Source organism: Nostoc sp., from assembly GCF_036919895.1.
Lineage (GTDB): Bacteria > Cyanobacteriota > Cyanobacteriia > Cyanobacteriales > Nostocaceae > Nostoc.
In genome coordinates, this window is record NZ_JBALBW010000020.1 from 1 (window position 1) to 41,201 (window position 41,201).

Annotated in this window: 32 protein-coding genes; 14 read left to right on the forward strand and 18 right to left on the reverse strand. The window is 41.9% G+C overall.

The genetic code is table 11. The annotated features are described in order from the left end of the window. The coding region (locus V7K55_RS02820) for a CHAT domain-containing protein (RefSeq protein WP_334827968.1) at nt 1-667 on the reverse strand (667 nt) is incomplete at its 3' end. Then, nucleotides 668-994, reverse strand: coding sequence for a hypothetical protein (locus V7K55_RS02825; RefSeq protein WP_334827970.1), 327 nt, complete (start codon nt 992-994; stop codon nt 668-670). A 192-nt stretch (nt 995-1,186) separates the two neighbouring features. Between V7K55_RS02825 and V7K55_RS02830 the strand changes: the two genes are divergently transcribed. Continuing rightward, entirely contained in the window at nt 1,187-1,771 is a 585-nt protein-coding gene (locus V7K55_RS02830) for an Npun_F5749 family FMN-dependent PPOX-type flavoprotein (RefSeq protein WP_334827972.1), read from the forward strand. A gap of 45 nt (nt 1,772-1,816) precedes the next feature. Here V7K55_RS02830 and cysE read toward each other — a convergent pair whose 3' ends face one another. From cysE to V7K55_RS02870, 8 genes are all read right to left on the reverse strand, one after another. Beyond that, nucleotides 1,817-2,581 (reverse strand): serine O-acetyltransferase, encoded by a 765-nt coding sequence (cysE, locus tag V7K55_RS02835; protein ID WP_334827974.1) that lies wholly within the window; start codon nt 2,579-2,581, stop codon nt 1,817-1,819. Nucleotides 2,582-2,727: 146 nt separating this feature from the next. Beyond that, nucleotides 2,728-3,219 (reverse strand): hypothetical protein, encoded by a 492-nt coding sequence (locus tag V7K55_RS02840; RefSeq protein ID WP_334827976.1) that lies wholly within the window; start codon nt 3,217-3,219, stop codon nt 2,728-2,730. Nucleotides 3,220-3,383: 164 nt separating this feature from the next. After that, entirely contained in the window at nt 3,384-3,869 is a 486-nt protein-coding gene (locus V7K55_RS02845) for a nucleotide exchange factor GrpE (protein ID WP_334827978.1), read from the reverse strand. Beyond that, nucleotides 3,862-4,476: a molecular chaperone DnaJ gene (locus V7K55_RS02850; protein WP_334827980.1), complete on the reverse strand. Its 615-nt coding sequence runs from the start codon at nt 4,474-4,476 to the stop codon at nt 3,862-3,864. The genes V7K55_RS02845 and V7K55_RS02850 overlap by 8 nt, the downstream gene beginning before the upstream one ends. A 13-nt stretch (nt 4,477-4,489) precedes the next feature. Next, on the reverse strand, nt 4,490-7,219 hold the full coding sequence (locus tag V7K55_RS02855; RefSeq protein WP_334827982.1) for a peptidase M, neutral zinc metallopeptidase site: 2,730 nt from the start codon (nt 7,217-7,219) through the stop codon (nt 4,490-4,492). After that, a complete protein-coding gene (locus V7K55_RS02860) occupies nt 7,219-7,728 on the reverse strand; it encodes a LysM peptidoglycan-binding domain-containing protein (protein WP_334827984.1) in 510 nt (169 codons plus the stop codon). The genes V7K55_RS02855 and V7K55_RS02860 overlap by 1 nt, the downstream gene beginning before the upstream one ends. After that, entirely contained in the window at nt 7,725-9,938 is a 2,214-nt protein-coding gene (locus V7K55_RS02865) for an Hsp70 family protein (protein ID WP_334827987.1), read from the reverse strand. The genes V7K55_RS02860 and V7K55_RS02865 overlap by 4 nt, the downstream gene beginning before the upstream one ends. Nucleotides 9,939-10,216: 278 nt before the next feature. Then, a complete protein-coding gene (locus tag V7K55_RS02870; protein WP_334827990.1) occupies nt 10,217-11,884 on the reverse strand; it encodes a DUF3352 domain-containing protein in 1,668 nt (555 codons plus the stop codon). Nucleotides 11,885-12,042: 158 nt separating this feature from the next. On the opposite strand from V7K55_RS02870, the gene V7K55_RS02875 reads away from it, so the two are divergent. Together V7K55_RS02875 and V7K55_RS02880 are read left to right on the forward strand one after the other, a co-directional pair. Then, complete coding sequence (locus V7K55_RS02875) at nt 12,043-12,375, forward strand: rhodanese-like domain-containing protein (RefSeq protein ID WP_334827993.1); 333 nt, start codon at nt 12,043-12,045, stop codon at nt 12,373-12,375. 435 nt (nt 12,376-12,810) lie between these two features. After that, complete coding sequence (locus V7K55_RS02880; protein WP_334827995.1) at nt 12,811-13,983, forward strand: HrcA family transcriptional regulator; 1,173 nt, start codon at nt 12,811-12,813, stop codon at nt 13,981-13,983. A 214-nt stretch (nt 13,984-14,197) separates the two neighbouring features. Here the strand turns inward: V7K55_RS02880 and V7K55_RS02885 are convergent, their stop codons facing one another. Both V7K55_RS02885 and V7K55_RS02890 read right to left on the reverse strand, forming a co-directional pair. Next, complete coding sequence (locus V7K55_RS02885) at nt 14,198-14,476, reverse strand: LapA family protein (RefSeq protein WP_334827997.1); 279 nt, start codon at nt 14,474-14,476, stop codon at nt 14,198-14,200. Between the two features lie 164 nt (nt 14,477-14,640). After that, nucleotides 14,641-16,056 carry a phosphoglucomutase/phosphomannomutase family protein gene (locus V7K55_RS02890; RefSeq protein WP_334827999.1) on the reverse strand — a complete coding sequence of 472 codons (1,416 nt, stop codon included), beginning with the start codon at nt 16,054-16,056 and terminating at the stop codon, nt 14,641-14,643. Between the two features lie 148 nt (nt 16,057-16,204). Between V7K55_RS02890 and V7K55_RS02895 the strand changes: the two genes are divergently transcribed. From V7K55_RS02895 to V7K55_RS02905, 3 genes are all read left to right on the forward strand, one after another. Next, nucleotides 16,205-17,059 carry a PD-(D/E)XK nuclease family protein gene (locus tag V7K55_RS02895; RefSeq protein ID WP_334828001.1) on the forward strand — a complete coding sequence of 285 codons (855 nt, stop codon included), beginning with the start codon at nt 16,205-16,207 and terminating at the stop codon, nt 17,057-17,059. Nucleotides 17,060-17,152: 93 nt separating this feature from the next. Further along, a complete protein-coding gene (locus tag V7K55_RS02900; protein ID WP_334828004.1) occupies nt 17,153-17,869 on the forward strand; it encodes a hypothetical protein in 717 nt (238 codons plus the stop codon). A 210-nt stretch (nt 17,870-18,079) separates the two neighbouring features. Continuing rightward, nucleotides 18,080-18,625, forward strand: coding sequence for a hypothetical protein (locus V7K55_RS02905; RefSeq protein WP_334828006.1), 546 nt, complete (start codon nt 18,080-18,082; stop codon nt 18,623-18,625). A 77-nt stretch (nt 18,626-18,702) separates the two neighbouring features. On the opposite strand, the gene V7K55_RS02910 is transcribed toward V7K55_RS02905, so the two are convergent. Further along, a complete protein-coding gene (locus V7K55_RS02910) occupies nt 18,703-20,373 on the reverse strand; it encodes a transglutaminase family protein (protein WP_334828008.1) in 1,671 nt (556 codons plus the stop codon). 435 nt (nt 20,374-20,808) lie between these two features. Between V7K55_RS02910 and V7K55_RS02915 the strand changes: the two genes are divergently transcribed. The 3 genes from V7K55_RS02915 (at nt 20,809) to V7K55_RS02925 (ending at nt 26,216) form a co-directional block, all read left to right on the forward strand. Continuing rightward, the gene (locus tag V7K55_RS02915; protein WP_334828035.1) at nt 20,809-23,691 is read left to right on the forward strand and encodes a cation-translocating P-type ATPase; all 2,883 of its coding nucleotides are present in this window, start codon (nt 20,809-20,811) and stop codon (nt 23,689-23,691) included. Nucleotides 23,692-23,795: 104 nt separating this feature from the next. Then, nucleotides 23,796-24,920, forward strand: coding sequence for a DNA replication/repair protein RecF (gene recF / locus V7K55_RS02920; protein WP_334828010.1), 1,125 nt, complete (start codon nt 23,796-23,798; stop codon nt 24,918-24,920). Nucleotides 24,921-25,100: 180 nt separating this feature from the next. Further along, on the forward strand, nt 25,101-26,216 hold the full coding sequence (locus V7K55_RS02925; RefSeq protein ID WP_334828012.1) for an acyltransferase family protein: 1,116 nt from the start codon (nt 25,101-25,103) through the stop codon (nt 26,214-26,216). Between the two features lie 33 nt (nt 26,217-26,249). Here V7K55_RS02925 and V7K55_RS02930 read toward each other — a convergent pair whose 3' ends face one another. Continuing rightward, the gene (locus tag V7K55_RS02930) at nt 26,250-26,708 is read right to left on the reverse strand and encodes an MgtC/SapB family protein (RefSeq protein ID WP_334828014.1); all 459 of its coding nucleotides are present in this window, start codon (nt 26,706-26,708) and stop codon (nt 26,250-26,252) included. A gap of 813 nt (nt 26,709-27,521) precedes the next feature. Here V7K55_RS02930 and V7K55_RS02935 point away from each other — a divergent pair. From V7K55_RS02935 to dnaB, 3 genes are all read left to right on the forward strand, one after another. Then, on the forward strand, nt 27,522-29,894 hold the full coding sequence (locus V7K55_RS02935) for a putative PEP-binding protein (protein WP_334828016.1): 2,373 nt from the start codon (nt 27,522-27,524) through the stop codon (nt 29,892-29,894). 261 nt (nt 29,895-30,155) lie between these two features. Then, nucleotides 30,156-30,536, forward strand: a complete 381-nt coding sequence (locus tag V7K55_RS02940; RefSeq protein WP_334828018.1) for a hypothetical protein — start codon at nt 30,156-30,158, stop codon at nt 30,534-30,536. Nucleotides 30,537-30,550: 14 nt separating this feature from the next. Then, nucleotides 30,551-32,080, forward strand: coding sequence for a replicative DNA helicase (gene dnaB, locus V7K55_RS02945; protein ID WP_334828020.1), 1,530 nt, complete (start codon nt 30,551-30,553; stop codon nt 32,078-32,080). 88 nt (nt 32,081-32,168) lie between these two features. Here dnaB and V7K55_RS02950 read toward each other — a convergent pair whose 3' ends face one another. The 4 genes from V7K55_RS02950 to V7K55_RS02965 form a co-directional block, all read right to left on the reverse strand. After that, a complete protein-coding gene (locus tag V7K55_RS02950; RefSeq protein ID WP_334828022.1) occupies nt 32,169-32,831 on the reverse strand; it encodes a DUF1361 domain-containing protein in 663 nt (220 codons plus the stop codon). Nucleotides 32,832-33,216: 385 nt separating this feature from the next. Next, entirely contained in the window at nt 33,217-34,428 is a 1,212-nt protein-coding gene (locus V7K55_RS02955; protein ID WP_334828025.1) for a hypothetical protein, read from the reverse strand. A gap of 138 nt (nt 34,429-34,566) precedes the next feature. Further along, nucleotides 34,567-36,459, reverse strand: coding sequence for an iron uptake porin (locus V7K55_RS02960; protein WP_334828027.1), 1,893 nt, complete (start codon nt 36,457-36,459; stop codon nt 34,567-34,569). Between the two features lie 270 nt (nt 36,460-36,729). Further along, a complete protein-coding gene (locus V7K55_RS02965) occupies nt 36,730-37,206 on the reverse strand; it encodes a hypothetical protein (RefSeq protein ID WP_334828029.1) in 477 nt (158 codons plus the stop codon). A 729-nt stretch (nt 37,207-37,935) separates the two neighbouring features. Between V7K55_RS02965 and V7K55_RS02970 the strand changes: the two genes are divergently transcribed. Next, entirely contained in the window at nt 37,936-39,174 is a 1,239-nt protein-coding gene (locus V7K55_RS02970) for a glycosyltransferase family 2 protein (protein WP_334828031.1), read from the forward strand. A gap of 94 nt (nt 39,175-39,268) precedes the next feature. Further along, nucleotides 39,269-41,113 (forward strand): glycosyltransferase family 39 protein, encoded by a 1,845-nt coding sequence (locus tag V7K55_RS02975; protein ID WP_334828033.1) that lies wholly within the window; start codon nt 39,269-39,271, stop codon nt 41,111-41,113. Nucleotides 41,114-41,201 lie beyond the last annotated feature (88 nt).

Consider the following 41,201-nt stretch of genomic DNA (forward strand, 5'->3'; position numbering starts at 1 on the left):
GGGAGGGGTTGGGGGTGGGGTTCTTTCCCGCTTCACCAGGAGTAATTGAGGCGTGTCCAGTGAGGTGAAACACATCAAAGTCATCAAGATAGCGACTCCACACCTTACCCAACTCGCTAACGCAACCGCTTTCTTCCACCCGCAAATCGACAGCAAAATCTTGCGTATCAGCCAGAATTCTCGCCTCTTCCTGTTCAAACTCTAACTTTGGTTCCACATCTTCCGGGTCGGTTGCCATAAACAATACTCGCAATTGTCGTGCTTCTACAGAAAACCCTTCAGTTTCTTTCTCAATCCAGCGCAGAGGCAAAACCACCGGATTAACCCGCTTTACCAAAAAATCCTCACCATCATGCAGCACTTCCCAAGGTAGATGCGCCAGTTTTTTATCAGTATCAATGGCAATTACCAACCCCTCACCGCGACAGTCAGCAATTCCCCGACTCAACCAGCGTCCGTCCCCATCCAACCAAAAAAATAACTGCTTCCCGATTCCTGGTAAATTGGGCAGCAGTTTATAGTAATCTCGTTCGCCTTGCTTGAGTAAATCAGCGATTTCTGACAATTTCAGGCGACGTGATTCATAGTGATTTTTTTGAGGTAGCCAATACCTGAGTTCAACTGTTTCCTGCGTACTTTCCCGAAGTTGAATGCGGATAGTTTGCACTTATTTGCTAATAGATTTGAGGATTTCCGTGATTTCCTCTATAGTAGCTTCTTCGAGTAAAATCCTGTTTCCATTATCAGGGTCAAGAATGACCACATCAAATTGCTTCCCTGGATGAGATTTATGCCATTCTTGATACCATTTGCGAATTTGTTCAGCTAAAGCCGCAACACCACCCACAATGCCGACAATGGTAGCAACAGCTGCTAGAGTCGCCTCTTTTTGGCTAGGAACTTCGTAGCTTCCCGATATTCCAGGAATTTCTAGCAAAGCCTCGGCTGCTGCTGGTGCGCCTTCACCCTCAATACCGACTTGAATTTCTGCCATAAAGTTACCTGCGAATTTATACAAGATTCTGTATATTATCAGTTGAATTGGGGATAAGGTTCACGCAGACGTACAGAGAGGATTGTAAATTATTGACTTTGTGTTGTATCAATTGTCTAAAATAAGGCAACAGATGCAAACCTGGAAACCCAGATTGAATCTGACTTTCAAGAATTACAAATTATATTAGTTATGTCTCTTGCTCCTTGGCGAAGTGCGATCGCTCATGCACTCCATCGCAACCGCAGTCTTGTTTATGCCCGTTACCTGCAACTAGCAACAGTGCAGCCAAACGGTCGCCCCGCTAATCGTACCCTAGTCTTTCGCGGCTTCCTAGAAGATACAAACAAGCTAAGATTTATCACAGATACTCGTAGCGCTAAAGCCGACCAGATACAGCAACAACCTTGGGCGGAAGTTTGCTGGTATTTCCCCAATACACGAGAACAATTTCGCATCAATGGCGATTTGACCCTAGTCAGCAGTGATGATTATCACCAGGATTTACACCCAGCCCGAACCGCAATCTGGCAAGAACTGAGTGATGCTGCACGTTTACAGTTTGCTTGGCCTCATCCTGGTAAACCCAGAATCAAAGAAGCAGAAGCCTTTGAGCCATCACCACCCGATCCTGTTGAACCAGTCCCTAATTTTTGTCTACTGCTACTCGACCCAGTGCAGGTAGACCATTTAGAATTACGCGGCGAACCACAAAATCGATGGCTTTACCACCGTAATCAACAGCAAGAGTGGTCTAGCGAAGCAATTAATCCGTGATTTAGTCAAGAGTCAAAAGATTGACCTTTAACCCTTGACTTTTAACTAAATGCCAGCACCATCTAAAAATTGCTGGATGGTCTTATCTTTGAGGTTGCACCAGCGAGTATCGTGGGTTGGCTCATCTTCTTTGGTGGCTAAACAACCCACTAAAACAGGAGTTTTTTCTGAAGAATTGGTGCGCTGAAGAGTTTGTATTTGTTCTTCCAACGCCTCAATTCGGTCTACTAAAGCACGAATTACTTGAGCTTCTGAATCTGGTAAGTTATTGTGTTCAAGAGGTGAAACCCGAACTCCAGAACGATACATGATGCGCCCAGGCACCCCTACCACAGTACAGTCTGAAGGCACATCTCTGAGAACAACAGAACCAGCACCAATACGGACGTTATTCCCAATTTGGATATTGCCCAGTACCTTTGCTCCAGCCCCGACTACGACGTTTTCACCCACAGTTGGATGACGCTTACCACATTCTTTACCAGTACCTCCAAGGGTGACACCTTGATAAATTAGGGCATAGTCTCCCACGATCGCAGTTTCACCAATTACTACACCCATCCCGTGGTCAATAAACACGCTTTGCCCAATTGCTGCACCAGGGTGGATTTCAATTCCAGTCAAAAACCGAGCCACGTGAGAAATCAGGCGGGGAATAAAGGGAAGACCGACAGTATACAGCCAGTGAGCCAGCCTATGGAATAGCAGGGCTTGCAAACCAGGGTAACAAAATAAAACTTCCAACCAGTTACGGGCAGCTGGGTCACGTTCAAATATGATACGAAAGTCAGCACGCAGTATAGATAGCACGAGATAGCACCCTCGGAAAGCACAACAAGCTACTCTCCCATATTATCCTCTCAGGCGTTGCACGTAAGAATTGGGAATTGGGAATGAAGAAGAAACAAGGGAGACTTGTTCAATTATTTCCCCCTGCCTCCTCTGCCCCCCTGCCTCTACTGCTGCTCCACTGTCAGAGTGTAATCGCGTTTGACCCCAGGATTAAATGTACCTACCCAAATCCGATAAGTGCCACTTTTCCAGTTGCGATCGCTAACGCTAGCATCTTTGCTTTTGCCAGTGTCATCGCCGCAACGAATCGTACTTTGATCTGGGCCTTGGATCGTTAAAGTGGTGTCGCTTCCCCCGCTATCTACTTGTATTGTCAGCTGGGAAAAGTCTTTTTCTAAAACCATAATATGATCTGGATTGGGATCGGCAAAGCCTATACATGCTTTTTGATCGCGATCGCGGTTACTGATGGCAGACAATGAGTAAGAACCACCTGTAAACCCCTGCACTGTCCCTTGTGCTGCATTAAAGTTTGCTGATAAGTTGAAAGTACCAAAATTCGCTGTTTCTGCGATTACAGGAGTCGCTGTGATGGCAGTAAGTATAGCCAACAACCAGCCGCCGGTAAACTGAAGTCGGGGGCGACAGTATTTCATAGTAGCCCTCCAACAGGCTGTTAAATTAGTAATGATATATACATATTCTAATGAAAAAATTCCAGTGAAATTTCAGTTGGTTGTGCCACATTAAAATGTGCCACAATAAAGGGTTTTGAGAGTAAACGGCTAATTGCTAGGCAATCTCTTGATATAAACAGCAACTACGATTCTTCAACTGATGATTTAGATGTGATTACCTCTGTTGGACGTAGGGTTTTCTCTCCTAAATAAAACCCTCTACGGACGATTTTAGTAATTGTTTGGTCTGCTAGATCATTTCTTTCTTCACGATCGACAACACGGCATAAATTAAAATCTGGTTGTGTACTTTGCAGTTCTATTTCTATAGGTAATACATGACGCTTTGCTAGTATACCGAGAAACTTTCGATTAACCGCCCCCACAGACTTGGGTAAACGCTGGATAAACTCTGGGCTGGGATTGGAATTCTGTTCTAGATAATCCAGTAATGCTTCTAATGCATCACCAATTTCTAGCAGTTCTAAAAATAAATCTTCAGCGTTTGCTGCGGTTTGAGTTTGCTGTTCTCGCAAGGATTGTTGTAGTAAAACATTTTCCTTTTGGAGGTTGCCAAATTTTTGTATGGTTAAGTCGCACTTCTCTTTACTGAGAATAAAATTAAACATGGGAAACCTCTTTTGATAATATTGGTAAAGTTTTAGTTGCCCAAGTTTGCACTTGGGGATGAGTATGGTTAGTCAGAAGCTGACAAAGCGCGATCGCTCTTTCTAACTGTCCAACTATTTTATACACTTTAATCAGCCACATTTGGGCTTGAATGTAATCTTTACTATTCGGGTCTGTAGAGCCTTGGCAGTAGTCTTCGAGATATTTTATCGCTTTGGGATAACGTTCCTCTTTACAAGCTATAATGCCCTCTGTGAATAGTTCTGATAGCGTCATCGGTAAAGGCTCTCGCTCTAGGCGTTCTTCTTGGGCAGACTGAGCGATCGCTTGCTCTAATCCATCAAATTCTGGCAATAACATCAGTCTAGGTGCTGGCTGAAGCAAAGCTGATAAATCACTATATTTGAACTGCTTAATGGTGGGCAGTATAGGACGCAAATAGTCGGCAATGATGCGTTCCTCTGGTTTTAATAAGCTTTTTTGGGCTTTAGCAATGATATCCACAGGATGTTTTTTCTGCTTCATTGCCACTGCTACAGCTTTTGCAATTTCAGCTTTCGATGCTGCTGGGGATACACCCAGAATGTCGTAAGGATTGTATTCCATTAGATACCTTTAATTAACGAATCTTTAGGCTGTGGTAAATTTCTTGAAAAGCAGGTTCCTCTGGACAAAGTTCATAAGCCCAACGACCTAATTGCTGAATTAAATCAAAAGATGAATCGCGGTTTTGGATACCTTTAACTAAGGTATTAATAAAAAATTCAGCTACATAGCGAGGAATAGAGTCATGTTGTGAGTATTTGGCACGAAGAACAGCTTCATCAAAGCGATCGCATTTCATTAAATTTTGAATATCCTTCAGTTCTTGGCTAAATCCGTAAACTTCTTGGACATTTGGATCGTCTGGACAAAGTTCATAAGCCCAATATCCTAATTGATAAATATCTTCAAATCCTAAATCCCGATTTTGGAACCCCTTGATTAATATATCTACACAAATGTCTGACACAATATTACGTAGACGTTGATGCTGGGATTTCTTAGCACGTTGTACAGCTTCTTCAAATTGATTATCTTTTAATAAATTCTCAATTAATTCTAATTCTTGGTTAAATTCAATTCTCTGAATTAAGTCAATTACAATAGGATTCTGATTGTCAATTTCTTTTATTTTTTGTAGTTCTCTTAGGGCTATTGCTGGTGAAATTTGTTCATTAGCAATTTGTTCGCGTATTTCTTCCGCCTTATACTCAGCTAGATAACTTCTAGCGTCTCTACTTCCTAAAAGATCGTACCAAAATTGGGCAAACTCTAAATTTTCTTGAGATTCTGATATTGCTTGACGTTGTAATCCACAAAGTCTGTCTATTTCTTCTTGCCAATCCTTACTAGCTTGAATTTCTGGCTTTGCTTGCTTCAGAGGAATAATTGCCTCTCGCCATTTTTGCTGTTGTAGCTGATAGCAACCTTCGTGATAAGCGACAAATTTTTGAGCAAATGCTACGATATCAGAATTATCTGTGGTTGAGGGTTTAAGTTGAATTGCTCTTTGGTAATCTCCTTCTAAACAAGCAGCCATAGCTAATCCCCAATTTGTATAAAGGGAATTTAGAATTTTTTGGTTAGCATTTGTCCTATTGTCAAAAATACCTTGCCATTCAGGAAGGTAATGCTGATAACAACCAGGTGTGATAAATATATCCTTTATTTTCATTCCCCACTTTGATGGCTCACCCATGAGGTTTAGAGATACTACTTCTAATCGGTAGCTATCGCGTAGGTTTAAATATTCAATAATATTTTTATCTTTCCAAGTATCTATTAATACTGTTATCTGGCGTTTTAATTCCAAAGAGACTGAGGTAAATTGTACAGGTTTATTTTCTAGCCAAGGCACATCTTTAAGGGTCGGATCTTCAGTTATATTTGCCAACGCTGTTGAGAATGAAATTATCACATCTAACAACTTTATAGGGTCAGTTTTAGCAAGATAATAATTTGCTATTGCCCAATTATGTAATGTAGTAATATTAGGCTGTGAAATCCAAGCTTTTTCAGCTTTATCGGCAATAATTCTCCAGTTTTTCTCTTGCCATACTTCCACTTCTAAACGTGGCTGAATATGCTCGTTGAGATTTTTCTCAACTAACGGATCTGAACCAAATTTTTGGATGAATTCTGTACTTTCTGTTTTAGCATTTTCCCAATTTTCAGCTTTTACTAGTTGCTCTATATTCTGTAGTCTTAGCAAGCGTTGGCGTTGGGAAAGGTTTTTGATAATTTCTTGTTGCTTGGCAATATTAGGAGTAGTCAACCCAAGCCATTCTTTATAAGCTACCTGTAAATTTTCTTGTTGGGCGTAGGCAAAACCCCGTAAGTAAGCAGCTTGTTCTCCAGCTATAGCTTCTAGGTGAGTTAGTGCGGTTGCCCATGCTTGAGTTTTAATTGCCACAAGTGCTAACCGGATTTGGCAGTATGTAGAGTTGGGTAAGAGCAATTTAGCATTTTTATAAAGGGATGCAGCCGCCTTAAAATCACCCGATTTTTCTGCTGCTAGCCCTTGGCGATACTGTTCTCTTCCTTTAAGTGTTTGTTGTAACTTTTGGAGTAAATCAAGTCCATCAGAGCGAGAAAAGTTAATCAGGGCATTTTTTAAAAGTGCGATCGCTCTCTGTAATCTTCCTTCACTTTCAGCTTGTTGCACCTTTTTTAAAGCAGCATCATAAATTTCTTCTTGTTGGACTTGGGCAAGACTTGCAGCGATCGCCTTTTCTAAAGACTCAGTAGAATAAAGCTTTTGTGCCTCTAGATAAACTGCGATCGCATTTTTATAAAACCGATTTTCTGCCTGAGACTGGGCCTGTGTCACTAAATTCAAAAACTGCTGTCGCCGTTGCAGTTCTTGTTGGTGCTGCTTGATTACCCGCGAGATGCGATCGTCGTGGATAATTTTGGTACAGCGTTGATAAATGGCGATCGCATTTGCAAGTATTTGCGCTTCTAAAGGATCGCCTGTATCTTGCTTGAGAATGGTTTTAGCATTAGCAGCTAGTTTATCTACTTCTGCTACTTGATAGCGCCACTGCTTTAGTTGCTGGGTAAGATTGTCTAACAGCTTCCCCAGCAGCAATTGACAAATCAAACGCTCCCAAAAACCTGGTTTTCTCGACCAGACTGCGAGAGCTTTTTCTGCAATCATTACCGCTTCTCGCAGACGTTTGTTTTGGGCTAATTGTGCGGCTTTTTGACTGGCTTCTTTAGTCTGTGGCGCTTGCTTCCAGGCATCAACAATGCCCACTCCCAGTAAATTTTTAGTTAAAGCATTCAAACTATCGAGGATGCTCATTAAGCGCCATCCTTGCAGTTAGGGATTTTTAACACATCCCCTACGTCTATATCATCTTCCCGCCCTTTGAGTTGGGGGTTGGCTTTAAGCATTACTTGCCAAGAGGTTCCCTTACCACAAAATTTTTCGGCGATCGCGCTGAGGTAATCTCCCGATTTTACAGTATAGGTAATTGGTTTTAGGGGTTCCTTAGCTGTCACAGGAGCATTATTAACTGGTAGTGTTGGGCGATCGCTAATAATTGGATCGGGAGAAGAGACAGTTAATGTCTGTAACTGCGGTTGCAGGAATATAAAACTGCTCATTGCTCCCAACCCAATGCCGATAATTAGCAGCAGTAAAGCAACTCCTAGTTGCCATTTGCTAATTTTCACTTGTTGCAGAGGATTTTCTACCTGCGGTAATTCTTTAAGCATCCGAATTACAGAAAGGTCGGTGTCACAGTTAGGACAAGTATCACCTTCAATTTCTTGGTAATCACACACAGGACAGTCGAGCTTCATCTTCATCGCGTTAGCCCTGTGACAATGCTGTTGCTGGGTAACTCTTCATTTATCCAACGCTTGACATCTGGTTGCAATTCATTCCATAAGCGATTGGCTTCGTTTCCATCATCGCTTTCCATAGCGCCAAGCATCCGAAAAAGTTTGTCAGACATGGCATTTGCTTGAGTAGGTGCAACTGCGTGGGCTTGACGGATTGCTAAAAAACAAGCTTGAATAAGCTGGACTTGATCGGGTAGATTGTCAAGTTCTCGTCTTGCATCTTCACTCTGAGATTCCATCTTGGAGAGGTTATTGGTGTTGATGGCATCTTGCAATTCTTGACTTAGTTTTTGTAATCGTTCCTGCTGTGGTTGGGGAATTATGGAGCCGCAAAGTTTAACTACGCGATCGCATTCATTCATTAGGTACTCGGCTTGTAGGCTTTCCTTAGACATAGATACCTGGAATTTTTTCAAGTTTGCACTAGCGCGATCGCGTAAATCGCTGCGTTCCTCTCCAGTCTTCGGATCGATGATTTGGTTACTTAACTGCACCACTGGTAACGCTAACTTCAGCGCTTCTTCTACACCAAGATGAGTTAAGTTTTGGTCGTTGAGTTCTGCGATCGTTTCTTCTAATCCCTTATATATTTTCTCATCTGAGCGTCCCCGCGAAAAGGTGCAACTCACTCTTTCTGAAGGGTCATTTTTTAATGTCGCAGTCATCCCTAGACCATTATTTTTTTCATCTAACTCCAGGTTGACTAAAACTTCTGTCCCTCTTGGATAAGATTGGTTTAAACCCAACCAAATATCTCCAATACTGTCATCTTCATATATCCCATCCAAATCTTCCCTTACTTGATCGGGGCTGAAAAACTTAAAGTGAATCAACCGTTGTCCATCAGCAGCAATTTTAAAAGTGTGGGATGTCGTCACTGGTAAAATATCACCCCGCTTAATTACTTGCTCTCTGTCATCCACCAGCTTGATAAAATAATCACGGGATACTGTTGTTACTTTGTCTGTTTGTCCAGCCGCGACAATTGCTGCACCCTCAGCCACCGCATACATCGGGCGGGGATGCACCATTACTTTATCGGCTCCAAAGGCTTCTCTGACTTTGCGTTGGACTACAGGAATTTGGCAAGAACCGCCAACCAATAACACTACATCTATCATCTCTAGGTGATGTTCAGCGTCTTCTAGTGCTTGGCGGCAAATCTGAATCGATCGCTCCACCAAATCAGAAATTATTTCCTCAAATTGCTCACGAGTGATTTCTACTTCAATCGGAATGGCAATACCCAATTCGTCGAGTAATTGAGTAGCGGGAGCAATGCGAGATACTGTAGCAGTGCTTAGTTCAACTTTGGCGCGTTCTACTGCTAACTTCAAATCTGCATTAAATCGCACTCGTTGATAGTGCGGCATTTTGGTAATCAAGCCATCAATATCAGCAATTCCTTCTTCCTGGGAAAATTGCTGTTTAACAAACTTGATAATCCGAGAGTCAATGTCATCTCCTCCCAACCATAAATCCCCAGCTTTTCCCAGTTCAATAAATGAAGTTCCTGCTGCTTGAATCACTGAAGCATCAAATGTACCACCGCCAAAGTCAAAAACTAAAATTGTTTTAAAATCATCCCCATTTGGAGAAAAACCGTAAGATATGGCCGCGGCTGTGGGTTCCGGTAGCAGTTCTAAGGGAGTGATTCCAGCTTTGAGTGCAGCTGTACGGGTTGCATGACGTTGTTTGTCATTGAAGTAAGCGGGGATGGTAATAACTGCTTGGTCTATGACTTCGCCTGTTTTACCAATTCCTTGGCGATAAGCTTGGGCATTTTGCACAACTTTTTTAAGAATTTCAGCAGAAATATCCTCTGGCTGATATTCTTTGCCTCCTAGCCAGACTGCAATACCGTTGTCTGTTCCCTGACTTGGTTGAGCAATTTTGTAACCAAATTCTGACTTTTGTTTCTGTACGGCTGGATCACCAAAACCTCTTCCTATTAGGCGCTTGATGGAAACAACAACGTTTTCAGGGTTAGCTCTAAGTTGGTTGTAAGCTTGCTCTCCTACCAAAAATTTATTTTGCTCACAAGCAACGACCGATCGCGTCAGTTTCCTATCTGGGGGCGTGTTATCGTTAGCTGTCACCACTTCCACTTCTGCTAACTTAAAAGCAGCGACAGAATTAGTCGTCCCTAAATCAATGCCAATTGCCTTGCCCATTACCGATCGCTACCTGAGTATTGTGTAAATTATTTCTGATATATTTGATACTCGCTGCCACGTCGAACCTAAATTTCTCAGCCAGCAGCCAGTACCTATCCAAAGATTACAAATACAAATAGCAAATGCTACAGAAAATCTACGTAAATATCATGGGAGAAAAAAAGGCAGAAAGCAAAATACATCATAGTCCCCTCCTCGCTTGCGGGGAGGGGGTTGGGGGTGGGGTTCTTTTACTTCGGGCTATACCTTCTACACTTTGACTCGTTGTGAAAATCTCACGAATTATTAAGTTGGAAGAAAACACCACCTTTAAGCGATCGCGTGTCAGTTCCATAACTGCTGACTGTAAGCGATCGCAATTTATCAAAAAACGGTTTCCCTAAAACTTCTGCTAGTTTGAGAATTGGTACTTGACGCTCTAACAAATTCTGGCTCTTTGTCCAGTCAAGATATATGTAGCCTTGGTTGGGTAAGGGAATAGCAGCGATACTATCTTTGAAATTGGGATTGTCAATTAAGGAATTATCCTTAGTTGTAAGAATTTCATCCATAGTTTCTAAGTCAGAAGTGAAAATTTCGTAATTTCCTAAAGCTGTATGCAATCCCCGCACTTTTGTTTCAATAGTGAAAGATGCTCTTTCTTTAACATCACTTTTTTTAGTCGCCGTAGTTAACTCTGTCCAAGCCGAGATTTTTTGCTTGTCTTCCTTGTCTATAGTCAGGGTATTAATGCTCAGTCCGTTAGATGATGCGATCGCATCCAAACGAGCAATACCTGATTCTACACTCTCAGATTTTTCTACTACAAAAATCCAATGAGGGTTTGTTTGCTCTTTCGCAGGTAACAATGCTACGGCATATTCTCCTTGTACCCAGCTAAAAATATCCTCTGGTAAGTTTATCCCCCAGCGTTTTTGAACATCCACCAAAGGTTTTGCTAACCGAGAAACAACATCTTCCCCAGAACCATATATAGTAGCTGTTGCTTGGCTCCAAAGTTTGGCTAAATCACTCTTACCCAAATTACTCAAATTTGAGCCGGAAATTGCCAAACCTGCGGATGCTGGAACATAGTGCAATGCTCCCACAGGTTTAGATAGTGGCGAGGATGGAGAAAGAATTTCCGATGAAGTTAAAAAGGTGGTTTCTGCTAGCAATCCTTTGGGATTCAACGCCAGAGAAATAATTTCACTATTATAAAGTTGTTCTGGTAGTTCTAAGCCTTGCCATTTTGCCACAACGGGAAGATTCAAGAATGCTACAGCTACACCCCCTTTAGGTAGTTCTTTGGTAGCTTTTTGATATTCGGGGGAGCTAGTCAAGTTTAGATCGGGTGCTTGGACGTTATTGATTGCATCTCGTAATACTTTCGGATCGTTAGCAAACAACACAAAACCTTCACCAACAACCGCACCTGCAAGCAAATCCTTTTTTGGTTGATTATCAGAAATCAGCTTTACGCCTTTGTATTGTTCAACAGCTAAGGTTGCGCCAGCTAACGCCCGTTTGGAAAACAACAACTCCAGAAACTCGCGGCTTTTCTCTGGTTGCTTGGTTGCTAGTGCTAACAGATACCCTGGCTGCTGTCCGTTTTCTGAGTCCCGATCGATATCTAAGGTGGCGATCGCTAATGTAATTTCTTTCCCTAACCAGGGTTGCACGTCTTGTTTATAATCTATGCCACTCTTGGCAAATAAACTGGTTTTGAGTTTAGATAGTTCCTCTTCACGATCCAACGCCTGTAACTGATCGGGATTGGCTAGCAATGAAACCATTGCAGGAGATAGTTTCGACACGAATATTGCTGCACTAGGCTGGGAGGTAGAAGCAATCAGGTTAGCCGGATTTTTGGCGAAAAACCAGTAAAAGCCAGCGATCGCAATTACTAGCAGTGCGATCGCACCTGCGACGATAAAACCAATAAATGAACGTTGACTATTCACATTAAACCTTTAAAAAAGACGGTTTACAGCCATTTAAGCAGAAAGCCTAGCAGAATTTATCAGCCTTCTTGAGAATGGATACTCATGCAAAGGCAGAGATTTTCTGTCACCATAAAATAAGATTAGGACTGTTTATCGGGAATTCTTTTAGTCAACCCATGAACCAGATTAGTGTAGAAGAACTGGCAAAACGTCTTTCCTCTGGTGATGGAAGTATACAGCTAGTGGATGTGCGAGAACCAGAAGAATTGGCGATCGCTAGCATTGAGGGCTTTGTCAACCTACCTTTGAGTAAATTTGCCGAATGGGGAGATGAAGTACCTACCCTCTTCAATCCCCAAGCTGAAACCCTTGTATTATGCCACCACGGTATTCGCTCTGCCCAGATGTGCCAATGGTTAATTGCTCAAGGTTTTACAAATGTGCAAAATATTTCGGGCGGTATTGACGCTTACTCCATCTTAGTAGACCATTCAACTCCCCAGTATTAGCTCGTGTTTAGGTGCATTACTCAGATGGAATGGAAATTAACTCTTCCATCTGGCTTTTGTGATTGTGAAAACATAACTACATCAAGTTAGCAAGTTTCTCAACTTGCTACATCCTTACGGAACTTTTCCACCCAAATATTCGCTGCGATCGCCGCAAAAATACGTATCCCATAATACTTTTATCAGTGTAGAATAATGCAAAAATAAGCTGATAAAGGATGTTATAAATCCAAACTTTCAGCCTTGGCTGCAAAAGCCTAAATTCTATTTAGAGTGCAATTTTAAAAGGTGTTGTGCGTGAACCTTAAAATTAATTATCACAATATAATTCTATAATTTGTTATCTTAATCAATTATTAATATTCTTTTTTTTCGATCAAATCCAGAATTTTTTCCAGAATTTGATTAAAATTTGCCTCTAGCAAAACATACCCTATGGAAGTCCAGTTAACAAATCGACAACAGCATATACTTTGGGCAACGGTACGTCACTACATTGCTACAGCAGAGCCTGTTGGTTCAAAGGCTTTGGTCGAAGAGTACGACTTGGGTGTAAGTTCAGCCACAATTCGCAATGTCATGGGCGTTTTAGAAAAGTCTGGATTACTCTACCAACCACACGCTTCTGCTGGACGAGTACCATCAGACTCAGGCTATCGCATTTATGTTGACCAGCTAATTACACCTTCTCTGCGTTCGCGCAGCGTGTCGCAGACAGACGCTACGCATAGCTTGCTTCCACGTTCGCGCAGCGTCCCGCAGGGAAGTGGTACGGAAGCTTTAGGGCGAGAAGTAGAAGTAGCACTGCACAAGCATCTTCAGGGGGAAGATCGGAGTTTAGAAACCCTACTACAAGGAGCCGCGCAAATTTTAGCAACCTTAAGTGGTTGCATTAGCTTGATTACCATGCCGCAAACGACTACAGCGCTATTGCGACATCTGCAATTAGTGCAAATTGAAGCTGGGCGGATTATGTTAATTGTTGTTACCGATGGTTATGAAACGCATTCCAAATTGATGGATTTGTCGCCAATATCAGAAGAAACACAACGGGATTCAGAGGTAATCGATCGCGAGTTGCAGATTGTTTCTAACTTTTTGAATACCCATTTGCGGGGGCGAAGTCTGTTGGAATTACCCAACCTCAACTGGAGCGAACTAGATCAAGAATTCCAACGCTACGGGGAATTCTTGAAAAATTCAGTTGCGGAATTGACTAGTCGCACTCTTGCGCCGACTGCAACCCAAATTATGGTTAGGGGTGTATCAGAAGTTTTGCGCCAGCCGGAATTTTCTCAGCTACAGCAGGTACAAACAATTATCCACCTGCTGGAAGAAGAACAAGACCAACTATGGCGATTAATATTTGAGGAACCAGAACCAGAGGATGCTGGGAAATCAAGGGTAACGGTTCGTATTGGTGCAGAAAATCCCTTAGAACCGATTCGCAGCTGTACTTTGATTTCTTCCACCTATCGCCGAGGTTCAATACCAGTTGGAAGTGTGGGAGTTTTGGGGCCAACACGTTTAGATTATGAAAGTGCGATCGCAGTTGTGGCATCTGCTGCTGATTACCTCTCAGAAGCCTTCAGTTATTTTAATCCGTAATGTAATGTTTATGGATAAGGGACTTCCAGAAAAATTTATTCAGATTATATTTTTCTTACTCCCTCAGCTAAGATCCCTCTGCAAGAACTGCTTACACAGCGATTGGTTATTTTTTTATTTGGAAGTCCCTTGTATTCCTGGCTTATGACACAATTGTGCATATCAGTAGATGAAGAGTATTTAACTGGTGTACTTCTGTATGTTTTTTCAAACCTTAAAAATCTTCATCATCAACAAAAAATTCGGCATCGTCTTCTAATCGAGAATTACCCTGGCCAATACCAGTAAGTCCCCACAGAGGTTGCAGCAGTGCCATGCCAATTAACCCGACAACGGCACTAAAAGCCAGAACTAAACCCATTGGTATTTGAATCGATTGGAATGTTAAGAATTTTAACGATATGGGTGTGGCATTTTGGACTGAAATAATTGCGATCGCAATTACCCAAACCGCTACAACTAAAGATGTAAAAAAAGGAGCGAGAGTTTTCATATTTTTACTGAAGTGAGGAGTGAGGAGTGGGAAGTTATATATAGCGTTTCTCGGTCGAGTGAGGTACACCGGTAGGGGCACGGCACTGCCGTGCCCTTACACTTCGCTGTTAATAGAAGTTAAGATTTCTAAATTAATAATTCTTAACTCCTAACTCCTTTTTCTTATGATTCTAATTGGGCAATGACACTCTCTAACTCTTGGGCGATTTTGGTGAGTTTTTCAGGAGTGTTGGTTTCGAGATAGACGCGCACCAGTGGTTCTGTACCGGAAGGACGCAGTAAAACCCAGCTACCCTCTTCCAAATACAGCTTAATACCATCTTTACGTCCTACTTCCTTGACTTGAATTCCTGCTACCTCTGTAGGTGGATTTTTAGTAAAGGAGTCGATGACGGCTGTTTTGTGCGCCCCTGTGAGGTGCAAGTCTAGGCGGTTGTTGTAAAGTGGGCCATCGGCTTCTGCGATCGCTTCTGCCACCATTTGACTTAGTGGTTTGCCTTCATAAGCGATCGCTTCTGCCACCAGCATATCGGCTAATACCCCGTCTTTTTCGGGAATATGCCCGATAATACTCAATCCACCTGATTCTTCCCCACCAATTAATACAGCAGTTTCGCGCATTTTTTCGCCGATGTATTTAAAACCAACTGGTGTTTCGTAAATTTGCAGCCCATTTTTAGCAGCGAAATTATCCAGCAGGTGGGTTGTAGCCACAGTGCGGACTATCGCGCCAGTTTTACCTTTATTTCTAATTAAATGTCGTGCTAGAACTAACAGCACAGTATTGGGAGTGAGGACAGTTCCTTGCTCATCAACGATACCAAAGCGATCGCTATCTCCATCTGTCGCCAAACCCAAATCAGCGCGATCGCGAACTACTGCTTCCACTAACTCAACTAACTGTTCTCCTTTGGGTTCCGGCATTCCACCGCCAAATAAAACATCCCTCCAATCGTGAAAACTTTCTAGCTGAACGCCACTATGTTGTAAAACTTCATCTAAATAGCCGCGAGAGGTAGAATATAGCGCATCATACTTTACCTTTAAATTAGCGCTTTTGATTCTTTCTATATCAAGTAGAGTATAGATAAATTGCAGGTAATCTGGTTTCGGATCGAAAATTGAAATTGAACCTGATGGTTTGCTCCCAGGCAACTCATCCGATGCACTTTCTAGATTTGCCACAATAGTATCAGTAATCTCTGGAGTGGCAGGCCCAGCATAATCGGGTATATATTTAATTCCACAGTAGTGTGCTGGATTATGGCTAGCAGTAAACATCAACGCCCCTGCGGAATTTAGGTGACGGGCGTTGTAGGCAATTACTGGTGTGGGGCAATCCCGATCGGTAATTTTCACAGTCCAACCCAAGTCTGCCAGGACTTGGGCCGCCATTTGGGCAAACTGGTCAGCTAAAAAGCGAGTATCGTAGGCAACAAGTACTGGTCTATCTTTTTTGTAAGCTGTTTCCAAATAAGTGGCGATCGCTCTTGTTACTTTTCGTACATTAGGAAAAGTAAAGTCATCGGCAATAATCCCTCGCCACCCATCAGTGCCAAATTCTATCTTGCTGGACATTTTTGCCACTTGCTCCCGCTTACATAATCAGTACTATAAAAGCTTCCTGCAAAGCGTGTGTAGCAGCAATTATCACTCGAAGTTCTTTTCTAAGAAAGCCTTAGCTTAAACTTCTCCCCACCGTATTTTCTCTCACTGTTTCTGAGCAATGTCAACCCCCGATCGACCTTTTGCCAGTTATCACCTTTGGTCTCTAGTTGCCCCAGCGACTGGGCAAGAACGCTGGCATTGCCAGATGAGACGGGGGTTTATCAAAGCACGGCAACACGAACCACAAGTCAAAGCTCTTTTAGGACAAGCCACCGCACCCCAGAGGATTGGCATACTCGCCCAAAAAGGCATTTATGAGTTTCATCATCACAGCTATCTATTGAAGGAAGCAGATGGCGTAGAAAGGGTTGCACAGCTACTGAAATTAGGCAACTCAAGCGTTCAAGTTCAGCAACGCGTACTGCAAATTTTGCAAAAATATCACGATGCGCCGTTGCTTTTGGATAAAGATATTATCGAATTAACTCCGGGTGATGAAGGCTTTCCCAAACCGATAGTAGTTGAGCAAGAAGATTATTGCTTTCGCTTATATGCAGCTATGGACTGCGTTTTTATTGAGTCTGATAGCACTTTACATATTTTAGATTTCAAAACTGGTAAGTCGGCTTTTGACAAACGACAAGCATTAGTTTATTTATTAGCGGCTCGTTATCTTTACCCTGGACGAGAAGCTGTCGCATCATTTTATAATTTGGAAATATGTAAAAAGTCTGAATTAATTAGTATCAATAATAGTGAATTAGAATCTTTAAAATTTGATTTAGCGAATGTTGCCCACAAGCATCAGCACGATTTGCACAAATATCAGGAAGAAACTACTAATTTTAGTAAAATCTTCCCTCCTAATCCTGGCTCTCACTGCCGCTTTTGCCCATTTAATTCCATCTGTGAGTTTGCCGATTTTAAGCAGCATCAATCATATCCACTGCCCAGTTTAAGAGTTAATAGCTAATTAGTTTATTTACCTTGGTTCAATTTTCAAACAAATCTACTAAATACCCGTATTTTTACTGGACTGATTCTCTTCTCCTATCAGACAACCTAGATGTCAGATACATTGATTTTTATCTTTGGTTGTAAGGAGTTAAGATTAGTGCCATTAACCGTAAATAAATTCGTATTTAGATTTGTAGGAATTTCGACGTTTCTTTTACTTCTAATATTTAAGGGGATTTTACCCCAAACTGTTTATGCATTGCTGTCGTCTCTAGATGCTTGTGCTGTTCAAGCTGAATGTGCCTCTGCTGGCTCAGAATTAGTTCCTCCTGCGAAGGCTGCAATTAGCACAACTAAAGCTCAAAATGAGCAGGTTCCAAATAAAGCTCAGGAGGGATATTGTTCTTTCTATCCACTTAATTTAGTTTGTGGGTCACAAGGTCAATCTTCAGTTATTTATAATTACAAATTCCACCAAACAGTACATTACAGGAGGTCTGGTTATCCTGACAAATTTGTAACTCATCATTTTAGAAGTTGGCGACCTGTACCAGGAGCAATTAGAAGTTTAGTTCAATATCGAGGTAATGAATTTGGTGGTGGTTATCCTCCATCTGGTGATTATGTAACGTGGATTCATTTAAATGATGGAGATGGTAATAATCAAACTCATGGGGTCGTTTATGAATACTCAACTGGCGACACCATGACATGGAATGATTATGCAAATTATTCTAACAATAATATTGAGGGAGAATGGATTAGCGATGTGGTTCGTGCTGATATACTACCAGAGAATTCACCCCTTCGTGATAGGAAAGATTAACTTCAATAAAAGCGCGATGTGGCTGTTCAATTACTAAATCTTCATCAAATTAGAGGTTACTAGTATGAATTATCTTTCTACACTTCTCCAAAAGATTAAAGAAAATCCAGTTATGTACATAGATAAGCCATCAATTACTTGCCTTTATTTCTTTGTCGGGGGTATTTAAGTCAACTAAGTAACTTAGGATTAACTCCTGAAGGCTACCCAATGGAAGGATTTCAAGAATGGATACAAGAAAGAGAAAAAACTAATTTAACTCAATCTTGGGCTGGAATACTTATATTTTCCTGTGGTAGTGACAGAAATGCTTTCTATAGTTTTTTTGAATTATTTGAAAAGTTTATAAAGCAGAAAAACAATTCAAAAAGGCAAGAAAGTGAAGACATTTTAAGGCTTCGTCAGGATTTGATGTTTCCTCGGTTTGATATTTACAAGGAGATTCTAGGTGCTATAAAGAAAAGACCAGGAATGTATCTAGGAACTAGTTCAATTACTAGACTAGATATGCTTTTACGAGGATATAGTTTTGCTAGAAGAGAAGTTGGCGTACCTCCAACTGAGCCAGAAAGGGAATTTGAAGGTTTTCAATCATGGGTTGAAGATAAATATGGAATTAACTCAGGTCAGTCATGGTCTAAAATAATTCTTTTCTATTCTGTAGATGAGCATGAGGCACTACAGAAATTTTTTGAATTGTTTGAAGAATACTTGAATCAGAACAAGAGTTCAGAAGTAGACGAAAATTGTAGTTAGGCAGAGAGTATTAAGGTGCGTTAGCCTACGGCGTAACACACCCTACGTTTTCAGGGTTCTTTTCCTAATGCCCTAATTTAAAAGGGTGGCAATTCTTTAAGAATTGTGAAGCGGATATGATTAATCGCCAAATCACCGATGGGGATATCTTCTTTGGTTAGCCGCGCCCCTTTGCTTGTCACGGTTTCAAAGGTGATACCTTTGCCAATTTCAATGTGATACCAGCATAAGCCCATAAAAAAGCGCGTCGGATAAGGGCCACCTTCACCGATATCGTCAGGATTTGATTCCATTGGCAACCAACCAATATTCGGGACGTAGAATTCTAGCCAAACATGATTAAAGTCAGGTTGTAGCGGTACTCCTACTAAGTCACTATGGGGTGGACATTTGTACCTGCCTACGGTGCGGCAAGGGATACCATTTAAACGGGATAGAGCAAGTAAAACGCCGACATATTCGCCACAAGAACCAACACCCCGTTCTAAAACTGTATCTGGCGTGTCAATGTAAGGTTTAATACCATAGGATAATTCATCGTAAACGTAGTTGCGGATGCTGTGCATTTTCCGCAGCACATTGGTTTCAGAACCAATCGCTTCTCTGGCAGCACGGCGAACAATGGTAGTATCCATTGCTAAATCGTCGTCATCCACTAGGTAGCGTGTTTGTAATTCTGGGGAAAGTTCAGGAACGTCTTCTACATCTCTGGGTGTAATCCGATATTTAATTCCTCGAACTTCCAAAAGTGCTTTCCAGCCAAATATATGCCGTTCGCCTGGGGCAAGAGAATCAAATTTAAAGACTGCTACACGTTGCCCTTCTATCACTTCTTCGGTAAAGGGTATACCAATAGGTTCAACGTGTTTCACCTTTTGACGCTCAGTTTCCGATGGTAGAGCAATGCGCCATTCGACATCGGGTAAATTAACCTCGTCTAAAGGTGCAATTTCCTCAGCATAAGACATTTCAATCAGATAGCCATTGGAAAGGGCGTAACGCTTATCTGGTTGGTAATGATAATACAGGGGATGAATAAAAGTGCGATCGCGGAATGTTAGCTCATGACTCGGATCGGCATTGGGGTTATCCCGGATATAAGGTTCCTCTGAGGCGTAGGCGATGTAAATACTTTCTTTGCCTGTTTCGGCATTTTTATGGATTGCTATGCCTGTAGGACATTCAAAGGGGGTCAGAACGCTGAATTGCAGTTCACCTGTGGCCCTGTCCATCGCGTAAACCGATTGTTCGGTGCGATCGCAAATCCATAGCATTTCCTGAGTTACAGCTAAATTCTCTATGCCAACGCCTGGGGCATGAAATCTGGTAATTTCTTTTCGCGTTTCGCGGTCAAAAATCAGAATATAGCCTAGCCTTTGGCAGCTGACATAAACTGTTGTTTCCCAAACAGCAACGCCATCAGCCTGATAAGGCAATGTTACAAAATGTTCTAGACCCAAAGCATTGAGGTTGCACAAGTAAACACTATTTTCTTGGCTCACCCAGAGGGTATCTTCCCACACCGCTATACCAGTGACATCAGTAAATTCTTTAACTTGATGGGGATTAAGAATTTTGCTGTTGTCAGAAGTGGGATCGATCTCCAGTAGATGCCCTTTAATACTGTCAATGGCAATTAGTCTATCTTTGATGAAAGTAATGCCACACAGGGTAGCAGCAGTAAGCGGTCGAATTGTTCTTTGCCCAAACATCTGGCTAACGGTCAAAGTGGGGAGTGCAAAACTCATAAAACCTTGGGGGAAGTATAAAAAACCCTCACCTTTCGGTAGGGAGGAAACATGACTCAAGCGGTTTTAAGCGCCGTCACAGCAATTGCTGGATATGGAAAATCCTCGTCGAGCAATGGCTCCCCTAATTGGGGTAGATGAAGAGTGGTGAGTTAAAAGACTGCCCACAATGGGCGTTGCTCTTACCAAGTACATCTAGTGGTTCTCGATCGCCACGTTTACAGCGAGGTACTAATAATTATCGGTACAATATGTTCCGATAAACTCTTTCGTGAGAAATAATACTATGTCAAAAAAGGAGGAATTTACAAATGTTAAGAATTACATATACACTCATACAACTGGGCGATCGCCTTAATGTAACTTTAGAAGATGCAATTCTTGCCATCACTAAATTATGATCGAATTTTGTAACCATTTGCTGTGACCTACACGATGTCTGCTAATTCTCTGCCTGAAGGTGCCGCCGTTTGGCATAGTTTAGAAGTTGATAAAGCGCTAGACCTGCTTAATAGTAATGCAGACAGTGGCTTAACACCCCAAGAAATTCAACAGAGATTGCAAAAATACGGCCCCAATGAACTTGAAGAAGTTGCTGGCCGTAGTGCTTGGGAAATTCTGCTGGATCAGTTCAAGAACATTATGTTGTTGATGCTGATTGGCGTAGCTCTAATTTCTGGGTTTTTAGACCTGATGCGTTTGCAGTCGGGCGGATTGAAGCCTGGTGAAGTGCCATTTAAAGATACGATCGCTATCTTAGCAATTGTCATCCTCAATGGCATACTCGGCTATGTCCAAGAAAGCCGCGCCGAAAAAGCCTTGGCAGCTTTGAAAAAAATGACTTCTCCCTTAGTGCGAGTCATCCGCGATACCAGACTGGTGGAGATAGCAGCGAAAGAACTAGTTCCAGGGGATGTAATGCTGCTGGAAGCTGGAATGCAGATCGCCGCAGATGGACGGTTGATCGAACAGTCGAATTTACAAGTGCGGGAGTCGGCATTAACGGGTGAAGCCCACGCTGCTAGCAAACAGGCAACATTAAAATTGCCTGAAGAAACAGATTTAGGCGATCGCATCAATTTAGTCTTTCAAGGAACCGAAGTACTCCAAGGACGGGCGAAGGTTCTGGTGACTAACACCGGCATGACAACAGAATTAGGCAAAATTGCTGCCATGTTGCAAGCGGTAGAAAATGAACCTACGCCGTTACAGCAACGAATGACTCAACTAGGTAACGTCTTAGTTACAGGTTCTTTGATTCTCGTTGCGATCGTTGTTGCTGGTGGTGTCATCAAAGATGGAGGTTTTAAAAACATCCAAGAACTCTTGGAGGTTTCCTTGAGTATGGCTGTTGCTGTGGTTCCAGAAGGTTTACCAGCCGTAATTACCGTTACCTTGGCACTGGGAACCCAGCGAATGGTGCGCCAAAATGCCTTAATTCGCAAATTGCCAGCAGTGGAAACGTTAGGTTCTGTAACTACCATCTGTTCTGATAAAACTGGCACGCTGACTCAAAATAAAATGGTGGTGCAATCGGTTTTCACTAATAATAAAACTTTTCGCGTCACCGGCGAAGGTTATGCTCCCACAGGAGACTTTCAGTTAAACGGCCAAAAAACTTCCCTAGAGGAGTCTCCAGAAATCTCCGCGTTATCAGTTGCCTGTGCCGTTTGTAATGATTCGGTGTTGCAAAAAGAACAAGGTGAATGGGCGATTTTGGGAGATCCGACAGAGGGAGCATTAGTCACCTTAGCGGGAAAAGCGGGAATCGAAAAAGACCAGTGGAACAGTAAGTTACCTCGCGTTGCAGAATTCCCATTTTCCTCAGAACGGAAGCGGATGAGCGTGATTTCTCAGGTAGAGGGAATCGCCACAGGTGACGCATCTTCGAGAGGTATTGACCCGGCAATTTCTGGTTTTCTCCAATCGGAACCTTATTTAATGTTTACCAAAGGTTCTCCAGAGTTAACCCTGGCACGTTGCACTCAGATTCATTTGGGTAATGACACGGCTACTTTAACCGAATCACAACGCCAGAAAATTTTGGCAGAAAATGACCAAATGGCGAGTAAAGGTCTACGGGTGCTAGGTTTTGCCTACAAACCCCTCACAGAAATCCCGCCAGAAGGTTCCGATGAAGCATCTGAGAAAGATTTGGTCTGGCTGGGATTAGTGGGAATGCTAGATGCACCACGCCCAGAGGTAAGGGCAGCAGTGCAACAGTGCCGAGAAGCCGGAATTCGCCCAGTGATGATTACTGGCGACCACCAATTGACAGCACGAGCGATCGCTACCGATTTGGGAATTGCTCAAGAAGGCGATGCCTCCGGCAACCCCTCCGGTGTACGCGTTCTCACCGGTCAAGAATTGCAACGGATGACTGACCAGGAATTAGAGCAAAACGTTGACCTGGTGAGCATCTATGCTAGGGTTTCCCCAGAACACAAACTGCGAATTGTCCAAGCACTGCAACGCCGGGGTAGATTTGTGGCGATGACAGGCGATGGTGTTAACGATGCCCCAGCCCTCAAACAAGCCAATATCGGGATTGCAATGGGTATTACTGGCACTGATGTCAGTAAAGAAGCCAGTGACATGGTGTTACTTGATGATAACTTCGCCACTATTGTCAGCGCCACCAAGGAAGGTAGGGTTGTTTATACCAACATCCGCCGCTTTATTAAATACATCTTGGGCAGTAACATTGGTGAAGTTCTCACAATTGCCGCCGCACCTCTAATCGGTTTGGGAGGCGTTCCCCTGACTCCCTTACAAATTCTCTGGATGAACTTGGTGACAGACGGTTTACCAGCCTTGGCATTAGCTGTAGAACCTCCTGAACCGGATGTCATGCAACGTGCGCCTTTTAGTCCCCGCGAAAGTATTTTCGCTAGGGGATTGGGTTCTTATATAATTCGCATTGGGATAATATTTGCCATTATCACCATTGCCTTGATGTGGTGGGCTTATCAACATACCCATGCTGTCGGGTATCAAGGAAATCCCGAAGCTTGGAAGACGATGGTTTTTACTACCTTGTGTATTGCCCAAATGGGTCATGCGATCGCCATTCGCTCCAATAACCGACTGACCATTGAGATGAATCCCTTCTCCAATATTTTTGTATTAGCGGCTGTGGTCGTCACCACGATTTTGCAGTTGATGCTGGTTTACGTTCCACCCCTGCGAGATTTCTTTGGTACTCACTACTTGAATATGCAAGAATTGGGAGTTTGTATTGGTTTCAGTGCCTTAATGTTTGTCTGGATTGAAGCAGAGAAAATATTTTTGCGGATTATGGGGAAGAAGGCTGTGTAAATTGGGCATTGGGGATCGGCGATTGAGAATTGGGTATTGCTTATTCTCCTTGTCCCCCCAGTACCCATTCCCCATTCCCCATTCCCCAGTCCCGATTCCCCACCATGTACCTGAAAACTCTAAACCTCCGACAATTTCGCAATTATCAAGACCAAAAGGTTGAGTTTAATGCTGCCAAAACAATTTTGGTAGGTAATAACGCTCAGGGAAAGTCGAATTTGTTGGAGGCGGTGGAGTTGCTGGCGACATTGCGATCGCACCGAATGACCCGCGATCGCGATTTAGTTCAAGAAGGGGAAACCATAGCTCAAATTAATGCCACTCTTGAACGACAAACAGGTGTTAGCGACCTGACCTTAACCCTGCGCCGCAATGGTCGCCGTAGCGTTGCTATCAATGGTGAATCTATTCGCCGTCAAATGGATTTTCTCGGCGTTCTCAATGCAGTGCAGTTTTCCAGCTTGGATTTAGACTTAGTACGCGGTGGCCCGGAAGGTCGCCGCAATTGGTTAGATACACTCTTAATTCAACTGGAACCAGTTTATGCTCACATTTTGCATCAGTATAGCCATGTACTACGTCAGCGCAATGCCTTTTTAAAACGCCATGTAGAGACGTTAAATGCAACGTCTTTACAGTCAGAATTAGCGGTATGGGATGCACAGTTAGCTACCACAGGAACCAGAGTAATTAGACGACGCGATCGCGCCATTCAAAGATTAGCTCCCATTGCTAGCGCTTGGCACGCCAGTATTAGTGGCAGTACAGAAGTTCTACAAATTAAGTACATGCCTAATATTCCTTTAGAAAATAACCATCCAGAAGAAGTGCAGCAAGCTTTTTTAGCAAAAATTCAGCAACGAGCGATCGCTGAAATGCACCAAGGCACTACTCTGGTCGGCCCCCATCGAGACGAAATAGAATTAACCATTAACCAGACACCTGCTCGTCAATACGGTTCCCAAGGTCAACAACGAACGCTGGTTCTAGCCTTAAAATTAGCAGAATTACAATTAATTGAAGAAGTCGTCCAAGAACCACCCCTGCTATTACTGGATGATGTTCTGGCTGAATTAGATTTATCCCGCCAAAATCAATTGCTTGATGCCATTCAAGATCGATTTCAAACTCTGATTACTACCACTCACTTGGGTTCTTTTGATTCCCAGTGGTTGAAGTCCTCCCAAATTATTTTTGTCAAAGCAGGAGAAATAATCCCAAATCTATAATGATTTATATATTCAATTTTAGTCTCTAGATATCACAATTTTGTCTTGAATATTGTATAATAAGAATTGTAAAAAATAGAATTATGTCTGTATAAGTGCGGTATATCAGATAATTTACTGGATTATTTATCTCACAAATTATTCAACTTATTTAGTTGCACCATCAAGGAGTAAAGATTCTTGGAAAAACCGTTAACATCTTCCCCTGAAAGTAATCCAGATACCTCGGCTGGTGCAAATGCACACTCAAAATTCTACATACCATCTCTGGATGGGCTAAGAACTGTTGCTTTCTTAATTGTCTTTTTATCCCATGCAAAAGTTGCCGAGCTTTTTCCTGGAGGCTTCGGCGTAACAATATTTTTCTTTCTCAGTGGCTATTTAATAACAACTATTCTTAGGCGAGAATACGATCGCTATCAAACTATTGATTTTAAGCTTTTTTATACAAGACGAATACTACGTATTTGGCCCTCATTTTACCTAGTGTTATTTTTAGGGGCTGCCTTAACTCTCTTAGGATTTATTCAGGGAGAAATTCGTCTACCAGCCTTTTTGTCTCAGTGTTTACACTATAACAATTACTATACAATTTTTTCTCCTAATGGAACTACTCCCGGTAGTGGGGTATATTGGTCTCTCGCTGTCGAAGAACACTTTTACTTACTTTTCCCCCTGATTTATCTAGCTCTACGCAAACTGCGTGTAACTCCACACAGACAAATGCTAGTGCTTTGGGGATTATGTTTAGCGACCTTACTCTGGCGGTGTATTCAGGTTTATAGTTTTGGAGCATCTTCAGAACGTATATTCTATGCAACAGATACTCGGTTAGATAGTATTCTATTCGGTTGTGCATTGGCAGTTAATAATAACCCCATGCTGGATAAACAGTATTATTCTAAAAAAACATGGAACTATTTACTGCTGCCGATGGGAGTAATCTTGATTATCTTTTCATTTTTATATCGCTCACCTGAATTTCAACAAACCTTTCGTTATACTATCCAGGGAATTGCTTTATATCCAATATTTATTACCGCTATTCGCTTTCCCAGTTGGGGATTATTCCCCTTGCTAAATTTAAACTGGATGCGTTTTTTGGGTGCATTATCTTACTCTTTGTACCTTGTGCATTATACTGTGATTTTCACAGTAAAAATGTACTTACCCCAATTGCATAAATTTATGCAAGCCGGAATTTCTCTATTAATTTCTGTTGGATTGGCATATATGATTTACCAGTTTATAGAGTTGCCATTGGGACGGCTACGCAAAAAGTTCTCACGGGCATAACAAGTCCTATATATAAAAAATTTTTCCTATTGATTATTGATGTTTTTCTAACTTTTTAAAGACCTTGAGAATCAAAAAAGTCAGCAGAGCAGCAATCAATCCTAACTGCCATAAACCACAGCCGGCAGCAATTCCTAATCCAGCCGAAACCCAAATAGCTGCTGCTGAGGTGAGTCCATGAATTTCAAGTCGCTGTGATTCTTGAGAAGATTGGCGCACAATTTCTCCAGCACCGAGAAATCCTACACCGGCTGCAATCCCCTGAATGACGCGGCTAAGTGCATCAGGACTAGTTTGCAGTCCTCCTGTTTGCATAATTATTAAGGTAAACACAGCAGAACCCAAACTCACCAGCGTATGAGTTCTTAAACCTGCCGGTTTGTGACTAATTTGGCGTTCTAAGCCAATAATTGCCCCGATAACCAATGCAAGGCATAGTCTGAAGCTGATATTTAGCCAATCATTGTTTTCTAGATAGTAAGTATTTGGCAATGTTTAGTCTGGTGTAGAGAAGTAGATCACTTTACATACATACTACAGCACGGTGTAAATCTAGTTATCCTGGCAATTAACAAAACTTGGCACAAAATAACCTTGTTAAAGCTCAATACAGTTCAGTTAAGCGTTTTTTCTTCTCTCTGTGTCGCGCCAGTTGCTACAAGTCAGGGAACCTGCCCAACGCGTAAAAAAATTAACTGAACCGTATTGTGTTAAAGGTAAGTAAATTTCCGCACAGTCTAACGCACGAAACCCTTGATGATGGTGCGTTACAAACTGCGTTCTAACACACCCTACAATATCTAATTTTGTTCAGAAATCAAATATGATTCCTATCTATTGTTGAGATTATCTTTCAATAAGATATTTTGCTATCAAAACTAAATAAAGATTTCGCAATCAAATTATGACAACGATTGCAATCTGTATAAATGACGTGAATTCTAACTGGATTAAATAGTTTCTCAACTATTTAAAATCAATAAACTATGAAATTTTACCTTAAATTGCTAGATTTAACCCATACACTCAATAATTAAACATAATAGCGCCATCTACAACTCAATCAAACAACTAAACCCCTGTTTCAGGGAATGGAGGTGAAATGAAGGAAAATATTTGATTTCCAAAGGAGTTGAATTACAGCAAGACTTCGTGTAATTAACAATTAACCACTAAATAAGGTCAGCAAATTCAACCTAAATCTAAATGCTGGAAACTCTAGCTAGTAGAGAGTCAGTGGATTTATGGCTGATAAAATACCAGAAGGAAATGCCTGTGGCTACAAATAGACAACTAACAAATTGAGTGGATAAACTCTACTGGCTAGACCAAATAAAACTACAAGACCGCACTAAAGTAGGCGACAAAGCATTTTACTTGAGCAGAATCATGCAGCGTGGCTATCCGGTGGTGCCTGGTTTTGTTGTTTCGGCAGAAAATTTGCGGCAATTTCTCGAAAATCTTAATAGTTCAGAGTCACTAGTGGCTGACTTACCTCATTCTTCGTTACACCTAGATGTCGCTAATTGGCGGCAACTTCAGCAGGTAGCTGGTCGCTTACGCCAAGAAATTCTCACTGCAACCGTACCGCAGCAGTGGGTGAGTACAATTTTCCAAGCAGCTAGGGAATGGCAAACTAGCTGTTTAATTCTTCGACCGACTTTGGCAGTATCAACTGCTACCCCAGCCATAAAGAATGTATCTGGTTTACTAGAGTCGGTATTTTGTCAGCGCGAACCGGAAGCGATCGCTTGGGCATTAAAATGTACCTGGAGCCAGATGTTTCGTGCTAGGAGCCTACTATATTGGCAACGAGCAGGAATTAACCTGCAACAAATAAATCTAGCAGTTTTGGTGCAACCTGTTGAAAATGCGATCGCTAGTGGTTTGCTAAAAGCCAATTCCTCTGGATGGGAAATTGAAGCCACTTGGGGATTAGGAATTGCGATCGCTCAAGGCGAAGTTCAGCCAGATGTGTACTACATTCAACAGGCAACTGGGGTTGTGCTTGAGCAACAGTTGGGCAATAAAATGCTGGCTTATGGTGTGGATAATTCTGTACTTGGAGCTTTTTCGCAACCCACGTCTAACTCAGTGCTAACACCAGATAGCACTTGTCTGAATACCTACGTACTTCCGGAAGCCCAGCAAAAACAGTACGCCTTACAAGAAGAATACTTACAAGAAATAATTGCTCTGGGAACTCAACTGGTAAGTGAACTAGGTAAAACCTTTATCATTAAATGGACTCTTGCTCAACAAGCCACATCTAGCAAGCTCTACATCACACAAGTTAGTTCTCCTCAATCTATAATTCCCCACGGACAATTCATTAGGGGACTAGGAGCAGCAGGAGGACGTGTTGTGGCCACTGCCCTAGTTATTACTAATTCACAACAGAAACCCGAGCAACTACCCAAGGGAGTGATTTTAGTAGTACCAGCGATCGCTCCTGATTGGCTACCATTACTACACCAAGTTGCTGGTATTATCACAGAACAAGGCGGATTAACCAGCCATGCTGCTATTCTTGCCAGAGAATTAAGGATCGCAGCAGTCGTAAACGCAAAATCTGCCACAACCTTAATCCAAACTGGCGAACGACTATTGCTTGATGGTGACAGAGGAGAAGTTTATCGAATCAAAGGAAACTCAAAGGAGGAGATGGAAAGAGGTAGAGAGCAGGAAAGTGGGAGACTGGGAGGAGACAATATTCTTTTTCCAAATTATCCCAACCCCAAAGCGCATCATCTTCCTGTTACTTCTCATCTTCCCATGATTGCTACCCAACTACTGGTTAACTTGAGCCAGTCCAGTTTAATAGAACAAGTACAAAGCTTCCCTGTGGATGGGGTGGGATTGTTGCGCTCAGAATTGATGGTACTAAATATATTAGACGGACAACATCCCAATAGTTGGATTTTAGGCGGTCGGAAAGCAGAATTATTAGAGCGTTGGTCTGAGCAGATTATGCAGTTTGCTCATGCTTTTGCACCAAGACCAGTTTTTTATCGTTCTTTGGATTGGCGATCGCAAGATTTGCCATCATTGAGTGATAGTTTAGAATCTTCGCCCCAGTCGATGTTGGGCGAACGCGGCACTTTCAGCTATTTACGAAATCCCGCAGTATTTGAGTTAGAACTACAAGCTTTAGCAAATGTACAGCAAGCTGGTTACAGTAATGTGAATCTCCTGTTGCCTTTTGTGCGGACTGTGGAAGAATTTATCTTTTGCCGTCGCAAAGTTAAGCAAGCTCTTTTAACTGAGGTGTCACAATTTCAATTGTGGATGATGGCAGAAGTGCCAAGCGTACTGTTCTTACTACCGGAATATGTCAAAGCAGGTGCAGCCGGAATTTCTATTGGTACAAACGACTTAACCCAATTATTGCTGGGAGTGGATCGAGAACAAGGAGAGCTAGCAAAAGTATTTAATGAACGTCATCCGGCAGTTATGAGTGCGATCGCTCAACTGATCCAAATGGCTAAAAGTGCCGGTATACCTTGTTCAATCTGCGGTCAAGCACCAGCCCTCTATCCAGAAATTATCGATAAATTAGTGGAATGGGGGATAACTTCCATTTCCGTTGAACCGGAAGCAGTTGAGCGAACATATCAGGCGATCGCTCGTGCTGAACAACGCCTAATTTTAGCAGCAGCCCGACGAAAACTTAATTAGTTAGGAGTTAGAAGCGGAGCGTCTCAGGCTCCGCTTGGGGTGAAAAGTTAGGAGTTATAATATTAATTTATCACTGCTAAATTACCCATTGTATAGACTATTTTTTAGATGCAGAAATTGGTGGCTCCAGAAGAATTATGAGGTCAATTGTTGGGAGGTTGGTTTATGGGGTTTTGGGAGGAAGACTCAATAGAGTACGACATATTCAAGCAATACGAATATGCATTATCTGCAATTGGTGTGGATTTTGGCAGGTAAGACGTGCAAGATATCTTAAAAGTATGTTGTTTTGGACTTGAAGATGCTTTAAAAGCCGTCATTGCTTATTGGATTTGGTTACAGCAGCAAGAAAAACCAATGGAATATCCTAGTGCTGTATTAATCCGCGCACTTAACGAACAGTGGAAACCAATAAATTGGCGTGATGAATGGCTTAGTTTACCCCAACTGCAATCTCAAGGGCAAAGATGGTATGAGAGTGCTGCCAAGATTTGGGGTTATGATCTGCGTAATCAAACTGTTGCAAATATTGCTTATGATCGAGGAAAAGAGTACATTGTATTCACTAACAGTAAAGAATTGCTGGTAGAGACTGCATGGCGTTGGGAATGGGAACGAGTACTTAACTACGCAACCACTTGATAAATAGATATTTTATGTCGCTAAACTACTACGAATATATAGATTCTCTGGATTGGCAGGAAGTCCGAAAACTTGCGTTACAACGATCTGGGCGTAAATGTCAAATTTGTGGAGCAGTAAATGATTTGGATGTTCATCATAATTCCTACGATAATCTCGGTAATGAACGGGAGCATTTAGAAGATTTAGTAGTGCTGTGTTCTGAGCATCATCAACTCTATCATGATTCATTAGCTGAGGTTGAGAGGCTTGCAGACCAAAGATTGGAAGAAAGACTACTTGGAGCTTTACTCCAGCAAAATCCTGCTTTCATTAAAAGCTTATCTGATTTTCCTGCTGATATTTTTACATCTAGTTTGAGAAGAGAAGTTTTTAATTACTTATGTTATGGGGCTAATGAGGAAAAAGCGATTGATTCAGTAATCATAGCTGGCTATTTAGCCCAATGTAAAGTTTTGGAAGCAGAAGAAGCTGAAAAATTGCTAAATAATTGGGTTAGTTCTTCACCTAACTTACAGAATGCAGAAATTTATGCAAAAGAACTATATAACTTATATCTACGCCGACAAATTCAACAGTTACCTGCTAAAATAACACGGCTTAATCGAAACTACCAGCGACCTATTATCGAATTAATCGATACTATACAGGCATCTATTCAGGTAATCGCTAACAAAAGTGACACAAATCAACTAATTCATATATCAGATACTTTAATCGAAACCTTTGAAAATATAGTAGAAAGAAATCGAGGTATAATATTACCTGGCATTCCTTGTGGATTTTATGACTTGGATGCAATGACAAGCGGATTTCAGCGCTCTGATTTAATTATTGTGGCTGGACGCACGTCAATGGGCAAGTCTGCCTTCTGCTTAGATATTGCTTCCAATGTCGCTAACTATAAACTACCAGTTTGCATCTTTAGTTTAGAGATGTCAAAAGAACAAGTTGTCTCACGCTTATTGTCAGCAGAAGCACAAATTGAAAGTAGTTACTTGCGGACAGGTCGCATTACTAAAAGTCAATGGGAACCCCTATCACGTGCAATATCAAACTTGGCTGAACTTCCAATTTATATTGATGACCGTCCAAATCTTAGTGTTGCTAAAATTCAGTCTAAAGCCCGCCAAGTTATGCTCGAACACGAGAGTTGTTTAGGGTTAATTGTGATTGATTATATACAGTTATTGACAGGAGACAATGATGAAAATCGTGCGCGGGAGTTAGCAAAGATTACACGTTCTCTAAAAGCACTAGCCAAAGAACTCAATGTTCCTGTAATTGTATTATCTCAACTTAACCGAAGTGTTGAATCTCGAACTAATAAAAGACCAATGCTATCAGATTTAAAAGAGTCAGGTTCTATTGAGGAAGATGCTGATTTAGTAATCATGCTTTACCGCGACGAATATTACTCTGCTGATACTCCCGATCGAGGTATTGCAGAAGTCATTCTAGCTAAACATCGTAACGGCCCTACAGGAACAATAAAGCTTTTGTTTAACACACAGTTTGCTTGCTTCAAGAACATTAAGTTTTAAATCATTAAGCTGCGCCCATCAGGCGCGTAGTTATTCACATTGGCTTTTATCAAAAATATGAGTGGTAATTTTGATAAAAAACCTTCAATCATCCAGTGTTGGAAGTGTTAGTATCAGTTGATTGTGACTCGATAGGATATACATTTTTGGGTTGCCTAACAAAACCTAAAGTTACTCGTTTCATAATCCAGTACAAACCGGCAAGCACCACAAAGCTGATAGCAATAATTACTAGGGGCTGTTTACCGAGAATTTCTTCTACTCCTTTGGTTATTACAGCATCGGGTTGAGTAATAAAATCCCAACTGTTGAAACGCAAAAATCGTCCCCAATAAACACCAACAGCGCAGAGAAAATGTGTAATCAACTCAACGCGCCAAATCCATTGGCTCTTACCGATCCGATGTAAGTAGTAACCCCAATTAATTAACGATATTACATAAGCTTCAAATCCACCTAGAATTACTACCAAATACACAGGAATTAGTACCAAAGTAATCATCCATACCGATTGAATCGTGCGGATATCATCTATCAAGTGAATTACATCAGTCAACAAATAAGGTGCATTCGGTAAGAAAGCATAGAAAACTAAAAATCCTAGCCACCAAAGCCAAGTGCCACCGCGCCTCATGCGAAATAACCACACACTCAAAGCCAAAGGTATAAAAGCCAGAAATAAATTCCAAGTCATCCAACTCATATTAATTCGCAAAACCTGTAGAACTCTGGCTATCAATTCTTCTTTCATAGGTGCTATCTCAGAAGACGTTTAATTGTTTTAGATTCACTCTATAGTGTTAACATTAGTAATTGACTGATAAAAAACTTTACCCCCAAAGAAATTTATTTACTCTAAGAGCAGACAAGGCTTTTGTGGCACTTAAAAGGAAATGCACACTGATAGCTGTCTGAAATTTAAAGTTTTTGTATCTTTCAGGCTAGGGGATGAAATTTATCAATCAATCAGCTTAAATCCCTAGTATAGCCAGAAAATCACCAGGGTAAAATCTCCAAACGAAACGAAGCCTGAACAACAAAAACGCCAGGAATAACTATGCTATCCCTGTCTTGGCTATTATATTGATTTCATTTTGCCCCCTTTTTTAAGGAGGGCAAAAGAAGTTCTCAAATCACTAATGCAGTAGCACTCGACTACGGGGGCCGATCGCTTGTTTGGGTGAAACGGGTATTGTACAGCTATTGGTAGAATCCGGCGAACAAGCAGTTTGAACAAGGGTTGCAGGGTTAACCTCTAGGGAATTACCGTTACTGAATTCCATATTAGATGTACTGGAAAGTGATGGAGAATTAGAAGGATTAGAGCCAGATGTGTAGGTTGTAGGTGTCGGGGAAGCGATCGCACTACCACCACTAACTACAGGTGCAGGAGCGATCGCACTACCATCACTAACTACAGGTGCAGGAGTGGGCGTACTACCACCAGTAACTACAGGTGCAGGAGTGGGCGTACTACCACCAGTAACTAAAGGTGCGGGAGTAGGCATACTACCGCCAGTAACTACAGGTGCGGGAGTGGGCATGGGCATACTACCGCCAGTAACTACAGGTGCGGGAGTGGGCGTACTACCACCAGTAACTACGGGTGTAGGAGTAGGCGTACTACCACCACCAACTGGCGTGGGAGTTATAAGGGTTGCAGTTGCAGGTACTTTAATTGTTATTCTCGCTAGAGGGGAGTTAGTCATTTCCAATGATGTCACCTTTGGCGAACCTGGGATATCCGATTTGAAATCAAAGACTGTGGGAGTTGCACCACCATTGCGATCGCTATATCTGACTCCATATCCACTCACTTCAAAAGTACCCTGATACTGATTTCCAGTGTTTGGATCGGTGACAATACCAGTGTATAAGGCTTTTGTGAGATTAAATTCATCCTGAACCACTCCTTGAAATGTGGTTCCTGCTAATCTTCCCTGGTATTTATAGGGTGTCAACTCACCGCCAGAGAGAATCGGCGAATTCAGAACACCATTAAAGGAGACAATCGGAATGCCTTTAAAGTCAACAAAATAATGCAGACTACCATCAGAGCGTGTTTGTACCTTCACATAGCCTGACTTGTATACAGGAACATAATTAGGATTGTTTTTAGTTCCTAAGTTCCGCGAGTAAGCGCCTGTGTCGTCTGTATCAACGCGAGTCGTGCTGCCATTGAAATTAGGATTAATACTAGGAAGTTGGATAGTCCCTGATAATGTACCAGTGCTTTGAATGGTGATTTGAGCAAAAGCACTTGTTCCAGATGAAGCAATGATGACTGCGGCTAAACTGCTGCTGCTAAGAACAACACAACCTAATTTAGTTGATGAATGTAATTTCATGAAAAATTTCCTCCTTTAATCACATATCAAAAAAAATACGCACGGGTTTTTCTTGCTCTCATTGGGCAATAAAGCATTTCGTACTGAACAAGCCAGTATGAAAATAGCGTATTTGATTACATCTACATCAGTACAAAATTAAAACCGGAAGGTTGCTCTTAATGCTCCAACAACTAAAGCATCGTTAGCCGCATTGTGATCGGGATTGAAAATAACGAATAAGCCTGGAGTCAAGGCGATATTGTCGCTTAATTGGGCGCGGTAAAAAAGTTCTACGTGAATTGATGTGTCACTACGTCCGCCTGCGGTTCCGCCATCAGAAAAGTTGGGAAAATTAAAGCCATCGGGTAAAGTACTCGAAGTAATTTTGGGCGGTTGTCCGACGAGAACGCCTCCTAAATTTCCAGGACGCAGCAAGTTGGGAAAGGCTGCAAACACCATCCAGTTTGTAGTTTCTACACTTCCAGGAAGGTTTAATGGTTTGGAAGAAGTAAAGCCACCCCAACCGCCTAACTGCAAGTTAGGATTAATTCGCCAAGCAAGGGTAGCACCAATGGCTTGAGTATTGAAAGCTGTAGCATCTGCAAAAGGCGAAATCAATTGAGAATCGCCAATACCACTTCCCAGTAAGCCATCTGGGGAGTGAGAATAAAGATAATGTACGCCGATATCGACGTTGTTGGTGGGTGCTAAACTTAACTGAGCGCCAGTAGTAAATCTACCGCCAAATAATCCACCCTGGTTGATGTTGCCAGAATAATTGGCTATTTCTGCACTATAAACGCCTTGTAAACTGATGCGATCGCTAATCTGCCAATCAAAGCCTATACCACTAGTGCCATTGCCAATACTTAAAATCGGGTTACGCTGACCAAATAGAGAGATTGCGCCGTCGCTAGAACCTTCTAAAGGGCTAATACCGCGAAAGGTGTTGATGGGGTTGACTCCCGCCGTACCTACGACAATTCCCAAGCGTTCCGAGACGAGAAATCGATAAGATAGTTCACTAACAACTAGATTGTTGTCTGTATTTGACTCGAAACCCAACCGCCCCATATTAGTAGATAGCAACGAGGCATTAGAACCTAAATTACCAGCAGACAGCCCTGTTAACAGTAAATCTCGCCCAGTAAATGAAGTTGCTAAGGTTAGTTGGGCGCTACTTGTGAAAGTCAGATTGGTTTTTCCTTGACGTTCAGGGACTCCATCTCTAGGAAACAAATCGACATCGGGGCTATTGGTTCCCTGGACGCTAAAAATGGCTTGACCAAATAATCTGGTAGTTGTGGAAAAGCGACTGGCTTGTAATTCAGTAGTTCGTTCTTCTACAGCCTCAACCCGCTGCTGTAATTGCAGCAACTCTGCTTTGAATTCGCCCTGTAACCTTTGCAGCAGGACTAAATCTTCATTCTTAACAGGATTAATTTTATTATTTGCGTAGGCGTAGCCCGCCGCAGGCATCGCTTCGTTAATCTTCTCTAAGCAAGCATTTAAACCAACCGCAAACTCATAACGGCTGATATTGCGGTTTCCGAGATAAGTCCCATCATGGTATCCTGCAATGCAGCCATAGCGTTCTGCTAGAGATTGCAAAGCAGCAAAAGCCCAGTCGGAAGGTTGCACGTCCTTAAGTTGCGACACCGAAGTGACTTGAGACATTGGGTTGTCTGAATCTGGAGACTGAGGAGATAGAGAGAATTCTTCTGTGTTTTCTTGGTTCTGTGCAACTTCTGTTACAGGCTGAATATTTTTTAATTCAGGTAAGTTAGGGGAACTTATGAATTGAATTTTCTCTCTACTCTTTTTAAGTATATTTTCGTACTTATGCTTGATTGCTGGTGAGGTAGTTATATCTGGCTGCACAAATTCAGGCGGTGTAATCTCAGCAGGTGAGACAACTTCAGATAAATTTTCTGGCATTGACTGCTGCACCAGATTATCTGTAGGAATTACAGGCTGTTCTGGTAAATTGAGCGCGGAGATTGGCGCTGTTGCTAGCACACTCGCCATCAGTAGACTAATATCACTCATGGTATTTCATTTGACTTGCACCAATATTTCTTTTGACAGATAAAGTTGGTGTATATCAGGAAGATTTATGAAAAAAGAGTGATAAAAGTTACTGCGGCGAGGGGTATAAAATGAAGGGAATAACCTATAGGAATCCGGTTTGATTTCTGAAAAGATACGTAGTAACGCACCAAATCCTTGATAATGGTGCGTTACGCTGTCGCTAACACACCCTACATACCTAATTTTGTTCAAAAATCAAATAGGAGTCCTATATACCCCAAATTAAGATTATTCTGGCTGGCTACAGTATTTATTCGTCTGATTGACTAATGTATCTGACTGTTGGCCAAGCGTTGTAGCCGTTGTTAGTGCTGAGTCAATCTCAGTTCTTGCCTTTTGGATTTTTTCTCTACCAGCTGCGGAGGCTTCTGCTGTCTTGGTTGCACCAAGCGCCTTACTGGCTTTAGCGATCGCTTGACTGAGATTCTGAAAAATGTTGACAAAACTGCTTTGAAATTCTTTCAGCTTGGGATCTGTTAAATTCAGTTCCTTAATCGATTTAGTTACAAATTCTAAATCTTTAGACAGTTGGATGCTGGTGATCACTTGCGTTCCTTTATTTTTATCAATCAAAGAAGTTCCAGCATTCACAACTTTAATCAATCGCTGGCATTGGGAGACTTTGTTCTCGGTGCAACTGCTAACGAACAAAGCAATGCTCAGACTAACAGGAAGAATAACAGTATATTTATGTAAAACAGACATGAACACCCCAACAGCAATAAAATCCAGACTATAGTATCCAATATTACGAGTAAACAAGGTAATTAAGGTAGTGGAGATTAGACAGGAGTGAGAAAACTCGCTTCATACACCTTGCAACTCCGTTAACTAATCTTTGAACTGCGTTCATCCACCTTTGATCCTCGTCAAGGACTTTTTGAACTGGATTCATCTATCTTTTGACAACTATATAGAGCAGAAAGCCCGAAGTAATATCTTGACTGCGCTAGCCTTTAGCTTTCTGGCTCAATTAATTTCACTCTTATCTTTGCTATTTTTTGATAGACTCTTTTCGCGATGGATTCACTATTACGACATCTTGCACTTAGTTGTAATAAATACTTATTTATCAGTAATTATTTTTGATCGATACATTAGCTATACTAATACTAAAAAGTTTTCATATAGTCTTAATAAACTGTATATTTGCTGACTTAGGGGAGTTAATGGTACAGTATTTATTGTCTGTATAAAAAATTATGTAAGCGAACAAGCAGTACCATAAGAACTACTGGTTAAATGTAAAGTTTAGATGAATTTTAGGAAAATATTTTGAATTGAGGTGCGAGAATTACTAAACTTTTCAGAACAACTAACTGTAACAAAACTATTCATCTAATTTTGACTAACCAAGTTCAATCAATAAAGCCAAACATCTGCTGGCTTTATTTGCCTGGGTCTTTACACATCCTCGTTCTGTAATGTTAAATCATGAAAATTAACTCATCCAACTCGCTGTTAACAGTACCAACTGGGCCATTAAAGATTTCAGAGTTGCCCCCTAACCATCTGGGTACGAGTAGTGAATCTATTTATCTTTCTCTAGTAATTCCTACTTATAAAGAGCGTGACAACATTAAGAATGTGGTCAGCATATTGAGTCAGTTACTGGATGAATCTATTCCAGGAAACTATGAACTAATTGTGGTAGACGATGATAGCCCAGACCGAACTTGGGAAATAGCACAATCCTTGACGCAAGAATACCCTCAGTTGCGAGTAATGCGACGACAGCAGGAACGGGGGCTTTCTTCAGCAGTGATTCGGGGATGGCAAGCAGCTACCGGCAATGTGTTGGGGGTGATTGATGGAGATTTGCAGCATCCCCCAGAGGTGCTGATGCAACTGTTGCGTAGTGTTGAGCAGGGTGCAGATTTAGCAGTAGCCAGCCGTCACGTTGAAGGAGGCGGTGTTAGTAGCTGGAGTGTTGTTAGGCGTTTCTTGTCTCGTGGCGCTCAGTTGTTAGGCTTGGTGATATTACCGGGAGTACTGGGCAGAGTTTCTGACCCGATGAGCGGTTATTTTATGGTGCGCCGGAGTGCGATCGCCAATGCAAAACTCAATCCAGTCGGATACAAAATTCTCTTAGAAGTAATCGGGCGGGGAAAAGTAGACCAAGTAGCCGAAGTTGGGTATGTATTCTGCGAACGCAAAGAGGGTGAGAGTAAGGTTACATGGAAGCAATATATAGATTACATCCATCACCTAGTGCGGTTGCGGCTTTCTACAGGGCGGGTGGGAAGATTTAGTAGAAAAGTCAATTTCCCCATTGGTCGATTCCTCCGCTTTGGGTTGGTTGGCTTTAGTGGTGTGTTTGTAGATTTAACGGTGTTTTACTTGCTGCGGACTGTGATTCAGTTAGGTTTAACTCGCAGTACGATTCTTTCAGCCGCAGTGGCAATCATAAATAATTTCCTATGGAATGATTTATGGACTTTTAGTGATATTTCTCAGAGACAACGCGATCCGCATCAACGTTTCAAGCGATTCTTGAAGTTTAGTGCCATCTGTTTAGCAGGTGTTGTATTACAAGCTCTAATAATTAACTTTCTCTATAATGTCTTAGGAATAAATCAGTATTTAGCTAAGTTGGTAGCGATCGCAGTTGCAACAATCTGGAATTTCTGGATTAACTTGAAACTTAGCTGGCGCGTTACCGACGTGAAATAATCACAATGAGGGATTTGAGATTTTGATTTTTGTTTTAGAACGAACTTAAATCTAAAACGTCAAATCTACAAATTCATCCGTGTGAGGCCAGGTAATGAGAGTTCTTTTTCAAGGTGCATTTTATTTTTACAGAAAAATTATTGCCTATACGACTCATTTCGTACAGATGGTAGATTTAAGCTCTGCCTTAGAACACAAGCATTGGCATAATTGGCAGGCTCATCTCCCACCTTCCTGGCTTCACCCTTTTCTGAACTTGATGTGGTTAATCATCGGCATCAGCTTGCGCCTAGCTAACTTGACTGCAAAGCCTCCTTGGACTGATGAGTTTGCCACCTTAGTGTTCAGCTTAGGGAATACTTTTTCACCAGTACCCCTAGATCGAGCGATCGCACCTGACATCCTATTACAACCACTGCAACTAAACCCAGCAGCTAGTATTGGTGATGTTATTCATAACTTAGCCACACAAGATAGTCATCCACCACTGTATTTTGTGCTGGCTCATCTGTGGATGAAATTATTTCCCAGCGATGGCGGATTAATATCGCTGTTTGGGGCGCGATCGCTACCAGCGATAATTGGCGCTGCCTCAATTCCGTGTGTTTACGTATTAGGCAGAGTAGCGTTTCGTTCGTCATTAGTGGGACATTTAACTGCTGCCATGATGGCAGTATCACCTTATGGCGTATTTTTAGCACAAGAAGCACGTCATTACACTTTGGCAATCTTATGGGTAATTGGTTCCCTCACCTGCTTAGTAATTGCCACACGTCATATTCAAAACCGCACACCTTTACCTATATGGGTAGCACTTTTCTGGATAGGAATTAATGCTTTAGGTATTGCTACTCATTATTTCTTCACCCTCACCCTCTGCACAGAAGCCGTAGTTTTGATTTTTCTGGCTTGGCTTCAATTGCAAACTAGCAGCAAATTTTCTCTGCTCTTCTCTTCTGCCTGGCGGCGCATCTATGCGGTTGCTATAGGTACTTGTGTGGCGGGTTTAATTTGGATACCAACCTTGTTAGAGAATGAAAATCGTGGTGCTTTAACCGAGTGGATTCGAGGTTCGCGCGTCGGGCTAGATTGGTTGAACCCCATTTTTCAAGCTTTAGGAACATTGATTGCCATGATTTCGCTGTTACCAGTGGAATCTTCACAACTATTAGTTGTGATTCCTTCTGGAGTGGTGATGCTGACTTTCTTTATTTGGGCAGTACCAATTTTGCTGCGTGGCATCAAGATTCAACTACAGCACCCAGAAAACCGGATAATGATTCAGGTGTTTGCTGGAATCGTTATCAGTGCGATCGCTTTATTCTTTATCTTGGCCTACTTTTTCGGGATTGACCTAACTAGAGGTGCTAGATATAACTTTGTTTACTTTCCCGCGATCGTTATTTTACTAGGTGCAAGTCTTGCAGTTTGCTGGCATCCTCCCAAGGAATTGATGGAGAAAAATGGGACTAAAAGCATAGGTAAATGGGGAATCAACGGTAAAAAAGCCGTGATGTTAATCTGGCTAATGGGATTTTTCAGTGCAGTTACAGTAATCTGCAATCTCGGCTATCAAAAATATTATCGCCCCGATCTGTTTGTGCAGCTAATTCAACAAACATCCCCAGTACCCGTACTGATTGCCACCACTCATAGAACTTATGTACACACTGGAGAAATGATGGGGGTAGCTAGGGAGTTTAAACTTGCCAATTCACCTCAACAACCTCTGTTTCTCCTTGCCCATCAAGATCGAGATCCTAATACTTCCACCATTGCGCTAGAAAATACTTTAAAGAAGTTACCACGACCTTTTGACTTGTGGCTGGTAAACTTTCACGCCCCTGTAGCAGAAGCCGTTAAAACATGCGTGATATCTGATACTCAATCTTTACCAAGCATAAACGGCTACGAATATAAACTTTATCATTGCCAATAAGAAGCAGGGGAGCAGGGAGCGGAGGGGAAAGAGGTAATTTTCCCCCTTGCCCCCCTGCCCCTCTGCCCCTCTGCCTCTTCTGCCTAAT

Coding starts and splice junctions, on each gene's coding strand:
- V7K55_RS02825 (WP_334827970.1), bottom strand. CDS start 994: ATGGCAGAAATTCAAGTCGGTATTGAGGGTGAAGGCGCACCAGCAGCA.
- V7K55_RS02830 (WP_334827972.1), top strand. CDS start 1,187: ATGTCTCTTGCTCCTTGGCGAAGTGCGATCGCTCATGCACTCCATCGC.
- V7K55_RS02840 (WP_334827976.1), bottom strand. CDS start 3,219: ATGAAATACTGTCGCCCCCGACTTCAGTTTACCGGCGGCTGGTTGTTG.
- V7K55_RS02845 (WP_334827978.1), bottom strand. CDS start 3,869: ATGTTTAATTTTATTCTCAGTAAAGAGAAGTGCGACTTAACCATACAA.
- V7K55_RS02850 (WP_334827980.1), bottom strand. CDS start 4,476: ATGGAATACAATCCTTACGACATTCTGGGTGTATCCCCAGCAGCATCG.
- V7K55_RS02855 (WP_334827982.1), bottom strand. CDS start 7,219: ATGAGCATCCTCGATAGTTTGAATGCTTTAACTAAAAATTTACTGGGA.
- V7K55_RS02860 (WP_334827984.1), bottom strand. CDS start 7,728: ATGAAGATGAAGCTCGACTGTCCTGTGTGTGATTACCAAGAAATTGAA.
- V7K55_RS02865 (WP_334827987.1), bottom strand. CDS start 9,938: ATGGGCAAGGCAATTGGCATTGATTTAGGGACGACTAATTCTGTCGCT.
- V7K55_RS02875 (WP_334827993.1), top strand. CDS start 12,043: ATGAACCAGATTAGTGTAGAAGAACTGGCAAAACGTCTTTCCTCTGGT.
- V7K55_RS02880 (WP_334827995.1), top strand. CDS start 12,811: ATGGAAGTCCAGTTAACAAATCGACAACAGCATATACTTTGGGCAACG.
- V7K55_RS02885 (WP_334827997.1), bottom strand. CDS start 14,476: ATGAAAACTCTCGCTCCTTTTTTTACATCTTTAGTTGTAGCGGTTTGG.
- V7K55_RS02890 (WP_334827999.1), bottom strand. CDS start 16,056: ATGTCCAGCAAGATAGAATTTGGCACTGATGGGTGGCGAGGGATTATT.
- V7K55_RS02895 (WP_334828001.1), top strand. CDS start 16,205: ATGTCAACCCCCGATCGACCTTTTGCCAGTTATCACCTTTGGTCTCTA.
- V7K55_RS02900 (WP_334828004.1), top strand. CDS start 17,153: ATGTCAGATACATTGATTTTTATCTTTGGTTGTAAGGAGTTAAGATTA.
- V7K55_RS02905 (WP_334828006.1), top strand. CDS start 18,080: ATGGAAGGATTTCAAGAATGGATACAAGAAAGAGAAAAAACTAATTTA.
- V7K55_RS02910 (WP_334828008.1), bottom strand. CDS start 20,373: ATGAGTTTTGCACTCCCCACTTTGACCGTTAGCCAGATGTTTGGGCAA.
- V7K55_RS02915 (WP_334828035.1), top strand. CDS start 20,809: ATGTCTGCTAATTCTCTGCCTGAAGGTGCCGCCGTTTGGCATAGTTTA.
- recF (WP_334828010.1), top strand. CDS start 23,796: ATGTACCTGAAAACTCTAAACCTCCGACAATTTCGCAATTATCAAGAC.
- dnaB (WP_334828020.1), top strand. CDS start 30,551: ATGTCGCTAAACTACTACGAATATATAGATTCTCTGGATTGGCAGGAA.
- V7K55_RS02950 (WP_334828022.1), bottom strand. CDS start 32,831: ATGAAAGAAGAATTGATAGCCAGAGTTCTACAGGTTTTGCGAATTAAT.
- V7K55_RS02955 (WP_334828025.1), bottom strand. CDS start 34,428: ATGAAATTACATTCATCAACTAAATTAGGTTGTGTTGTTCTTAGCAGC.
- V7K55_RS02960 (WP_334828027.1), bottom strand. CDS start 36,459: ATGAGTGATATTAGTCTACTGATGGCGAGTGTGCTAGCAACAGCGCCA.
- V7K55_RS02965 (WP_334828029.1), bottom strand. CDS start 37,206: ATGTCTGTTTTACATAAATATACTGTTATTCTTCCTGTTAGTCTGAGC.
- V7K55_RS02970 (WP_334828031.1), top strand. CDS start 37,936: ATGAAAATTAACTCATCCAACTCGCTGTTAACAGTACCAACTGGGCCA.
- V7K55_RS02975 (WP_334828033.1), top strand. CDS start 39,269: ATGAGAGTTCTTTTTCAAGGTGCATTTTATTTTTACAGAAAAATTATT.